At 44.5% G+C, this 57,671-nt stretch carries 46 protein-coding genes and 1 tRNA gene (2 of these 47 cut by a window edge); 18 read left to right on the plus strand and 29 right to left on the minus strand.

Going from position 1 to position 57,671, the window contains the following annotated elements:
* On the minus strand, window positions 1-1,590 hold the 5' portion of the coding sequence (locus tag QUA27_RS12290; RefSeq protein WP_333068254.1) for a PP2C family protein-serine/threonine phosphatase. 792 nt of this gene lie to the left of the window's left edge; the window shows 1,590 of its 2,382 coding nt (coding positions 1-1,590); the start codon lies at window positions 1,588-1,590; its stop codon lies beyond the left edge, outside the window.
* 1,181 nt (window positions 1,591-2,771) lie between these two features.
* Here QUA27_RS12290 and QUA27_RS12295 point away from each other — a divergent pair.
* Window positions 2,772-3,131, plus strand: coding sequence for a hypothetical protein (locus QUA27_RS12295; protein WP_333068255.1), 360 nt, complete (start codon window positions 2,772-2,774; stop codon window positions 3,129-3,131).
* Window positions 3,132-3,346: 215 nt separating this feature from the next.
* On the opposite strand, the gene QUA27_RS12300 is transcribed toward QUA27_RS12295, so the two are convergent.
* The 3 genes from QUA27_RS12300 to QUA27_RS12310 all read right to left on the minus strand — a co-directional run bounded on the left by QUA27_RS12300 (window position 3,347) and on the right by QUA27_RS12310 (window position 6,594).
* On the minus strand, window positions 3,347-3,691 hold the full coding sequence (locus QUA27_RS12300; protein ID WP_333068257.1) for an NAD(P)H-quinone oxidoreductase subunit M: 345 nt from the start codon (window positions 3,689-3,691) through the stop codon (window positions 3,347-3,349).
* 75 nt (window positions 3,692-3,766) lie between these two features.
* Window positions 3,767-4,288: a DUF1415 domain-containing protein gene (locus QUA27_RS12305; RefSeq protein ID WP_333068258.1), complete on the minus strand. Its 522-nt coding sequence runs from the start codon at window positions 4,286-4,288 to the stop codon at window positions 3,767-3,769.
* 278 nt (window positions 4,289-4,566) lie between these two features.
* Window positions 4,567-6,594, minus strand: a complete 2,028-nt coding sequence (locus QUA27_RS12310) for a pentapeptide repeat-containing protein (protein ID WP_333068260.1) — start codon at window positions 6,592-6,594, stop codon at window positions 4,567-4,569.
* A 25-nt stretch (window positions 6,595-6,619) separates the two neighbouring features.
* On the opposite strand from QUA27_RS12310, the gene QUA27_RS12315 reads away from it, so the two are divergent.
* Window positions 6,620-7,420 (plus strand): ion transporter, encoded by an 801-nt coding sequence (locus QUA27_RS12315; protein WP_333068262.1) that lies wholly within the window; start codon window positions 6,620-6,622, stop codon window positions 7,418-7,420.
* Between the two features lie 190 nt (window positions 7,421-7,610).
* On the opposite strand, the gene QUA27_RS12320 is transcribed toward QUA27_RS12315, so the two are convergent.
* From QUA27_RS12320 to QUA27_RS12355, 8 genes are all read right to left on the minus strand, one after another.
* Complete coding sequence (locus QUA27_RS12320; protein WP_333068264.1) at window positions 7,611-8,987, minus strand: sensor histidine kinase; 1,377 nt, start codon at window positions 8,985-8,987, stop codon at window positions 7,611-7,613.
* Between the two features lie 108 nt (window positions 8,988-9,095).
* Window positions 9,096-10,451, minus strand: coding sequence for an ATP-binding protein (locus tag QUA27_RS12325; RefSeq protein WP_445251494.1), 1,356 nt, complete (start codon window positions 10,449-10,451; stop codon window positions 9,096-9,098).
* A gap of 723 nt (window positions 10,452-11,174) precedes the next feature.
* Complete coding sequence (locus tag QUA27_RS12330) at window positions 11,175-11,741, minus strand: hypothetical protein (RefSeq protein WP_333068268.1); 567 nt, start codon at window positions 11,739-11,741, stop codon at window positions 11,175-11,177.
* Window positions 11,742-12,004: 263 nt separating this feature from the next.
* On the minus strand, window positions 12,005-13,570 hold the full coding sequence (locus tag QUA27_RS12335; protein WP_333068269.1) for a hypothetical protein: 1,566 nt from the start codon (window positions 13,568-13,570) through the stop codon (window positions 12,005-12,007).
* Window positions 13,571-14,046: 476 nt separating this feature from the next.
* Window positions 14,047-15,033, minus strand: a complete 987-nt coding sequence (locus tag QUA27_RS12340) for a hypothetical protein (RefSeq protein ID WP_333068271.1) — start codon at window positions 15,031-15,033, stop codon at window positions 14,047-14,049.
* 20 nt (window positions 15,034-15,053) lie between these two features.
* Window positions 15,054-16,430, minus strand: coding sequence for an oligosaccharide flippase family protein (locus QUA27_RS12345; RefSeq protein WP_333068273.1), 1,377 nt, complete (start codon window positions 16,428-16,430; stop codon window positions 15,054-15,056).
* 182 nt (window positions 16,431-16,612) lie between these two features.
* Entirely contained in the window at window positions 16,613-17,401 is a 789-nt protein-coding gene (locus QUA27_RS12350) for a TIGR03943 family putative permease subunit (protein WP_333068276.1), read from the minus strand.
* Between the two features lie 179 nt (window positions 17,402-17,580).
* A complete protein-coding gene (locus tag QUA27_RS12355; RefSeq protein ID WP_333068278.1) occupies window positions 17,581-18,660 on the minus strand; it encodes a permease in 1,080 nt (359 codons plus the stop codon).
* A 1,002-nt stretch (window positions 18,661-19,662) separates the two neighbouring features.
* On the opposite strand from QUA27_RS12355, the gene QUA27_RS12360 reads away from it, so the two are divergent.
* Window positions 19,663-21,102: a sensor histidine kinase gene (locus tag QUA27_RS12360; RefSeq protein ID WP_333068279.1), complete on the plus strand. Its 1,440-nt coding sequence runs from the start codon at window positions 19,663-19,665 to the stop codon at window positions 21,100-21,102.
* Between the two features lie 219 nt (window positions 21,103-21,321).
* Here the strand turns inward: QUA27_RS12360 and dnaN are convergent, their stop codons facing one another.
* The 3 genes from dnaN to dnaA form a co-directional block, all read right to left on the minus strand.
* Window positions 21,322-22,461 carry a DNA polymerase III subunit beta gene (dnaN, locus tag QUA27_RS12365; protein ID WP_006632140.1) on the minus strand — a complete coding sequence of 380 codons (1,140 nt, stop codon included), beginning with the start codon at window positions 22,459-22,461 and terminating at the stop codon, window positions 21,322-21,324.
* Window positions 22,462-22,699: 238 nt separating this feature from the next.
* Complete coding sequence (locus QUA27_RS12370) at window positions 22,700-22,921, minus strand: hypothetical protein (protein ID WP_333068281.1); 222 nt, start codon at window positions 22,919-22,921, stop codon at window positions 22,700-22,702.
* Window positions 22,922-23,187: 266 nt separating this feature from the next.
* A complete protein-coding gene (dnaA, locus tag QUA27_RS12375) occupies window positions 23,188-24,558 on the minus strand; it encodes a chromosomal replication initiator protein DnaA (RefSeq protein WP_333068282.1) in 1,371 nt (456 codons plus the stop codon).
* Window positions 24,559-24,744: 186 nt separating this feature from the next.
* Between dnaA and QUA27_RS12380 the strand changes: the two genes are divergently transcribed.
* The 6 genes from QUA27_RS12380 (at window position 24,745) to QUA27_RS12405 (ending at window position 30,202) form a co-directional block, all read left to right on the plus strand.
* Window positions 24,745-25,986, plus strand: coding sequence for an HhoA/HhoB/HtrA family serine endopeptidase (locus tag QUA27_RS12380; RefSeq protein ID WP_333068284.1), 1,242 nt, complete (start codon window positions 24,745-24,747; stop codon window positions 25,984-25,986).
* 97 nt (window positions 25,987-26,083) lie between these two features.
* The gene (gene def, locus QUA27_RS12385) at window positions 26,084-26,620 is read left to right on the plus strand and encodes a peptide deformylase (protein WP_333068285.1); all 537 of its coding nucleotides are present in this window, start codon (window positions 26,084-26,086) and stop codon (window positions 26,618-26,620) included.
* A gap of 82 nt (window positions 26,621-26,702) precedes the next feature.
* Window positions 26,703-27,263, plus strand: coding sequence for an AAA family ATPase (locus QUA27_RS12390; protein WP_333068287.1), 561 nt, complete (start codon window positions 26,703-26,705; stop codon window positions 27,261-27,263).
* 131 nt (window positions 27,264-27,394) lie between these two features.
* Window positions 27,395-27,964: a TerD family protein gene (locus QUA27_RS12395; RefSeq protein ID WP_333068288.1), complete on the plus strand. Its 570-nt coding sequence runs from the start codon at window positions 27,395-27,397 to the stop codon at window positions 27,962-27,964.
* A 54-nt stretch (window positions 27,965-28,018) separates the two neighbouring features.
* Complete coding sequence (locus QUA27_RS12400; RefSeq protein ID WP_333068290.1) at window positions 28,019-29,521, plus strand: TerD family protein; 1,503 nt, start codon at window positions 28,019-28,021, stop codon at window positions 29,519-29,521.
* 81 nt (window positions 29,522-29,602) lie between these two features.
* Window positions 29,603-30,202, plus strand: coding sequence for a TerD family protein (locus tag QUA27_RS12405; protein WP_333068291.1), 600 nt, complete (start codon window positions 29,603-29,605; stop codon window positions 30,200-30,202).
* A 111-nt stretch (window positions 30,203-30,313) separates the two neighbouring features.
* Here QUA27_RS12405 and lysS read toward each other — a convergent pair whose 3' ends face one another.
* On the minus strand, window positions 30,314-31,867 hold the full coding sequence (lysS, locus tag QUA27_RS12410) for a lysine--tRNA ligase (protein WP_333068293.1): 1,554 nt from the start codon (window positions 31,865-31,867) through the stop codon (window positions 30,314-30,316).
* A 57-nt stretch (window positions 31,868-31,924) separates the two neighbouring features.
* Between lysS and QUA27_RS12415 the strand changes: the two genes are divergently transcribed.
* A complete protein-coding gene (locus tag QUA27_RS12415; protein ID WP_333068295.1) occupies window positions 31,925-32,188 on the plus strand; it encodes a hypothetical protein in 264 nt (87 codons plus the stop codon).
* Here QUA27_RS12415 and QUA27_RS12420 read toward each other — a convergent pair.
* Complete coding sequence (locus QUA27_RS12420) at window positions 32,177-32,314, minus strand: hypothetical protein (RefSeq protein ID WP_333068296.1); 138 nt, start codon at window positions 32,312-32,314, stop codon at window positions 32,177-32,179. The genes QUA27_RS12415 and QUA27_RS12420 overlap by 12 nt on opposite strands.
* 34 nt (window positions 32,315-32,348) lie before the next feature.
* Here QUA27_RS12420 and tkt point away from each other — a divergent pair, with 34 nt between their 5' ends.
* The 6 genes from tkt (at window position 32,349) to QUA27_RS12450 (ending at window position 41,415) form a co-directional block, all read left to right on the plus strand.
* The gene (gene tkt / locus QUA27_RS12425) at window positions 32,349-34,364 is read left to right on the plus strand and encodes a transketolase (protein WP_333068298.1); all 2,016 of its coding nucleotides are present in this window, start codon (window positions 32,349-32,351) and stop codon (window positions 34,362-34,364) included.
* Window positions 34,365-34,856: 492 nt separating this feature from the next.
* Entirely contained in the window at window positions 34,857-37,655 is a 2,799-nt protein-coding gene (locus QUA27_RS12430) for a PAS domain-containing sensor histidine kinase (protein WP_333068299.1), read from the plus strand.
* Between the two features lie 48 nt (window positions 37,656-37,703).
* Window positions 37,704-38,150 (plus strand): response regulator, encoded by a 447-nt coding sequence (locus tag QUA27_RS12435; RefSeq protein ID WP_333068300.1) that lies wholly within the window; start codon window positions 37,704-37,706, stop codon window positions 38,148-38,150.
* A gap of 305 nt (window positions 38,151-38,455) precedes the next feature.
* On the plus strand, window positions 38,456-38,608 hold the full coding sequence (locus QUA27_RS12440) for a response regulator (RefSeq protein ID WP_333068302.1): 153 nt from the start codon (window positions 38,456-38,458) through the stop codon (window positions 38,606-38,608).
* Between the two features lie 91 nt (window positions 38,609-38,699).
* A complete protein-coding gene (locus QUA27_RS12445; RefSeq protein ID WP_333068305.1) occupies window positions 38,700-40,202 on the plus strand; it encodes a sensor histidine kinase in 1,503 nt (500 codons plus the stop codon).
* 124 nt (window positions 40,203-40,326) lie between these two features.
* Window positions 40,327-41,415 carry a hybrid sensor histidine kinase/response regulator gene (locus QUA27_RS12450; RefSeq protein WP_333068306.1) on the plus strand — a complete coding sequence of 363 codons (1,089 nt, stop codon included), beginning with the start codon at window positions 40,327-40,329 and terminating at the stop codon, window positions 41,413-41,415.
* 104 nt (window positions 41,416-41,519) lie between these two features.
* On the opposite strand, the gene QUA27_RS12455 is transcribed toward QUA27_RS12450, so the two are convergent.
* From QUA27_RS12455 to QUA27_RS12470, 4 genes are all read right to left on the minus strand, one after another.
* The gene (locus QUA27_RS12455; protein WP_333068307.1) at window positions 41,520-44,126 is read right to left on the minus strand and encodes a PAS domain S-box protein; all 2,607 of its coding nucleotides are present in this window, start codon (window positions 44,124-44,126) and stop codon (window positions 41,520-41,522) included.
* Window positions 44,123-44,518, minus strand: coding sequence for a response regulator (locus QUA27_RS12460; protein WP_333068308.1), 396 nt, complete (start codon window positions 44,516-44,518; stop codon window positions 44,123-44,125). The genes QUA27_RS12455 and QUA27_RS12460 overlap by 4 nt, the downstream gene beginning before the upstream one ends.
* Window positions 44,519-44,645: 127 nt before the next feature.
* The gene (locus tag QUA27_RS12465; RefSeq protein ID WP_333068309.1) at window positions 44,646-46,082 is read right to left on the minus strand and encodes a hybrid sensor histidine kinase/response regulator; all 1,437 of its coding nucleotides are present in this window, start codon (window positions 46,080-46,082) and stop codon (window positions 44,646-44,648) included.
* Entirely contained in the window at window positions 46,075-48,942 is a 2,868-nt protein-coding gene (locus QUA27_RS12470) for a hybrid sensor histidine kinase/response regulator (protein ID WP_333068310.1), read from the minus strand. Before QUA27_RS12470 ends, QUA27_RS12465 begins: the two co-directional genes overlap by 8 nt.
* 363 nt (window positions 48,943-49,305) lie before the next feature.
* Between QUA27_RS12470 and QUA27_RS12475 the strand changes: the two genes are divergently transcribed.
* Window positions 49,306-49,378 (plus strand) — tRNA-Arg (locus QUA27_RS12475).
* Between the two features lie 72 nt (window positions 49,379-49,450).
* Here QUA27_RS12475 and QUA27_RS12480 read toward each other — a convergent pair.
* The 8 genes from QUA27_RS12480 to QUA27_RS12510 all read right to left on the minus strand — a co-directional run bounded on the left by QUA27_RS12480 (window position 49,451) and on the right by QUA27_RS12510 (window position 56,675).
* Entirely contained in the window at window positions 49,451-51,067 is a 1,617-nt protein-coding gene (locus QUA27_RS12480) for a diguanylate cyclase domain-containing protein (protein ID WP_333068311.1), read from the minus strand.
* A 5-nt stretch (window positions 51,068-51,072) separates the two neighbouring features.
* On the minus strand, window positions 51,073-51,852 hold the full coding sequence (locus QUA27_RS12485) for an alpha/beta fold hydrolase (RefSeq protein ID WP_333068313.1): 780 nt from the start codon (window positions 51,850-51,852) through the stop codon (window positions 51,073-51,075).
* Between the two features lie 240 nt (window positions 51,853-52,092).
* Window positions 52,093-52,293 carry a hypothetical protein gene (locus QUA27_RS27380; RefSeq protein WP_445251496.1) on the minus strand — a complete coding sequence of 67 codons (201 nt, stop codon included), beginning with the start codon at window positions 52,291-52,293 and terminating at the stop codon, window positions 52,093-52,095.
* A 12-nt stretch (window positions 52,294-52,305) separates the two neighbouring features.
* Entirely contained in the window at window positions 52,306-52,467 is a 162-nt protein-coding gene (locus QUA27_RS27385; RefSeq protein WP_445251495.1) for a hypothetical protein, read from the minus strand.
* A gap of 7 nt (window positions 52,468-52,474) precedes the next feature.
* Window positions 52,475-52,759 carry a hypothetical protein gene (locus QUA27_RS12495; protein ID WP_333068314.1) on the minus strand — a complete coding sequence of 95 codons (285 nt, stop codon included), beginning with the start codon at window positions 52,757-52,759 and terminating at the stop codon, window positions 52,475-52,477.
* Window positions 52,760-53,330: 571 nt separating this feature from the next.
* Window positions 53,331-54,893, minus strand: coding sequence for a circadian clock protein KaiC (gene kaiC / locus QUA27_RS12500; protein WP_333068315.1), 1,563 nt, complete (start codon window positions 54,891-54,893; stop codon window positions 53,331-53,333).
* A gap of 346 nt (window positions 54,894-55,239) precedes the next feature.
* Window positions 55,240-55,554 (minus strand): circadian clock protein KaiB, encoded by a 315-nt coding sequence (gene kaiB / locus QUA27_RS12505; RefSeq protein ID WP_006632119.1) that lies wholly within the window; start codon window positions 55,552-55,554, stop codon window positions 55,240-55,242.
* Window positions 55,555-55,742: 188 nt separating this feature from the next.
* Complete coding sequence (locus QUA27_RS12510; RefSeq protein ID WP_333068317.1) at window positions 55,743-56,675, minus strand: circadian clock protein KaiA; 933 nt, start codon at window positions 56,673-56,675, stop codon at window positions 55,743-55,745.
* Window positions 56,676-57,071: 396 nt separating this feature from the next.
* Here QUA27_RS12510 and QUA27_RS12515 point away from each other — a divergent pair, with 396 nt between their 5' ends.
* A protein-coding gene (locus QUA27_RS12515) for an ATP-binding response regulator (protein WP_333068318.1) crosses the window boundary here: on the plus strand, window positions 57,072-57,671 show its start. It continues 2,661 nt past the right edge of the window; 600 of the gene's 3,261 nt are visible here — the first part of the coding sequence; it begins with the start codon at window positions 57,072-57,074; the stop codon falls past the right edge of the window.

Here is a 57,671-nt window from a genome sequence, read left to right on the forward strand (position 1 = left end):
GCCAAGGCTTGTGGGCCCATTCAAATCCGTTGGCATATCCTCGCTGTCGGAAATTAGTTCGATCGGCGTATCTAAAGGTGCGACAGACAGTTCTGTCAAAGTATTGCCGTCTTCCCTCAAATGTGCTTGACAGTGAATTAAAGCAACAGTGACGTTATCGTGACCGTTTCTAGTATTAGCAATCTCAATCAGCCGATCGCGCGCCTTACCCAAATTAATGCTACCGTCGAGAATTGGCAAAATCTCGGCTTCCCAACATTCCTCAACCCGATCTTTATCGCTCAAACCGTCGGAACACAGCAGCAAAACGCAGTCTTCATCCACCGGAAAACGCTGCACAGTCGGGTGCAAAGTGTTCGACGAAGTAATCCCCAAAGCTTGAATCAGAGCTCCGGCGGCCACTTGTTCCAAAGCATCCCGGTAGAGAGAGTAGCCCAAACGCACCTCGCGGCAAGCCACATTATCATCGAGAGTAACTTGATAGCAGCCGGTGCGGGTAATCCAGTAAGCCCGACTGTCTCCGACGTGGGCGACGTAGAGCTCGTGAATGTGGGCTAAACCCATAACTAGCGTAGTTCCCATCCGCTGGCGGCCTTGGCGGTGTTCGCTGTCGTTGCGACTGGCTATCTTGTCGTTAGCAGCACAAGCTGCCCGTTCCAGCTTGGAAGTCAGGCTCAACGGGTCCCAATTAGCCTGATGCAGGGGCATTTGCTGCAACTTGTCGCGCAGCACACCAATCGCTTCTTCCGAAGCGACTTCGCCACCATCTTGTCCGCCGATACCGTCGCAGACGATCGCGCAAGCTTCCGCACCTGGGCTTCCTGCGAACAGCGTACCGCTGGGCGGATAGCAAGCATCTTCGTTGTGAGCCCGGGATCTGCCTACATCTGTGCCCGTGGCAATTTCAACGTGACGATCGTAATATCGGCCGCACTTTGCCAAAGCTTTATCCAACTGGCCCATCAATTGTTCGCCGTGGCGCACTTGACCGGCAACCATTTGCTGGCAAAGTTGCCTCAAAAAATTAGCAATAGCCGGGTGAGCATCTTCGAGCCACTGCTGCCACAATTTGCCCAACTGCGACAAATGAGGCGGTTTGCGATCGGGCTGCAATTCCAGAAATCGGACCAATTGCCCTTCCACCCGCAACAGTTCTGGAGTCAGCAGGGTCGAAGCCACGCCCTGAGCGATACACGGCTGCCACAACTGGGCAATTTGCCACAGCCAATTGAGCTGCCGCATCGCTGCTGATCCTTTCCAGGAGTCCGCCAATTCCGGCATCAAAGATTCCGTCACCTTCAAAATAGGCCCGTTTTCCAGTAGCCAAATATCTCCCGATAGCTTGCTCATCTTGGACGATACCAGGCCGTATACTTGAGGTACGTGCAACTGATAGGTAAACAGTCTCAGATAAGGAGTGACAACACTCGGAATCTCTTCGGGCAGTTCCGGCAAGTGTTCGGGTTGGGTATCGACAAGAAGTCGATCGCGCTTGACCAAGTAGCGACCAGCGATCAGATCGCCTGGCTTACACCCTTTGATCCCTTCACCTAAAGCCCATAAGTAGTGTTTTGCCACAGAGTTTTGCATAAGGGTTCCTGACGCCTTTGGGCAAGCGTGCTGATCTGAACTATTTTAGCGATTGAACCTCGACGGGTTGATACGTGGCGATTATTTGACACTCCCGCTTTCTCAACAGACGCAGATTCTTAAGACTTTGCAGTCCTAATATCCTGATTTTTCAGGTTCCCGGGTTCACCACGTTTTCACTGTTGTGCGCGTAGTGATATCTGCTACACAAAACTTGGCTAAACTTATTTCAGTCTCACCATTCAATCGGGATTGCTCCTGAAGGGTCTGCTTCCTGCTTCACCCAAGGGAGTCGGCTCCTTCTTGTCCACAGGCGTTAATTCGGGTGTAGCCCACCCTAATCGAATTAATTTTAGTTGAAGATTTTAGCCATGAGTCATCCAATATTTTCAACCTATTTAACGAAACGCGGACTCCCGTTCGACCTTGTGACAGGCTGGTCAGTTTTGACTTGCACGCTCGGTTTACTCTCCCAGATAATTAAGCCTTGGTTTTTGGCATCGCTCTAATTCTACCACCCACAAAGGTTAACCAGTCAAGTTAAGTATGACTAACTTTAGTAAACTTTTTTGCTATTTAGTCCAACTCCTGACAATATTTTAGGCGTGACTTTCCCCCAGTCTAGGGGTAGGTTTTAATGTCTTGTACTGACACGAATAGTTTACCATTTTGTTGACGGCTGGATGAATCTTGCTATGAGCTTTCAGGGTTAGACGATCGTGTGACGCCCAAGTCCTCGGCTTGAAAGCACGATGTTTTCAGCATATTCCTGATAGTGGCAATTTCCGAAAAAATCGCGATCGTCAAGTGAATTGAGATTTTAGACTAACTATAATGGTAGGATGCTGGTACGTAGAAATCACTTGAGCCGATAGGTAAAAATAAATATCAATTCTCGGTTTTATCGCCAAGGGTCATCTGTGCCTCGCGCCCTAGTTTCGCAAGAGAAGTTAAATTTAACCCTACCCAAAGACGGATACAAGCCTGCAGATTCATCTGTAGAGTCAATCTAAAATCTAAAATCTAAAATCGACTGAGCGATGCCAGCCCCCGACAGTAGTCGTGGAGAGCAAAAAAAATGAGATATTAGTTGAAGCCCCCAGATTCATCTGTGGAAGCAATCTAAAATCTAAAATCTAAAATCGACTGACCGGCCTCTGCAAGCTGTTGAGTATTTAACCATGCCCCCACATGAACCCAGCGCCTTTCCCAAGAAGTTGCCCGATCCGAAGCTGCCGCCTGCTGTTGAAATAGACGAAATACTCACTAGCATTCAACATTCTCACAGTTTTTATTACAAAGTGATGAATCTTGAGGTTTGGGCCCTGGTGGAAACCTTGGATGGGATGTTTCCCGGCGCTTGGGGTCAGTTTATGACCAACCGCCAATTAGCAGTTAAACAGTTTTTGGAACGCGATCGCGTTCCAAATTCTCCGGTTGATGCTGGGAATGGGCGGGAGAAGTCCGATGACCGTCGGAAGAAGGAAGAAGCCGGGAGTCAGGAGTCAGAAAGAAGCAGGAAGAACCAGGAAGAAGAATAAAAGCAGATTTTCCCAATTCTCCCTATCTCCACCTTTCCTCTGTATCCAAGTCTAAATCCCCCTCAATCCCCAAAGCGAGAGACGAAACAGCACCCTCTTTTCCCCCCGTACTCCCCTGATTAAGAGAAGTAGGAGGGATCGAAACTCAGCTACAAGCGACATTTATTATGGGTTTCAATCTTAAGTTGACATAAATGCCGATCGCCCGATCGCCCTTACAGGTGAACTTTGGAATCAACTTGAGGCAATCCCATGCTGTAGTTGACAGCGCGGCTGTTGAGATTGTAGCTGATTTGGCCTTTTTGTAAGAGCGATCGTACCAAGTGTTCCAACTCCGAACCGATACGGCGGAGGTTGTACTCCGTCAAATCTTCGCCCTCGTATGCGTCTACGAGTTGGTCGAATTTGGCATATACCTGTTTGACTGACTCGTCGTTCCAGTTAAGTTCGTTATCTGGGTCAATGTCGAGGGTCAAAAGGTCATTGCTGGGTACGAGTTCGTTGTCTTCGAGGATGGCGGTGTATATGCGAATATGGCGGGTTGTTGACTTGAGCTGCATGAGTTCTTATGTGTAAAGATTTTTTGCTGAATTTATTGTAATGGCTGAGAGATACGCGGGGAGGGCGGGCGATCGTCAATTTCTCGGAATCCCAAAATATTTTAGTTGTTCGGTCGTCCAATTTTTGTAATAATCACTTTTCTCTAAAGCATCCGAAGCTGGCTTCAGCTTAGAATTTACTTGAACGGTGAAGCCCGGATACGGCATCCTCCTAGTATGAAGCCCGTCAATATTAAAATCTTCTTGGGGATGAGCGTGAAAAGCCAGCAAGCCCAACTCTGAAATCTGATTATTCAGTTTGTCTATCAATTCTTTAGTTTCTGGTGCACTAATTGCTGTTTTTTCTGGATTAATTACTACCATAATTTCAAATTCCGAATTGTAAAATTCATGAATCGATTTCATGATGGCAGAATCGCGATCGAACTCAGTCAGCGCTGAAAACCGCTCGATTTTGAATAAAATTTGATTAGCCAAGCGTGCCTTTTTAGCGAAGGGACAAATCGGTAAATCCCTGAAAACTGGATGCGGTAACTCGACAAACTCGGTCATCCATCTGAGGGTAGATTCTATAATTTCCGTGTCAGATTCATTCATCGACAATCTATGTATTTGATGTTTAATCCTCATCATACTTTATTTTTATGGAGGGCGATGCACACCATTGGTGTCAATTTAACGCTATTTCCCTCAGTCCGGCAGGGGTTTAAACCCCTGCCTCATAGCTTAAGTCCTCGCTATGAGGACTGAAGAACTCCTTAGTCCTCATAGCGAGGACTTTTGCTATTAGCCAGGGAATTCATTCCCTGGCGGACTTTCGGTTAAATTCACACCAATACATTGCCCACCTTACTGTTTAATATTGGCGATCGAATTTATTCGTGAATTGTCCCATCTGGCATAATTGCGCCTGCGAGTTTTGCCTTTTCCAGATTTACCGCCCCACTTAGGTTCGCTCCCTTTAGGTTGGCTTTTTCTAGGTTTGTACAATTCAAATCTGTACCGCGCAAATCGGCTGAGCTAAGTGTTGCCCCACTCAAATCTACCTGCACTAAACTTGAGCCGCAGAGATTAGCCTCAGTCAAATTAGCTCCACTCAATTTTACTGAGTAAAGCTGTACTCCCACCAGATTTACGCCTGTCAGGTTAGCACCGCTTAAGTTTGCATTGGCTAATTTTGTATCTTTCAAATCGGTTTGGCTCAGGTCGGCCGCAAGTAGGTTAGCGTACTCTAAATTTGCCTGTTTCAGATTTGCTCCACTCAAGTTGGCCACAGCTAGTTTTGCACCTCGAAGGTTTGCTTTACTCAAGTTAGCTTCACTTAGGTTTGCTGTAGTTAGGTCAGCACCCTTCAGATTTGCTTGACTCAAATTTGCTGCACTCAGATTCGCCTGAAGCAGTTTTGCGGCCTCCAAATTGGCTTTGGTTAAGTTTGCACCGCTCAAGTTAGCTTCACTCAGGTTGAAACAATTTAAGTCAACACCAGCTAGGTTTACGTTGGAAAGTGAAGCATCAGCAACGATTAAGTAAGCACCTGCTTTAACAGGGTCAAATCCTGTGGGGAAAATAGTCTGTGCGTTGCACAGCGCTTGTTCAAGTTTTGCTCCCTCAAGGTTTGCCCCTTCAAGGTTTGCCACGAATAGGTTAGTATTACTTAGGTTTGCATTACTCAAATCAGCATTCATCCATTGTGTTTGCCTCAAATTTAAGCCAGTCAAGTTTGCTTTACTGAGGTTAGCCCTACTGAAATTCGTCCCCGGCGACAAATTAACATCGCTGAGATTTACTCCACTCAAATTAGCTTCACTCAGGTTGGCATGAAGCAAATTTACTTCACTTAAATTTGCATTTATGAATTGTGTTTTCCCTAATTGTGCTGAGCTGAGATTCGCTTTGTTAAGGTTGGCATCACATAAATTTGCCTCACTCAGGTTAGCAACAGATAAGTTTGCTTGAGAGAGTTCTGCACCCCTTAGATTAGCGCTACTCAGGTTGACCTCAACCAGGGATTTTCCGCTCAGATTTACTCCGGCTAAATTAACTCCTGTAAAATCTCGTTCTCCCTGATTATACCGTTGCAAAAATTCCTCAGCAGTGATAGCTGGTTCCAGATTTTCTAGTGCAGAATCATCTATTTTTGCCTCTTCCTCAGATTCCGCAGTATCGGCATTTACAGGAGTAGCAGCAGCCTGTTCTACTGCTTCGCTAGATGCTGGAAGCGCTGTCTGATCGATCGCCTCTTCGCGCAATAACTTGTCCACCCGATCGCTAAACCGCCTCACAACCTCAGCATCATCAAGCTTCTCACCAGCAGTCGAGCTTTTCTCAACCGCATTCTCAACATAATATTTATCTACAAAACTTTGCAACCCAGCATTATATCCCTGTCCTACCGCCTGAAATCTCCATTCGCCATTCTTCTTATACAAACGTCCAAATTCTAAAGCCGTTTCTTGGGAAAAAATCTGATTTAAATTGTACCGAACCAATTCGCTAAGAGTCTCTGAATTGTAAAGCCGGATAAAAGCATTTTCAACTTGACTAAAACTTTGATTCTTTTCCTGTCCCTCGTGAATAGTCACAACAAACACAATTTCCTGAATCGCCGCATTGATTTTGCTCAAATCCAGATAAACCGTCTCATCATCTCCGTCTATTTGTCCCTTCCTGCTGTCTCCCGAATGTCGCACCGCACCGTCGGGCGATGTTAGATTGTTGTAAAATACAAAATACTTTTCATCGGGAATGCGACCGTCTGCCGCTAACATAAAAACAGATGCGTCAATGTCGCAGTTTTGTGCTGTCTGGCGGACTTGCCACCCCAGGGCGATCGCAATTTTACTGAAATTAGGACTTTCTTTAGAAAGATTGAATCTTTCACCCTTAGTTAATTCGATACTCATATGCGATAATTCCCTTATCTCATAAATGGTATTAATTATCTCATCTATGTTAACGCGATCGCAAATTGGATTTTATCTCGAAGACATCGAAACCCCAATTGGCAGAACCGTCAATTTAACTCTTACCGGACTAATTCTCCTATCTTCAACCAGCTTCATCGCCGAAACTTACCCGATTTCCGAAACGGTTAGAATTAATTTTCAAACTCTCGATACAGCGCTTTTAGTTATTTTTGTGTTTGAGTATTTATTGCGGCTGTGGTGTGCCGAAAATCGAGTTAAATTTATTTTTAGTTTTTTTTCAATTATTGATTTGCTAGCAATATTACCATTTTTGCTGGGATTTGTCAACGTTAGTTTTATCCGAATTTTTCGCTGGTTTAGAATTCTCCGACTCATCCGCTTTCTGGAATTAAAAATTTCTATTTTCCGCATCAGCAGCGAAGATGGGGTGATTTTTGCTCGGATTTTGTTTACTTTGCTGGCAATAATTTTTGTTTATTCTGGTTTGATTTATCAAGTCGAACATCCGGCAAATCCCGAAAGTTTTGGAACTTTTTTGGATGCTGTTTATTTCTCGGTTGTCACGATGACCACGGTGGGATTTGGCGATGTTACCCCGATTTCGGAATCCGGCCGTTTTCTGACTATTTTGATGATTTTGACGGGAATTGCTCTGATTCCTTGGCAATTGGGGGATTTGATTAAACAATTAGTTAAAAGTGCTAATCACGGAGAAGCTTTTTGTACAGGTTGCGGTTGGTCTGTACACGATGCTAATGCTAGATTTTGTAAAATGTGCGGCAGTCAATTAGATAATGGTTGACAGTTGACAGTTGACAGTTGACAGTTGACAGTTGACAGTTGACAGTTGACAGTTGAGTGCAGTACAGATAACCGGTAGGGAGACGGCATTGCGGTGTCCTATACTTCATAAATCAGGAATACACTGTAACTTCTTCCCTATTCCCTCTTCCTTCTTCCTTCTTCCTTCTTCCTTCTTCCCTCTTCCTTCTTTAAGCCAAGGGTAACAAAATTTCAAATTCAGTGCCTCTGCCTAACTCCGATCGCATCCTGAATGCACCGCCGTGTTTGCCCGTCACTATTTGATAGCTAACTGCTAAACTGGTTTCTTTGAGGGCGCGTTTTTCCGTAGAGAATGATTCTATAATTTTTTTGTACTTGCTAGGTGACATTCCTGGCCCGTTATCTGCTATGCAAATCGAAACCCAGCGAACATGAAGTTTATCTAAATCCGGCGCAGGTTCGGGACAGCAGACTTGAGTTGTGATTTCAATTTTAGGCTGGCGATCAAAGTCTTTGGGCCCTGCACCTTTAAACTCTTTCGCCAATTCTTGACCGACTGCTTCATTAATTAATGTATGAATAGCATTGGTCAAGATATTCATAAATACTTGGTTTAGCTGTCCTGCATAGCATGGCACTGGCGGCAGGTAGCCGTAGTTTTTCACTACTTGGATTTCCCTGGTCAAACGACTTTTGAGCAGCAAAAGTATGCTGTCTATGTTGGCGTGCAAGTCGGTTGGTTTGGGGTAAACATCGTCTATGTGGCAAAAGTTTTGCAAACTGCTTGCCAGCTTGCTCAAACGTTCGGCTCCCGATTTGATGCTGGCAACAGTTCGGAGGAAATCGTTTTGCAAAAAGTCATAGTCGATCTCTTCCTTGAGCCGTGCTATTTCCGGCGGGGGTTCAGTACAGTATGCGTCGTAAACTGAGAGCAATTCCATCAAGTTTTTGCTGTAGTCGCTTACGTAGGTTAAATTCCCCCAGATAAAGCCTACTGGATCTAAAATTTCGTGGGCTACTCCGTTGACTAAACGCCCTAAACTAGCCATTTTTTCGCTTTGAATCATTTGAGTTTGAGCTCTTTCGTAGCGCACTTGAGTTTCTATGCCACGAATTTGCCAGTACGCGATGTTTAGTGCGTTAGGGTCTAAGAGGCGGTAAGATTGGGAGTCTATTTGGACGACGATTGGTTCTGACTGCAATTCGGGCGATCGACGCAGAGCTTGTGGAGCTGCTGCCAAAATGGTTGTACTCTCTGGGACTAATAATATTTCGACGCGAGCGTAACTGTAGAGAACTTTTAGTGGCAGGTGCAAAAATAGCTCGGGGCCTTGAGGTTTGAGCAAATATTCCAGCAGTTGCCTGCGGGATATCATGCCCGCAAACTCTCCTGCTTCCATCAAGACGACTCCCGGCACTAGGGGATGCTGTTCAAACATTTCGGCAACTGCCACGGCCAAGCAGCTCGATTTAACCTGAAAGTCATACAGGGGCAAATCCCAGAGGGTAGACTCTAGGGAAAGGTCTTGATGGCTGCCTTCTGAGAGTGAAGGGCCAAGGAGTTTGGAACTGAATTTATTTGCCACTGGAACTTTTAGTTGCCGAAACGCTGGGAAAGTGAATGGAGAACCTACTACTAAGCTAGCCTATCACTTCACAGCAGGAGCGAACAACCGAGAATATTCTTGAGTTAATCATGTTTTGGGAACTATGGGCAGGAGAATTTCAAATTCAGTGTTCTTACCTGGTTGCGATCGCAATTTGAGTTGACCGCCGTGCTTTTCTGTGACGATTTGATTGCAGATAGCCAGCCCCATACCGCTGCCTTTGCCGGCTGGTTTAGTGGTAAAAAAGGTGTCAAATATCTGCTGGTGATTTTCTGGAGGAATGCCGGGCCCGTTATCGGCAATGCAAATTGCCACCCGGTTGCCGTGTTCGGTTTCTATGACTTTAGTGGTAATTTCGATTTGGGGCTGCCAGTTGTCCGGGCACGGGGTGTGTATTTCTCGATCGGCTGCGTACTCTGTCAGGGCATCTAGAGCATTAACTAACAAATTCAAAAACACCTGACTCAACTGACCGGAGTAGCCGCTTACTAGGGGCAGTTCGCCGTAATTTTTAACCACTGCTATGCTGTTTTTAAAGCGGTTTTTCAAAATTAACAGCGTCATCTCCACGCATTCGTGAATGTCTGTCTCAACAGGCTTTGTCTCGTCCATGTGAGAGAAGTGGTGCAGCCCGTTAACTATTTTTAGCAATTGCGAGGCTCCCAACTCCATCCCTTCTAAGGTGATAGGCAAATCTTCTTGTAAAAAATCAAATTCAATTTCTTCTTTGAGAGCGTCAATTCGGGGACATGGTTCCGAATATTCTTCTTCATAAACCGAGATGAGCTGAAGCAAGTGTTCAAAATAGGACAGCAGAAAAGTTAAATTTCCCCAAATACAGTTCAGCGGATTTCTGATTTCATGGGCTACTTCTGCTACAATTCTCCCCAAACTAGCCATTTTTTCTGTTTGGATTAGTTTGGCTTGGGTTTGTTTGTGGAGCAACTTATTTGTTAATTGGTGAATTCTTGATTGAGCAACCATTAATTGGTGTGCGTCTAACAGTTTGTAGCTCTGAGGCGCTACTTCCACTACTACAGGTTCGTAAATTAATTCTCCTGATCTGTAAAGCGATTCCTCGGCGGCTTCTACTATTAATTTACTGCCGGGAAGTATCAGCGGCTGTGCCTTGGAAAACTTGTATAATACCTCTATTGGTCGCTTGAAAAACATTTCTAACCCGTAGCGGCGGTTAACTTTTTCAAAAAATAGACGCCTGGATATTATGCCGACAAAATTACCCCCCTCTGTCAAAATAACGCCGGGAAGCATGGAATTTTTTTCAAAAGCCTGGGCTACTTCTTTTGCCTGTTGAGTTAATTCAATTTGGCAGTTGTAGAGGGGCAGGTCTAGGAGAGTTGATTCTAAGGAGATGTTCCAAGTACAAATTTCAGGTATATGCAACACTGATAACTCCGAGCTAGTCTCACGCACAGCAAACATAGATGAAACCCCTGTTAAATATTGTATAGATGGATAACTTAAGTTGCTATTAATTGGTAACGGGTAATTGGGAGAGGGTACTATTCTAATTTGTTAAATGAGAATAGTACCCGATGGCCTAACCCTATCGCAGTAGCATTGTCTGCTAAAGATTTTGTTTCTAAGCCAATATTAAACGATCGAAGCTTTTGTGGATATTACGGAGTTCTGCTGTAAACTTTTTACCATGATATACCTGCGATCGCGTGTTTTCCGAAAATTTTTAATATTTATAATTAATTATTGTGATAAATTATACCATTTTTCTTGTGATAGAAGGGAATTGGAGAACCGCGAGCGGCTTATCAGTGAATATACGGGCATCCTTCGAGGGTTGGAGGGCCCGGATCAGCCATCGTCCAAGGGGCTTGAGGTTCCAACGGTATCGTCAAGACTGGGGTCCAGGCAACAATCGGCAGATTGTACAGCAGAAAGAAGTTCGGCCACGGATTCGCTTTCTTCGGATGTAACCGAATGTAACGGATGGAAGGCTTTAGTTATCGTCGCGAGAGAAAGAAGAATCAATGTTCCGCAAGGGTTTGTGCAATTAAGAACGTTCTAACCGTATGGGCGGTTGCCATACCACTCAAAAGAAATGCAACTTTAGGCAACTTCCAACCTCGATGGTAGTCAGTTTTTTGCCATCTGCCATCTGCCGTCTGCCATCTGCCGTCTCAAATCGTCTTAGGGTTCCACCTCCGGCCAGAGGCGTTCTAGCTGATACCGCCAAGCCGCGAGAGTATTTTCGCGAGACTCTCGCCCTAGTTCCATTTCACCCATCAATCCCTCTGCGTAGAAACGGTCTAAAGTCTGAAGGGTAGTTTCCACAGACTGTCCCTGCGCCTTCGCAGCTTTGATGATTTGACGGATGCGGCTTTCTATCAAACCGCCGAAAAAGTCAGACAAACCTCTCTCTTGCAAAGCCAGCAGTCTGGCGACGGCGGCTGAGAAATCGGCGGCCGCGAGTGTGGCACAACTGTGCTGAAATACTCCCCACACAACGTTTTGATGTAAGGCGTAGCGAGTTTCGAGGGTGGTGTCAAAGTTAGCTTCTAGCAGTTTATCAAGAAATGGTTGAGCTTCCTGGGCATCGGCGATCGGCAGCAAAATCCGCAGCCAACTCCCGTCTTCTGAAAGGAGGACTAACAGGCGAAAATTGGGGGTTTCTACTTGCCAAGAAGTAGCAGCCGGCATCTCAACACTGTCACCAAATAAGTCTTTAAGGGTATTGCTAATTTCTTCGGGAGTCATGCGAATTTTAGATTTTAGGTTTGAGGTTTTAGATGTGAAATAGCAGGCTGGTGAGTTGGTTTCAAAAGTTTGTAATATTTACCAGTATGGCTTAGTATCAACTCAATTTCAAATCTCAAATCTCAAATCAATTTAGCAAAAGTAGGGTGTACACCGCGCACATTTCAACGCTTGGTGTTTATGGGCGCACCTTACCCTATTGATATTTACCCATATGGGTCAATCTAAAATCTAAAATCTAAAATCTAAAATCTAAAATAGATTTAGGGAAGCCAGCGGGGGTGATAGCCGGCAAGGGGAAGTTCTTCTGGCTGTAGTTTTGCGGGAGAACCGTCTGCGGGTATGTCTACTAAGGGTAGCAGCCAGAGGCGGCTGGTGGCGATCGACTGTCCGCTATCGTTGCGGGGACTGTCTGCTGCTGAGGGAGTTGCTGCTGTGACTGATTGGTCGAAAATTAATGCCAGCCCGTCGGGAGATAAACTGATTTGGGTATCTAATTGGTTAGGCAAAATCAACAGCGGTTTGATGGTTCCTACCAAACGAGTACCTTGTTTTTTGAGGTCGATGGTGGCGATGAAAGGCTGTTCTTTGTAGCTTTCTGTTTTGAGGCGTTGGGCTAACAAACAGTAGAGACGCTGAACTTGGTTGTCTTGGTTTTTGCGGGGGTCGAAATAAACGGCCATAATGCTGCCGGGAATACGCAATATTTCTTGTTCTACACCTTGGTTATCTAAGATGAAAAGCGATCGAGTAAAGTCGCTGTTGTATTTAACATAGGCGGCGGCAGAGTTGTCGCGGGCCATCCCCAATACTTGTTCGTATTTTGGCAAAAATTCTACTGGGTCTGCTTCCGGTTTGAGGGGGACGATCGCTAATCCTTGTTTTTGAGATATTACCATCGATTTGCTGTCGGGGCGAATCATAAAATCTCCGCCTTGTTCATTTTCCAATGGTCTGGGCGCCTGTTTTTCTTCCAAAATCCAAGGACTGAAATCGCCGGGATTGCTGCGGTTGACGCGCTGGACAACTATGATTTTTCCGTCGGCTGAGAGGTCGAATTTGAGGTTTTGGTAATCTTTGGCATCTAATAGTTTGTCGATTCTACCGGCTGGGTATTTTTGTTGAGTTCCTGAACCCGATTGGGGGTTGAGGCCGGTGGTGACTGTGAATAGTTCTTGATTTAGAGTGCCGCGAGTACGGGCGATCGATCGATCTGTGGCGGAGAATAAAATGCGATCGCTGTCGGGATACGCTTTAAAATCGGTAACGACTAAATCTTTCGGAGTCAGCGCTATCGGTTTCGAGTCGCTGCTAGTGAGATTGACTAACATTAATCTGCTTTCTGTTTCGCCTTGGACACCGATGTAAGCAAAAGCTCGATCGCGGCTGCGAAAGGAACTGCTAAACGGTTGCATCGGCGTTCCTGTGTTTTGGTTTTTTTCTCCGAAATACTTATCGGTTGCTCCGGCGAGTTTGACAGTGTAGGTAACGCCGTAGGGTGCTGGATCTTTGAGGGTGTAAGCCATGCGCCTTCCAGCCCAACTAAATTTACCGGTAAGGGGGGGTTCTAGCTTTAAGTTTTCCTCGACGCTGGAGTGGTTCATCGGTCGAAAGAATGTGAGGATAAAGCCGGTATCTTCGGCGCCGATTTGTTTGTTTTCCCAGGTAAATTCTCGCACTCTGGGTGCTGTGCGATCGCCGCTCAGCAGCAGCAGCCCGATTAAGACGCTCAGCACTAGCATGAGGAAGATGGCCGTGCGGTCGATCGGCTGTTTGAATGGCAGATTAGCGAAGGGTGAAGGATTAATTTTTTTCTTAAAAATACTCACAAATCTTTCTCTCCTACTTTCTGCTGAAAATTAACTGCCAAATTTTCCCTCTTAAATTTTACTGTCTCGGGCGTACTCCCGACCCTCTGAAACGGTTTTTTTTACCAGCGAGAAGGGCTGCAACGAAGTATGTCGATCACTAACTCGGTTTCTGAAAGTGTTGATGCCTCCAGGACTGAATTAAACTCACGAGCTTAAATCCGTGGAGTCTGCGGCACTTTCAACAGTATCAACCGAGTGGAGATGTGAAATTTGACTTTTACCTTTTAGGATGCCTCAGAGCTAAAAATTGCTCGATCGATAGAGGCTTTGAGGACAGTAGATAACCCTACAATTGTGCCAGTTGCCTTCAGGAATATGTGCGATTTGAGATTTGAGATTTAATCTCCTCAAATCGCTAATTCTTGAATAGTTGAGAGTTAACCCTGGCGCTCTACCCATCCTCCTAATAATCATGACACCTACTTAGATACCTTTCACGAATCCTTGACGATTAGTGGGTTGGAAATATTATTAACTGCTGACAGTGTATATGGCGATTCTGGTGCGGGATATAGCTTAGAATATTTGCTATCGTAATGTCTGACCTCAAAATAGTTTAAGTTTGACGGGTGAGGCTTATAGATTGAGAAACATTCCAAAATACAAAAAGTCGCGGCACTCTCTAAAGGCCCGACATTAACTACTTGATTTTTAAAGAGGCGACCTGATTTGATCCACTCTTTCATCTGCTTTCTTGACAAACAGTAAAATGCTGAATGAGGATTGCTAAACTCAGCAAATTTTACACCTTCTATATTTACACTAGATAGCTGATTCCATGATAGCTGCGAATCTATTGTCAAATCAATATATCTCTTTGTTCCTTGATACATTTCAAAACGGTTTGGGTAAAGAAGAGCATTCTCATACCCGCTTTGTCGGTTAAATTTTTCTAATTTTTCTAGAATGAAAGCATCATACAAAACAATGTCATCTTCTATGAATAAAAACCAGTCAAATTTTTCTACTCTTTCGACAAATTCTTCCTGAAGCCTAAACTCTACAAACATGGGATCGCATTCAGGGCCTTCTTGTATCTGAATGCACTTAATTTGATATTCAGGTAAATAGGCTGTAACGTGCCTGTTCGGTAGAGTTTGGATAGTAATACTCAGGTCGCAATGAGCAAAACTCGTCAACAGTCCATCTATTGTGTGCCTGAGTCTCTCTATTTTTTCTGCGCCTTTTTCTGGATTGTTAGATTCTTCAACGGATGTAATGTGTGCGACAGCAGCAAAGACTTTGGGACGTTCTTTTTCGGGTTGTTCGATTTGTTTAAATAAATTTATAATGCGATTTCTTTGATAAAAGAACATCAGTTTAGCATACCTCCTGGTCACTCGCAATATTTCTTGAAACAGAGCAATTTGTAAAAAGATAAAGTGAATTACTTTTCTTTTTGTATTGGGTTCGGCTGACATATAGACAATCTCCTTTTCCTTTACTTAAACAGTTGATTGATGGGAATTAAATCCATCGGTGATATTTTATCGATTGGCAGACCAAAATCAAAAGCCACTCTACACCAAATTAGAGTGGCTAGCACCCCTATAAACAGCCCTGTTAATTGAATATCCTGCCAAAAACAAGTTAGTCCTTCTTTCCACAAACCGTAGTTAGTTACTGCATAGGTAGGAAGGTCGCCCAGAGCTACAGCAATCACGGCACCTAAATTACCTTTTAAGTGGTATCCCAGCGGTATAGTTATACATAGATTCACAAAAGTCAGCAGATTACCCATAGCTGCGTACTGAGACTTTCCTACGGCTAACAGACAAGAACCCATCATATTGTGCAAGGTTGTGTGCCAGATACCTAAAGCCAAGATTGGCATCATCCAAGAAGCCGCCGCATACTCTTTCCGATAGAGTATTAAAATTAACTGATCTCCGAAGCTCACAAAAATTGCTAAACCTACGGCTAATGGTATTAGAATTAACTTGCGGTTGTTCAGGATCTTGGCGCGCAACTCCTCCCGCGGCAACGTGGCTAGCATAGAAATCGAGGGAAAAATCACCCGGCCACTAATGGCGATGATGACTTGGCGCGGCATATCCCCTAGGGTAAAAGCGATGCCGTAAATGCCCAAAAGTGTTAAAGTAAATATTTTCCCGAGAATGAGTCGATCGGCTTGAGAACACAGAAAAAATAAAATCGTAGACAAAAATATCCATTTGCCATAAGAAAATATTTCTTTTACTGCTTCTTTATCCCAAGCAAAGCGGTTTGACTTGCCGGGAATCAAAAAATGGCTCCATACTAACTCCACTACAGCTCCAGTCCAGCCGCCTACAACGATCGCCCAAATGCTGCGATCGAAGAAAGCCCACACAATCATCACTGTAGTAGAAATTATCTGTGTACCCAACTCAAAAAGCACTACTTCCTTAACGCTCATTTTGCGTTCTAGGGTGGATACGGAAGTCGATTTAAACCCTCCTATTATGGTATTTATACTTAGGGCTGGAATCAACCACATCAGACGGGGTTCTTCATAGAATTGAGTAACTGGCCAGGTTACTAGAATTAAACACAACCAGACAAACAAGCTGCGAATAACTTGCATTGTCCAAGCAGTGTTGAGAAATTGAGGCTCGTCCCCGCGCTTGTTTTGAATGATACTTGGGCCCAGACCTATGTCTGTGAATAAGTTAATGCCTACGATGAAAACGTAGGCTAGACCCATTAGACCAAATAATTCAGGCAAAAGCAGGCGCGTCAGAATTAGGTTGCTACCAAATCGGATAATTTGACTGCTTCCATAACTTGCGATCGTCCAAACAGCACCTTTGATAGCTAATTTTTTTTCGGATGACATATACTCAGAATTTATTTCCTAATTACGAGTGTAGTTGCTGAATTTGTTATTTGCAACTCCTACAGGATGCTGCTGCCACTTTTATAGCTGACTGTACAGTATCTTTATTTGTATACGGATAAGGGGTTTTCAGTGTCCATCTCGAAATAAATGTAAAATAGAATCTCATACTTCCTCCATACCTAATAATCATAAGGATTTTTGGGTTCGGGAATGGGTTGGAGGGAGGATGCTTGAATGATTAATTTGCGCTTGCCTTGGAGTTCTTCTACGATCGTTTCTCCTTCTATTTCTAGCCAACTGTCTGGGGCAAAGGTGGTGCGGCTTTGACCGATCAGTAATTTTACCGGCAACCCGATCGGATAGGCGTCGGCCGCGCAGCAGGTAATGATAAAACGCCCGATCCACATATATTGTTCTGCTATGTTGGGGGGGTGAATTACAAATCCTTGAACTTTGACTTTTTGACCTCTGTATGTATCGGGCTCTGGATTGAAATTTAACAGCCGCACCCATTCGACGAGCGATCGCTGTTCGGGTTTTGTAGTATTGCGAAATTCTTGGGGTTGCAGTCTGGTGATTGGCAGGGATTCAGTGAGGCCTCGTTCTAATGCTGTCTGGCTGGTAAAAGTGCGTGGCGTTGTTAGTAAACCGATTAATGCGACGCTCAACATTAAGGTACTGCCGATGCTGGGGGGAAACAAAGTAACGTGTTCAACTTCTGTAATTCTGAGAGAGTTATTTGCTGGTGATGTTCGCGATTTCTTTGTGGTGCGAGCGAGTTTTACGAGTTCCCAAGTTTTTAACCCGCCAATAACCATTAAGCCGATTCCTCCCGCTAAAGTCAAGCCAAAGTAATTGGGGTGAATGAGAATGCTTAATTTGCCTGTAATCCAATATTTGAGGAGCAGTATTCCCCACGCTAAGATAGCTAGGGCGTCCAGCCAGGGGCTAATTTTTTTAAGATTCATTTTGTAACAGTCATTGAGAATTGGGGATAGGGACTTTGAAGGAAGAGAAAGAAACAATAAGAGGAAATAAGGAAGAACAAAAATTGAAAAAACAGCTATCCGTATATCCGTGAGTACCGTCGTGAATCAATGTACTTGAAAATCGCAACTGGTATTATTTATATGTCATATCTAATTTATTAACCTAAATGCAAGTTAACACCGAGGGTCATTAAAAAGGTTAACTGAGCTGCCAAGACAATTATGTAAACTACGGCTCGACTTTTAAAAATTGACAGCATTAAACCTATGCCTTTGAGGTCAATCATCGGGCCGAAAACGAGAAAGGCTAACAGCGAACCGCTGGTAAATGTGGAAGCAAAAGACAGGGCAAAAAAGGCATCTACTGTAGAACAAATGGATACGACTGCGGCTAATAGCAGCATGGCGAGAATTGAGGAAACGGGCCCTTGGCCGAGGTTGAGAATTAGTTCGCGGGGTGCACCAACTTGAATGATTGCTGCGATCGCACTTCCGATTACCAAGACTCCTCCCAATTCGCGCAACTCCTGTACCATAGTATCTAAAAGCAGGCGCAGACGCTCTTTAGAAACGCGGTGGAACATCGAGGAACGTTTCGAGGTTTTTTGTGTTTTGCCTGTTTGTAATGGCTTCCAGTCGTCTTGTAGCAAAGATTCGATCGGCACCGCCCCCCCCGGCTGACCGAGCATAAAAGTTCCCGACTGCAACAGCAGCGGAGTGTTGGCTTGGACGAGCTCTTGTTCGGAAAACTCTGGTTTTGGTAGAGGGATAGCGCGGGCTACAGCAGGTTGCAGCAGAGGTCGCAAGTCTTTTTGGGTGCTGAACACCCAGCCGATAATTGTGGCTGTGATTAAGGAAAATACCACCCGCAAAACTACAATTTCTGGCTGATCGCGAAATGCCGTCCAAGTCGCCCAAATTACCACGGGGTTGATGGTGGGGGCCGCAAGCAAAAAGCCGATCGCGGCTGGTGCGGGCACTCCCTGCATCAGTAGCCTACGGGCTACGGGCACGTTACCGCACTCGCACACGGGAAACAAAAAGCCGATCGAACTGCCCATCAAAGCCCCCAGTAGCGGGTTTCGCGGGATGCGGGATACGAGTTTGCGTTCGTCTACAAACCCCAGCAGCAAACCTGAGAATAAAACTCCCAGCAGCAGAAAAGGTATTGCTTCTACTAACAAGCTGAGAAAAAGGGTAAAAGCATTGTTTAACTGATTCGTGAGGGCGGGTTGCATCGATCACCTACTGGTAAATTGCTATTTAGTTACACGTCTTTGGCAGAACCCCCTGTCGATCATACCAAAGCACAGCACTAAGTTAAGATTCAGTTGAAACTTTTTTCTTACAATCCTCTATCTTATAGCCATCATTAAAAGTCGCAGAGCCTGGTAAGGACACGGCCGTACCGTTTCCCTATAGATATGGCGTACAATATATATCCGTCCCTACTTTTCACCATGGTATATGATTAATGTTTGAATTTAATAAAGCCTTTTCTTGGCTGGAATTAGTAGAGTTTATAATTTAATCAATGCTAGCTTGTGAATGATTTGGAATGGTTAAAGTTGTTTGAATTACACTCAAATTTTCTACCTGATATTTAATTCGGTGGCATCGGAATTGATATTACCCACAGTCAGGACACCGCGCCTGGCAGTTTCCCTACAATTAATCGGCAGCCGATGGTTAGATCTTTCATCGAAAAAAAGTGATTATTTTGGGGTAGGGAAACGGCATTGCCGTGTCCTCCGTTGTCTTCAGTATCAAAGGCCGTAGCTTGTGGGGCGGGACACCATCGCGATTATGGTGCGACCTAAAACTCGGGGACGCGCACCCACGGGTACATTCGACCGCGAGGCGGGCGATCGGGCAATTCCGATTTTCCTCTCTTGTCAATCAATTATATTTCTCAGCATAATAATTTATTAACAAAAGGTTAAGACGATAACTTAAGGTTAATGAATAGTTAAATAGTCGAACCAAACGTTAATACCGCTCAAGTCAGTATAAAATAAAGTCAGGTATAATTACCAGGGCGCATTTATCTCGGTGATACTCAATCTTGCCTAATACTTTAAGTGGTAACATCCCATTTACTACAGTCAGTTTTTTGTGTAATTAAAAAAGCAGTTGGTCAGGATGATCCCGGTCAAAGCACTCAGCAACTTACTTGCTGACCTTTGGTAGCTGAATGTCTGCTAGTAAATAGAACCCCAAAAAAGCGTACTGATGAATTTATGTTGAATACCTCCTGCGTAGAAAGACCAGTCCAACCCATCTCCGAGGCTGACCTAGGAGAACTTTGTTTAGACTCTACTCTCCAACAATTGTCGCTTTACGATTTTCAGGTAGAAGCTACGGATTGGGGAATGCGAATTTCTCAGATGTTAGAAGCTAATCCGCTGTTACCCGGAGTCATTGTGACCCATCAAGGTGAATTTGCCGGCATGATTTCCCGGCGGAGATTTTTAGAATTTATCAGCCGTCCTTTTGGGCGAGAATTATTTTTAAAGCGACCTGTGAGGGCTTTGTACCGCTTTGCCGAAACTGAGAGTTTAATTTTTCCCAGCAATACTTTAATCGTGGATGCGGCCAGGAAGTCGCTGTTGCGATCGAAAGAACTGCTTTACGAACCGATTGTGGTTCAATTGTCACCTCAAACTTATAGTTTGCTAGACGTGCACGAACTGTTAGTAGCGCAATCCAATATTCATGAACTAGCAACAAAATTGCTAAGGCAGCAAACTCAATCTCAACTAATTCAAACCGAAAAACTAGCGAGTTTGGGACAGATGGTAGCTGGAGTCGCCCACGAAATTAGAAATCCCGTCACCTGCATCAGCGGAAATCTAGGCTTTTTGTCTAACTACTCGAAAGACATTATGGAGTTGCTGTCTGCTTACGAAGACATTGTGGGTAACAGCGAAAAAATTGACCAACTCAAAAAACACATAGAATTTGATTTTTTGCAAGAAGATTGGGTAGAAATTCTCAAAAGTATGAAAGTTTCATCGCAGAGGCTGACCGAACTCGTCACCAGCCTGCACACCTTTTCTCACATGGACGAAACCCATTTGAAACAAGCTAACATCCACGAATGTATTGACAGTACGCTGCTAATTATGAAAAACCGTCTCAAGTACGGAATTGAAGTAGTGAAAAGCTATGGAGATTTGCCTTTGGTCAAGTGTTACTCTGGTCAGTTGAGCCAGGTATTTATGAATATCATCAGCAATGCAATCGACGCTTTGGAAGAGGTAAAAGCAGAAAAAGATTTTATGCCTGCGATTACTATTGAAACTGAGGTAATAGATAGTTCTGACGGAGACTGCGTTAATTCGGAATTAATTCAAAATTATGTTATGGGCGATAGACAAAATGCAAAACCGCTATCATCCGCCAGCCAAAACGTCGGCTTTAGCCCCGAAGCAGCCGAAAAAAATCAAAATAATGCTTGGATAGCCATCCGAATTGCCGATAACGGGCCAGGCATTCCGCCAGAAATTCAACGGCGGATTTTTGAGACATTTTTCACCACTAAACCTGCGGGGAAAGGTACCGGTTTGGGGTTGGCAATTACCCATCAAATTGTTACGGAAAAGCATAAAGGCAAGTTGAATTTGCATTCTACGCCCGGTACAGGTACTGAATTTGAAATTTTGTTGCCATTGATTTGAAGGAATCAGTCATATCTAATCTATTAGCATCGGAATTATTTCTATCTCTCTGCGTGAATCAGCGTCAAGCCATTGTCATCTGCGGCAGAGAAATTTTATTTTTTTAACCGCAGATGAGGGCAGATAAACACAGATTAACGCAGATGAATTAGATCTATTCGGGTTGCAGCATCGGTGACTGTTGACTGTTGACTGTTGACTAATGACTACTGACTTTTTTTAAGCTCGAAGCTGAACTGGCATCACCAAGAATGTAGCATTGACTCCGCCTAAAGGCTGAAAAATTACAGGGGCAAGAGCACCGTTTAATTGCAGTTGAATTTCTGGGGATTGAGCAGTTTTCAAAATGTCAATTAAGTATTTCACGTTGAAAGCAATATCTATGCTATCTCCCGAAATCTGTGCGGGCATTGACTCTTTGCCGCAGCCGACATCTTTAGCATCTACAGACAAAGTAATTTCCTGATTCTCCTCGTCGATGCTGCATTTGAGAATATTATTTTTTTGGTCTGCAAACACGGCAATTCTTTCTACTGCTGCTAAGAACGATCGCCTTTCTAAGGTAATTTGCCGCTCAAAGGAGGGCGGAATCAACTGGCGGTATGCGGGATATTGCCCTTCCAAGGTGCGGGTTGTCAGCCGCTGGTCTGCCCATTCAAACACTACTTGACCGTGTTCAAAATGCAGGGTTACAGGTTCAGTCCACTGTCGCATCACCAGCATTCTTTCTACTTCCCGCAATGCTTTAGCGGGGACTGTCACCTCAAATTCTTCTTGGGTTTCTTCGCCTTCAGCTTTTTCATTTGCAGTTTGAACTACTGCCAATCTGTGGCCGTCTGTAGCTGCAAATTCCAAGCAATCTTGCAATACTTTTAAATGCACGCCTGCAAGTACCTGTTTTGCCTCGTCGGGGCTAGTAGCAAATAAAGTTCCTTTGAGTCCTTCTATCAAGGCTTCCGGCGGCAATTTGAGGATTGTTCCGGCTTCGATGGCGGGCAATTCTGGGAATTCTTCCGGGCCCATGCCTCTAACTTGGTAGCTGCCAGAACTGCAAGTGAGATATGCTACGGTGTCCCCCGCTTCGTCTTCTAAAGTAATCTCTCCATCCGGGAGTCTCGAAACAATATCGTTAAGCAATTTAGCGGGTATTGTAAAACTGCCGCCGCCTGTTACTTCTGCTGCGAAGCTGGTACGAATGCCCAAACTGAGATCGAAAGCTGTCAAGCTAACCCGCTGATTTTCCTCATCCGCTACTAAGAGCACGTTGGCTAGTACCGGATGTGTCGGGCGGGAGGGAACGGCCCGACTTACCAACGAGAGGTTGGCGTTGAGGTCACTTTGGGTGCAAACCAATTTCATGGTAGGAAGGTTAATTAACCGGATTTGAAACAGAAACAAATCGTATCACAGAAAGCCAGCGGGTCGGTTTTTCTGTGTGTAGGGCTTAAGCATGGGGCGCTTATTCCCGGTTTCTACGCAAAATTTTGCCTGTAAAAACGAGAAATCTTCGTATAAACCGGGTTTCTGAGGTTAGCGCGCGTCGCGAACTATGTGTGTAGGGTGTGTAGGGCTCACCAGTTTTTTTTAATTTATTTAATTATTTTTGTATCGATCGCCCTGTGGAAACTGTGGAAAAAAAAGCTAACTGCTTGCTGGGAATCACTTGTAGGTAATAAATACCTGTGGAAAACTTGTGGAAAAGCTGGTGCGGTCGATCGCCCATTTTTGTGCAAAAACTGTTTCGGGCGATCGAGTAAAGTTTTCCACAAACGGAGGGCAACTTTTCCACAGGTTTTTCCACAGGCAAGCTGCTACGCATAGAAATTGTCTGTTATCGGAGAGTTACCCGTTCGGTGATGCGGATCTTGAAATCGCTACATAGAGTCATTGGTGTGACAACTGACTGACAACTAACTGACAACTGACTGACAACTGACAACTGACCGAAAGCATCCAGAATACAAGTCCCAGGATTCATCCGTAGAGAAATAAAAAACCTGTATCCGATAAAGGAGCACCTGAATTTATCCGTGGGGTCAATGCTTCAATTCTTTAATCTAAAATCTAAGATCGATTGACTTCTTCTCAAGTTTTGCGGCTGACAACATTAATTCGATCACTCAACTGACGCAAAGTTTGAGCCAAATTCGGGTCAGTGTTCCGCAACTGAGCAATTTTGTCACAACTGTAAAGCACAGTCGTGTGATCTTTGCCACCGAATACTTCGCCAACTTTCGGCAAACTCAAACCAGTATGCTGCCGAATTAAATACATCCCTATTTGACGTGCCAGACTAATTTCTCGCCGACGGGAAATTCCTTTCAAATCTTCAACAGAAACATCAAACTCCTCAGCCACAACTGCAATTACTGCATCTGGCGTTGCCTCGACGCTTTCAGTTTGCGGATTCAAAACCGGGGCGATATTTTCCACGGTCATCGGCAAACCAGTAATTGAAAGATATGCTACCGCCCGAATCAAAGCTCCTTCCAATTCGCGGACGTTGGAAGTGTAACTAGAAGCAATATATTCAATGACATCTCGCGGCAGCCGCATATTTTCATACTCAGCTTTTTTCTGCAAAATTGCCATCCGAGTTTCCAAGTCTGGCAATTGAATATCGGCAATTAATCCCATGGAAAATCTGGAACACAAACGCTCTTGCAGGCGGGGGATTTGCTGCGGCGGGCGGTCGGAAGCTAAAACTACTTGATTCCCGGCTTCGTGCAAAGTATTAAAGGTGTGAAAAAATTCTTCTTGAGTGTATTCTTTGCCTTCAATAAATTGGATGTCATCTATTAATAAAACATCTGCAGCCCGATAATGATCGCGGAAAGTTTGCATACTGTCTTTGCGAATTGCGGCGATTAAATCGTTTGTAAATTTCTCAGTAGAAACGTAAAAAATCTTGGCGTTGGGGTCAATTTCCAAGCGATAATGGCCGATCGCCTGCATCAAATGAGTTTTGCCCAAACCGACGCCACCGCACAAAAATAGGGGATTGAATTCTCGGCCCGGAGACTCGGCTACCGCGAGGGAAGCCGCGTGAGCCATGCGGTTGTTGGAACCGACGACAAAGCGGGAAAATAGGTATTTGGGGTTTAAATTGGCGGGTTTGGGGGGGTGAAGCGAGTGGCTTTCCGGGACATCGGCGATGGGGGATGGCCAAATTATGGCGGAGTCGCTGCTGCCGCCTGTTTCGTTTCCTCCGGCAATTGTCAAGTAAATGTCTACCGGATAGCCCAGAATTTCTGCGACTGCATCGGCAAGGATTTCTCTGTAATATTTTTGCAACCAATTGCGAGCAAAGGGGTTGGGGGCGCTGACGATCAAACAGTTATTTTCGAGTTGTTCGGCCCTAGCAGTTTTGATCCACGTCTCAAAGCTAGGTCTGCTCAGTTGTACCTGGAGACGTTCAAGTATCTGATTCCACAGACTTTCGAGGGGAATGTCCACTGCTCACCTCTGCCGATCGGCATTCAAGATATTAATTCTACAGTCTAGAGAGTTTAGTCCTCAGATGCTAAAGTTTAAGGGAGTCTGCCGATCGCCAAAATTTTTGCGGCTCTGCAGCCCAAACCAGGTATCGGGGAGCTGTTCAGCAAATATTTAGATTTGGCAGGAAAGCCTAAAAACGTGGCCATGAAGAGTTCTACTGGCAAATTTTGGAAGCAACCGGCAATTTACATATTGCTGCTGGTAACGGGAGCCGGAGCCGCCATGTTGGGCGATCGTCTGACGGTTTCTCAATTTCGTGCAAATTCTGGGGATTCTGGACAAAGGGCGCTGGAACCGAAATTGCAACTGCCTCGTAGTACAAAGGATCGAGTTAGCAAAGTTTTGCCGCCTGCTTCCTTATCGGGCGACGGAACTAATGTGAATTTTATTGTGGCTGCGGTGGCAAAAGTTGGCCCGGCAGTGGTTCGGATCGATGCTTCGCGCCGAGTGAAACCGGGAAATAGAGGGCTGTCGCCGGAAGATTTTTTTGGCATAGAACCGAATTCGGGCGGCCGGGGCGGAATCGAACGGGGCACTGGTTCGGGTTTTGTGATCGGTGCCGACGGCGTGATTCTCACTAACGCTCACGTTGTAGAGGGAGCCGATACGGTAAATGTAACTCTCAAGGACGGCCGCAGCTATCAGGGGCGGGTGTTGGGGGCGGATAAGGTAACGGATGTGGCTGTGGTGAAGATTGAGGCGAATAATTTGCCTGTGGTGGCGATCGGCAATTCCGATAAGCTGTTGTCTGGGGAATGGGCGATCGCGATCGGCAATCCTTTGGGTTTGGACAATTCCGTAACTGCGGGGATTATTAGCGCTACGGGGCGATCGAGCTCTGATGTGGGCGTACCCGACAAGCGGATCGGTTTTATTCAAACAGACGCTGCAATTAATCCGGGGAATTCCGGCGGCCCGCTGCTGAATGCTTCGGGCCAAGTTATTGGCATGAATACGGCGATTATTCAAGGTGCTCAAGGATTGGGCTTTGCGATTCCCATTCAGGCGGCCCAACAGGTGGCGAAGGAACTGATTTCGACGGGGAAAGTCGAACACGCTTATTTAGGCATTGAAATGGCGACGCTGACTCCAGACGTTAAGCAGCAAATTAACAGCAACGCTAACAGCAGCCTGCGAGTTGCAGTCGATCGGGGTGTGGCTATTGTTAGCGTTGTTCCTAATTCTCCGGCAGCAGCAGCCGGTTTGCGGGCTGGAGATGTGATTCAAAAAATTAACAATCAGCCAATTATTCAGTCGGAAGCTGTTCAGGAGTTCGTGCAAAATGCTAAGGTTGGCGGGCTGTTGCAAATGGAAATCAACCGCAACGGGCAAATAGTTAATTTGACTGTTAAAACGGGAAGTTTGCCGGTTCAAAAAGTTGGATAAGAAGGAAGAAGGAAGAAGGAAGAAGGAAATAATAATTTGTCAGTAGTTAACGACTAACAAATAACCACTAACCAATAACGACTAACCACCAATAACTATGGCAGAAATATTACAAATATCGCAATTAGGAAATCCCGTGCTGCGCCGCCCGTCGCAAGTTGTCGAGAATATTAAGGACGATCGCATTCAACAGTTGATTGACAGCTTAATCTGTACAGTACAGCAGGCAAACGGAGTGGGGATTGCCGCCCCTCAAGTGGCTCAGTCCGATCGCCTGTTCATCGTTGCCTCCCGTCCCAATTTGCGGTATCCCCAAGCACCTCACATGGAACCCACAGCGATGATTAATCCGCGGATTGTGGCTGCATCAACAGAGACAGTCAAAGACTGGGAAGGCTGTTTGAGCATTCCGGGGATTCGGGGATTGGTGCCGAGAAGTAGGGCGATCGAGATAGAATACACCAGTAGAGACGGCAAACTCCACCGACAAGAATTGACAGACTTTGTGGCCCGGATTTTTCAACACGAACACGACCATTTAGATGGAATCGTGTTTTTAGACAGGGTAGAAAGCACCGCAGAACTGATGGCAGAGGATGAGTACCAAAAGCAATTTGTTAATTTACTCCCTTGAGCACAAATCAGTGAGTTGATTTGAGATTTACTTGTTATTACTCGTTTTTTGTAGCAGAGTCATTGAATCTATAACAAATAGTATGAACAGCAATCAACTACCTGCAAATCATCAGCCACAAATTATTTTGATTACGGGGAACATGGCTGCTGGAAAATCAACTGTTGCCCAATCACTTGCCGAACGGTTGCCCAAAAGTGTTCACCTGCGCGGAGATATCTTTCGTCGCATGATTGTGAATGGGCAGGCGGAAATGGCGTTAAATTTGTCAGCAGAGGCATATCAGCAACTTCAACTGCGCTATCACCTGGCAGCAATGGCAGCGCGACACTATCTCCAGGCTGGCTTTACGGTTGTCTATCAAGACATCATCATTGGTTCGGCACTCAGTGAGGTAGTCGCCGCGTTTCATGATGTGCCGTTGTCAGCGATCGTTCTGTGTCCCCAGGCAGAGGTTGTAGCGGCACGAGATGCAGCAAGATCCAAGACCGGATATGCCAACGAAACAATGGTTTATGCATTCGATCGCATCCTCCGCACCGAAACTCCTCGCCTTGGCTACTGGCTGGATTCAACCCATCTAACGGTTAAAGAAACGGTCGATCGGATTTTGGCAATTTTGCAAGATGAATCAGTTAAATAACATCGCTATGTGCCTGAGCGCGATCGCTCCTAAATCAATAGTTTAGAGGGAAGACACCTTATACTTGACATTTAAAATTTGTGGTATAACTGTTAACAATAATATCAAAGATGTTGCGAACAGGAGAGCAAATGTCTATCAATTTGGAAAAAGGCGGGAGAATCAATCTATCTAAAGAAGCACCTGGGCTGAAAAATGCCGGGATTGGTTTGGGATGGGATATCAATGCTACCGACACGGGCGCAGCGTTTGATTTAGATGCTTCCGTGTTTATGTTGGGGGCTACTGGCAAAATCCCCGGCGAAAAATACTTTGTTTTCTACAACAACAATCAATCGCCGGACACTTCTGTAATACATCTCGGAGATAGCAGAACCGGAGAAGGATTTGGCGATGATGAAACCGTTACAGTCGATTTAACCAAGGTTGATCCGGCGGTGCAAGAAATTGTGTTTGTGGTGACTATCCACGAAGCAGAATCGAGAAGGCAAAACTTCGGTCAAGTGCGGAATGCTTTTATCAGGATTTACGACACTACTACTAACACAGAAGTAACGAAGTACGATTTGGACGAGGATTTTTCTAGGGAGACAGCGGTAGAGTTTGGCAGACTTTACAAGAAAGACGGTGAGTGGAGGTTCCAAGCTGTAGGACAAGGCTACAATTCCGGCTTGCAAAGCTTTGTAGATAAGTATGCCTGATAAAAGGTCGATCGATCCTAGCTAAATAAATCGAGGGGAAATTCGGAAGCAGGAATGTTTCCCTCGATTTTAAGCAATCAGACTCATGAGGTGACAAACGAGATGGGAATTCAATTAAAGAAGGGCGAAAGATTTAATCTTTCTCAAACATCTCCAAGTTTAACAAAAGTTGCGATCGCCCTGGGATGGGAAATAGCAACTCAACAAGATTTATCCAACCCAAACCCGCAAAGCTGCGATATCGATGCCTCGGTTTTTGCGTTAGGTTCGGGCGGAAAAATTCCCGACGAAAGATACTTTGTATTTTACAATAACTCGCAGTCACCGGACGGAGCGATCGCCCATTCAGGAGATAATCAAACCGGGCAAACTCAAAAGGATGACGAGACAATTTATGTAGACTTAGAAAAAGTAACGGCTGCGGTTGAGGAAATGGTTTTTGTGGTCACGATTCACGACGCACAAGCTAAACATCAAAATTTTAGCCAAATCAGAAATGCTTTTATCCGATTGTACGATCGCCAAACCGGCAGCGAACTAGCCCGGTATGATTTAACAGAAGCTTTTTCTGAAGAAACAGCAGTCGAGTTTGGACGGTTGTATAAAAAGGATGCAGCTTGGAGATTTCAGGCCGTAGGACAAGGATATAAAGCAGGGTTGCAGAGTTTTGTTGATAAGTATCATTCAGAGATTAAACAGCAAGAAAAACTACCACAACGTACAGTAGAACTGCCTAAATTACCAGTTATTGAAGATAGCCACAAAAGTCAGAAAGCTATAGCATTAGACAAAAAGCTTGAGGAGAAAGCGCCGCACATTTTTAATCTTGCTAAGAAAGCCGATATCTCGCTCAAGAAAGCAAATCTCACAAATCACAATGCTCAAGTAGCGCTTTGCCTCGATATTTCTGGTTCCATGTCTTCGCTGTACAGTTCAGGAAAAATTCAGCGTTTGGCAGAGAAGATTTTGGCTTTGGGATGTCGGTTTGATGACAACGGATCGATCGACATATTTCTGTTTGGAGTCAACCCCCACAATCCCGGTGAAATGTCGATCGACAATTTCTCAAGCTTCATCCACCATATACTGCAACAGTATCCTTTAGAAGGAGGTACTTACTACGGTAAAGTGATGAAGGAAATTAGAAACTTCTATTTTCCCGATGCTCGCGGTAGCAGGCGCTACGCACCTATTAAAGCCGATCGACCTGTCTACGTGATGTTTGTAACTGATGGAGAGACTGCCGACGAATCGGAAAGCAAGCAGCAGCTACAATGGTCGTCCCACGAGCCGATATTTTGGCAGTTTATGGCGATCGGCAAATCGCAGAAGGATGTCAAAAGTAAGGGAGTTCGAGGGTGGTTAGCAAGAGCCGTAGCGAGCGATTTTAGTTTTTTAGAGCAGCTTGACCAAATGGGCGATCGCTACCTAGACAACGCAGATTTCTTCAGTTTAGAAGACCCGGAACATATTGCCGATGAGGAATTATACGATTTGTTGACCGCCGAATATCCGCATTGGGTAAAATCAGCTCGACTCAAAAATCTCTTACCCTAGAAACAGCTTTTGCAGGCAAACAAAATGCTAGCTTAGGGCAATCATTCTACTTCAGAATAAACCTTACAAAATCACAAAACTATGGCTATCAACTTGACAAAAGGACAATCAATCGTTCTCAGCAAAAGCGAATACGACTTGTCCAGACTGACAATGGCTTTGGGCTGGGATGTTGCACAAGCTAAAAAAGGTCTTTTCGGGCGAAGCAGCGGTGCAAATTTTGACTTAGATTCCTACGCTATGCTGCTGGGAGAAAATGGCAAAATAAAGAACTACAAAGAGGATGTAATTTATTACTCTCATTTGGAGTCAAAGGACAAAACAGTTGTTCACTCAGGCGACAATCTCACGGGGGCTGGAGACGGAGACGACGAACAAATATTGGTGAAACTGAGCTCTTTGCCAGCACAATATCACAAAATTATTTTGGGCGTAAATATTTACGATGGAAAAGAGAGAAAACAGCATTTCGGCCTGGTACAAAATGCTTTCGTGAGGGCTGTAGATGCCGCCGGGAAAGAAATAGCTCGCTATCGCTTGTCAAATGACCCTTCTTATGAAGGAAAATTAAATATGTTGATGGGAGAAGTCTATCGAGAAGGCAGCGAGTGGAAGTTTAAGGCTTTGGGAAATCCTTTGGCTGAAGATATGAACGGTGTTGTCGGTTCGTTTATGCGGTGATATGAAGGATGTTTTTTAACCGCAGATTAACGCAGATTAACGCAGATGTAATTTCATCTGCGTTAATCTGTGTTAATCCGCCGACATCTGCGGTTTAAAAAGCCACTCCAATCAATCTTTGACCGGCCGCATTGTCGGGAACATCACCGCATCTCGGATGCTTTGAGTATTAGTTAAAAGCATCACCAATCTGTCTACGCCGATGCCCATTCCGGCACAGTTAGGCATTCCCAAAGATAGCGCTTGAATAAAGTCTTCATCCATTGGATGCGCTTCGTCATCGCCGGCATTTTTCTGCGCCAACTGTTCCTCAAACCGCTTTCTTTGCTCTTTGGGATCGTTCAATTCTGAAAATCCGTTCGAGTATTCTGTACCGTTGATAAATAGCTCGAAACGTTCTACAAATCCCGGCTTGCTGCGATGTCCTTTTGCTAAAGGACTGACTTCAACAGGGTAGTCGATGATGAATGTAGGTTGAATTAGTTTGGGAACAACTAATTTGTCAAAAACCGCATACAGGACGTAGCCTAAACTCTGTTGTTCTAGCTTAGACAGGTGCAATTCTAGTTTGCTTGCAGACGCGATCGCACTTTCCAAGTCCAAACTGTCAAAATCCAGCCCAAACTCGTCTCTGACAGCTTCTACCATCGTTTTCACTTGCCAGTGTTTGCCGTTGAAACCGGGATATTTTTCGCTGTAGTCGAACTTGCGTTCTAAACTAATCGTTTCTCCCTGATTTTCAATTTCCTTGACATCCCCAAATACCGCCGCCGCTGCGAAACACATCACGTCTTCGACTACTCCTAAAATGTCGAAAACATCAGCATAAGCTTGGTAAACTTCTAAAGAGGTAAACTCTGGATTGTGTGTGCTGTCAATTCCCTCATTTCTAAATGCTTTCCCTAGTTCAAATACTCGCTCGAAACCGCCGCAAATTGCTCTTTTTAAGAATAATTCGGGAGCCACTCGCAAATATAAATCCACTTCTAAAGCATTATGGTGAGTGATGAAGGGCTTAGCAGCAGCACCGCCATAAATAGCTTGCAGTGTTGGCGTTTCTATTTCGTAAAAATTTGCTTGCCACAGATAGGAACGGATGCTTTGAACGATGCGGCTGCGAAGCATAAAACGATTGAGCGCATCTTGGTTGCTTGCCAAATCCATTTCGCGGTGACGGCGGCAAACTTCGGGGTCGTTAATTCCATAATAAGAATCGGGAAATTGAATGGTAGCTTTTGATAAAAGCTTTAATTCCCTCACTAAAATAGAAAGTTCTCCCCTGGGGGTGCGGCAGCCGATACCTTCGACGCCCACAAAATCGCCGACATCGAGCAACTTTTTAATTTGTTCAAAGCTCAAACCGACTTCGCCGGTGACGATTGCTTTCTCGATTTTGAGTTGAATCTTGTCTGTGGCGTCTTTTAAATCGATGAAACCAATTTTGCCGCTGTCTCGCTTGGAAGTGATGCGGCCGGCTAATCGCAGGGGAATTTCTTCGGGGTCACTTTCTCCGTTTGCGAGTTCTTTTCCCGGCTGACTAAATATTTCGCGAACTTGTTGGGCTGTGTGCGATCGCGCGTAGGATTCACTGGGGTACGGTTCTATGCCTTGCGATCGCAGTTCGTCTACTTTTTGACTGCGGACTTCGGCTTCACTGAGAGTCATTAGTTATTGCCTGATTAAAATTACAAATATCTGACATCTTGCACTATTCTGACGATCGTGCGATCGGGCGTTGCTCAAAGCAACGCCCCACAAGAAAATTCACTCTTTGTGGAACAGGCATCTTGGCTGTTCGTGACAAAGCTGCAAGATGTCAGAAACACCAAACTCTATCATAACTGGGTGGTTTTGAGAGCCAATTTGCCAAATAATAAGTTACACCCTCTCGTAGCCCGATCGCACAGAGCAGCACTCGCCCCAGAAATATCTCCGATAACAATTTACGATCGACTGCACAAAGCGGTCGAAACATTAAAAAATTAAGTTGTCTGTCGATCGCAACTGGTGAGATGATATGTAGTGCAGCCTCACGGCAGTTCCATAGAAACTGAACAGCAGAAACGCGAGCGATCGAACTCGGCTCATCGCACCTCTGTCAGAATCGACCACACACACTCTCTCTTAACATATAAAAACCAGAATTATGGCTGTTGCAACCCAATCACTCGAAGAACTCTGCATCAACTCTATCCGCTTTTTGGCCATCGATGCGGTAGAAAAAGCAAAATCAGGACACCCGGGACTGCCGATGGGCGCTGCCCCTATGGCCTTTGTGCTGTGGGATCGGTTCATGCGGTTCAACCCCAAAAACCCCAAGTGGTTTAATCGCGATCGCTTCGTCCTCTCCGCCGGCCACGGCTGTATGCTACAGTACGCCCTCATGTACTTGACCGGCTACGATAGCGTCACCCTCGACGACATCAAGCAATTTCGTCAGTGGGAATCCAAAACCCCCGGACACCCCGAAAACTTCGTCACCGAAGGCGTAGAAGTTACCACCGGCCCCCTGGGACAAGGAATTGCTAACGCTGTCGGTTTGGCAATGGCAGAAGCTCACCTCGCTGCTAAGTTTAACAAGCCCGACCACAAAATTGTTGACCACTACACCTATGTCATCATGGGTGACGGCTGCCACATGGAAGGCATTTCGGGCGAAGCTTGTTCTTTGGCCGGACACCTCGGACTCGGCAAATTAATTGCCTTGTACGATGACAATCACATTTCTATTGAAGGCGACACAAGCTTGGCCTTTACTGAAGATGTCGGCAAGCGTTTTGAAGCTTACAATTGGCACGTTATTACAGTAGACAATACCGCTCTAGATGAAGATACTAACCTAGAAGCTGTTCACAAAGCTATTGAAGAAGCCAAAAAAGTCACGGACAAACCGTCCATGATTAAAGTCCGCACCATCATTGGTTACGGTTCTCCTAACAAGCGCAATTCTTACAGTTCTCACGGTGCTGCTTTGGGTACCGATGAAGTGAAAGCAACTCGCGATTTCTTGAAGTGGGAACACGCACCGTTTGAGATTCCTGAGGATGCTTTGTCACACTTCCGCAAAGCAGTCGATCGCGGTGCTCAATCTGAGCAAGAATGGCAGAAAGCTTTTGATGCTTATAAAGCAGCATATCCTGCAGAAGCAGCAGAATATGAGCGCACAGTGGCAGGCAAACTTCCTGAAGGTTGGGATAAAGTTTTGCCGACATACAAGCCGGAAGATAAGGCAGATTCGACTCGGAATCATTCTGGAAAATGTTTGAATGCTTTGGCAGGTGTGCTACCTGAATTGATCGGCGGTTCCGCTGACTTGGCATCTTCTAACATGACTTTGCTCAAGGGTGAAAAAGACTTCCAAAAAGGTCAGTACGAAGGACGTAACCTGCGCTTTGGTGTGCGAGAACACGGCATGGGTGCGATCGCCAACGGTATGCTTTTGCACGGCGGTTTAATTCCTTACTGCGCCACTTTCTTGGTATTTGCTGACTATATGCGGGGAGCAATTCGCCTCTCTGCACTATCGGAAGCTGGAGTTATTTATGTAATGACTCACGACTCCGTAGCCTTGGGCGAAGACGGCCCCACTCACCAACCCGTGGAAACCATCGCTTCTCTGCGAGTAATTCCCGATTTGTTGGTAATGCGCCCTGCGGATGGTAATGAAACATCCGGCGCTTACAAAGTGGCAGTTGAAAGCCGTACCCGCCCAACTTTAATGGCTTTGTCGCGCCAAAACTTGCCTAACTTGGCTGGAAGCTCGATCGAAGGAACAGCCAAAGGCGCTTACATTTTGTCTGACGACGGCGGAACTCCCGACATCATTTTAATCGGCACCGGCGGCGAAACATACCTCTGCGTTGATGCGGCTGAAAAATTGCGCGCCGCAGGTAATAAAGTGCGCGTAGTTTCGATGCCTTGCTGGGAATTGTTTGACTTACAAGATGCCGCTTACCGTGAATCTGTACTGCCGAAAGCTGTTACTAAGCGGTTGGCCGTTGAAGCAGGTTCTAGCTTCGGCTGGGGACGTTATTTGGGTTCTGAAGGCGATAGCCTCAGTATTGACAGATTCGGCGCTTCTGCACCGGGTCCCGTTGCTTTAGAAAAGTTTGGCTACACCGTTGATAATGTGGTAGCTAAGGCTCAGGCGCTGTTGGGTTAATAGCAGCAGCATAATTTTTGGTGGGGCGGGCTTCTGGCTCACCCCATTTTTTATAGAAGAAGGAAGAAGTTCGGCAACGGATGTAACAGATGTAAACGATGTAACCGATGGATGGAAGAAGGCTTTAGTTATCTAGGAGAGAAAGCTTTAGTTATCTAGAAGATAACTAAGAAGGAAGGAAAAGCTAAAATCTCAAATCTCAAATCGCAATATTGGGTTTCACTTCGTTCTACCCAACCTAGAGCTCGCTACAGCTCGCGAATCATTGAGAATTGCTATATTAAGAGTTACGGAAGAAAAACCAGTTTCTACGACAATATTCGGTTTGGCAACGAGGCATCTAACCAGAAACCGGGTTTTTAGCCCCCGGTGCGTTCAAGACTTTATCTTTCAAAAATTTGAGATAGGTTATGAGTCATTGGGTTAAATTACCAATTACCAATTCCCGCTTACCAATTACCAATTACCAATTCTCGATTACCCATTCCATTTATGATGATTTGGAAATTTTTAAATCACCTGTTATTCATCGGGAATTATATTCCTCAAGGCTACTGTTACCTTTGGCAGCGAGAGCTAGTCGCGCTCCACATAGTGTCAGACTCTATAATTGCCCTGGCTTACTATTCAATACCGCTATCCCTAATTTATTTTATCGGTCAGCGAAAAGACTTACCCTTTCGCAATATCTTTTGGCTGTGTGCAGCCTTTATTATCTCCTGTGGCACTACTCATATAATGGAAGTTTGGACGCTTTGGCATCCTGTTTATTGGGCTTCTGGCATTCTAAAAATTATTACCGCCGCGATTTCTGGTTACACCGCTTTTGCATTAATTCCTTTCGTTCCCCAAGCATTAACTCTGCTGAGTCCAACTCAATTAGGGATGATCGATTTAATACTGCAAAAAGAAATAATTGAACGCCGAGAAACGGAAGCTCGCTATCAAACTTTAACTGAAGCTTCGCCGGTAGGAATATTTTATGCAGATGCTGGAGGAGATTGCTTGTATGTCAACGAGCGCTGGTGTCAAATTTCGGGAATAACTTGTGATGAAGCTTTGGGCAAAGGGTGGTTACAAGGCATTCACCCAGACGACCGCGATCGGGTTTTTTCTGAATGGTATAGCGCCGCGCAGGAGAAATTGCCGTTTAAATCTGAGTACCGCTTTCAAGGCATTCATCACACTCAAATCAATTGGGTATTCGGTCAATCTGTCGGTAAAATCGGAGAAAATGGGGAGGTTAAAAGTTATGTGTGTACTATTACTGATATTACAGAACGCAAGCAGATAGAAGAGGAAAATCGACGGCTCAATGAAACTCTGGAGCATCGAGTTGCTGAGCGCACTGCTCAAATCGAAATTTCTAACCACCAATTGCAAAAAGAAATAGCTTATCGCGAAAAAATTGCACTCACTTTGTTGGAATTGACGCAACTGCAAAATGCAATTCTTAATAGCGCTAACTACACAATTATTTCTACAGATCCCGACGGTACAATTAAAACATTTAATCGGGCGGCAGAGCAACTCTTAGGTTATTCGCTAGAAGAAGTAGTCGGGAAAGTAACGCTAGCAATAATTCACGATCCTCTGGAGGTCGCTCAAAGAGCTGAAGTTCTTTCTCAAGAATTGGGAGTGAAAATAGAGCCGGGAATTCAAGTATTATTTGCCTTGCCGTGCCGGGAAATCGCGGACGAAAATGAATGGACTTACATTCGCAAAGATGGTTCGCGGTTTCCGGTACTGCTGTCGGTGACTGCCTTATTTGATAGTAACGGAAATATTAACGGTTTTTTGGGTATCGGTCAGGATATTAGCGATCGCAAACAAGCTGAAAAAGAGCTGCGTGACCTAACCAGTGCCATGCAAAATGCGGTGGAAGGCATTTCGCGACTGGATATTGAGGGGCGCTACGTGAAGGTTAACCGAGCTTACGCTCATAAATGCGGTTACGAACCGGAACAAATGCTTGGCATGGAATGGCAGAGCACCGTACATCCGGGCGATGTTGAGATAATGCTCTCAGCTTATCAGGAAATGCTAATTTCTGGCAAAGTAGAAGTTGAAGCTAGAGGAGTCCGAAAAAATCGCTCGTTTTTTTATAAGCAATTAACGATGGTAAAAGCTTGCGACGCACAAGGGATATTTAACGGTCACCACTGTTTTATGAAAGATATCACTGAGCGGAAACTAACTGAAACTGCTTTGCTAGAAAGCGAATTCAAGTACAGGCAAATAGTTGAATTAGCAGAAGAAGGTATTTGGGTAATTGACAGAAATAGCCTCACGACTTACGTAAACCACGCAATGGCGCGAATGCTAGGTTATAGTGAATTAGAAATGTTCGGGCGGTCGCTTTTTGATTTCATGGACGAACGGGACAAACCACAAGCTATTGAAAATATCGAGCGGCGCAAGCAAGGTATTGGTGAACAACACGAATTTAAATTCAAAACCAAGGACGGCAAAGATATTTGGACTGATATGTCTACCAGTCCAGTCATGGACTCCCAGGGGAATTTGCTGTCTTGTTGCGCCTTGGTTTACAACATTACAGGCCGCAAAGAAGCAGAGCAGCAAATGCTGCAACTTACAGAAGATTTGAAGCGTTCCAACGAGGAATTAGAACAATTTGCTTATGTGGCTTCCCACGATTTGCAAGAACCGCTCCGAGCCGTTACCAGTTACACTCAATTGCTTGCCCAGCGCTATCAAGGAAATTTGGACGATCGCGCAGATAAGTATATTCATTATATTGTCGATGGCGCCACCAGAATGCAGCAGTTAATTAACGATTTGTTGGCGTATTCGCGCCTGGGAACGAGGGGTCAGGAGTTTGAGCAGGCGGACTGCAACGCTGTGGTTAAGCAAACTATCTGCAATTTGCAAATTGCGATCGCCGAAACAAAAGCTGTAATCACCTGCGACGCGATGCCAACCGTGATGGCGGATGAATTTCAACTGGTGCAATTATTCCAAAATTTGCTCGCCAACAGCATCAAATTTTGTCGCCAAGATATCCCGTTGATTCATATCGCTGCCTGCAGGCAAGAGAGCGAATGGGTGTTCAGTGTCCGCGATAACGGCATTGGCATCGATCCGCAGTATGCCGATCGCATTTTTATCATTTTTGCGCGCCTGCACTCCCGCCGCCAATATTCCGGTACTGGTATAGGTTTGGCCATGTGCAAGCGCATTGTTGAACGCCACGGCGGGCGCATTTGGGTGGAATCTCAGGAGGGAAAAGGAGCAACTTTTTACTTTACTATTCCTATAATTAGTACCTAAAGCCTCAAAGTTCAATTTTGTTTTTATATTTTAAAGGATACGCCGGTTATGAGCGATCGAAGCACTGTTAGACCTATAGAGATTCTGCTGATTGAGGATTCTCCCAGCGATGCCGATTTGGCAATAGAAGTCCTCAGTCAGGGTAAAATATTGAATAACTTGCATTTTGTGGAGGATGGAGTCGAAGCAATCAAGTTTTTGCGCCGAAAAGAACCCTATCTCAGGGTACCTCGTCCAGATTTGATTTTGCTCGATTTGCATCTGCCGAAAAAAAGCGGTATAGAAGTGCTAGAAGAAATTAAAAATGACCCAAAGTTAAAATTAATTCCTGTAGTAATTCTCAGCACTTCAGCAGCTCCAGAAGATATTTTTAAGTCATACTCCCTCCACGCCAACTGTTACATAACAAAACCAGTAGATTTCGTAGAATTTACTAAAGTAGTCAGGTTAATTGAGGAATTCTGGCTGGCAGTCGTCAAACTTCCTCTAAATTAAACGAACAGATGCTTTGCTTATGAACGCTATAAAAGTTTTCAACCTATGGAAATTCGGCTGGTGGATGATACGCTCAGTGATGCTGAATAAACTTTATAAAAGCTGGCGACAAGCCAATTTTTAACACTTTGCAAATAGTATAAAATATGGTATAAACAATAATTTTATTTAATAAAGGAGGCTTTTCGGTTCGCCTTATCGGTCTAATTTAATTCTGCTTAACTGGATTTTGCCTAAAAAAATGGTTGTAAATATTAATATAAATTAACTCAGTCCTCAAGTTAAAAATGATTCCGGTGGTAATTATGACAACCTCAGCAGCCGATGAAGAGATGGTCAAGTTTTATGCCCTGTCAGCCCGGTGCTATATAACTAGGCTTATCGATTTTAGTCAAGTCGCTAAGCTGGTGAGATGGATTAAGGATTGGTGGCTGGTGGTAGTGACAGTTCCCAAATAATAATTTTCAAGTTGAAAATGGCAAGGGAAAGCAAAAAAGTTTAACCTAAGATTGGTAGAGTAAAATTTTTACAGTCAAAAACGTCTAAGCTATGTGGATTAAAATTCTGTTAGTAGAAGACAATCCGGCTGATGCTGATTTACTTGCAGAACTGTTAGAAGTATCTGTGGGCGTCGAGTGGGAACTGGTGTCTGTTGAGTTCTTGCATGAGGCGATCGCACAACTGTGCAAACAACCCTTTGATGTAGTTTTGCTCGACCTTTCTTTGCCGGACAGTCGCGGTTTGGAAACGCTAACTCGCCTGCGAGAAGTTGCTCCTGATGTGCCAATGGTGGTAATGACAGGCTTGGACGATGAGGCGATCGCCCTCGAATCAGTTCGCTTGGGAGCTCAAGACTATATTGTTAAAGGTCAAATTACTACTCAATTATTAGTGCGGACGATCCGCTATGCGATCGAACGCTCTCAAACATTTCAAATGCTGCGGGAAAGCGAGCGCCGCTTTAGGGCGATTTTTGACTCTTCGTTTCAGCTAACCAAGCTGCTGACTCCCGAAGGAATTGTGCTGGAAGTAAACGAGACAGCCCTCGATTTTGCCGGATTGCGATCGGAGGGTATTGTGGGCCGCCCGATTTGGGAAATGGCGATTTGGGCTCAGTCGCCACAGGTTTCCGAACAATTGCAATGCGCGATCGGCAAAGCAAGTCGCGGCGAGTTTTTCCGCAGCGAAATCGACTTGTTAGGCAAAAGTGGCCAGATTATGACAGTTGATTTCTCACTGAAACCTGTTAAAAATGAAACAGGACAAGTTTTGCTGCTGATTGCGGAAGCCCGTGACATTAGCGATCGCAAACGAGCCGAAGCGGAAATTCTCAAAGCCCTCGCACGAGAAAAGGAACTTTCACAACTGCGAGCTAAATTTGTCACAATGGTTTCCCACGAGTTTCGCACACCTTTGACAACCATCCAATTTTCCGCTGGATTGCTGCAAGATTACAGTTCTCAGTGGCCCCAAGATAAAAAATCTACTCATTTTGTGCGGATTCAATTAGCAATTAAACGCATGACAGAGTTATTAGAAGATATCCTCGTAATTGGCAAAATCGAAGCCAATACTTTGCAGTTTCAACCGATTTCCTTAAACCTTGAAAAATTTTGCCGTCAACTGGTAGAAGAGCAGCAGCTCAACGACAGCAACCAACACCCGATCGCCTTTCAATACGCAGGCGACAACTGCGAGGCGCAAATGGATGAAAAACTGCTGCAGCAAATCTTGGGAAATGTCCTCTCAAATGCCATCAAATATTCCCCCGCCGGCAGTACAGTTTCCTTGCACCTCAACTGTCAAAACAAAGAAGCTGTTTTCCAAGTTCAAGACCAGGGCATCGGCATTCCCCAAGCCGATCGAGAGCGGATATTAGAAACTTTTTACCGAGCTACAAATGTCGGCACTATTTCGGGAACAGGTCTCGGCTTAGCAATTGTGAAGAGGGCTGTGGAACTTCACGGCGGCCAACTTGCGATCGACAGTCAAGAAGGAAAAGGTACAACTTTCACTATTACCTTGCCTCTCATTTGCCCTCCCAGTCAATAACAACTGAATTATCAACTATACATATCCCCTATTTAACCATTAATTAAGCGCCTAACAAACAAACTTATCAAGTGTAGGAATCCATAATTTTCCAACAAACTACTAACTAAAAGGAGCTATCACCGTGGCTAAGATTTTGGTAATAGAAGACGAAGAAGCGATTAGAGAGAATATTTTAGAGTTGCTCGAAGCCGAAGATTTTGAAGGAATAGGAGCAATTAACGGCAAAGTCGGCATCAACTTGGCGATCGAACAAATCCCGGATTTAATTTTGTGCGACATGATGATGCCGGAAGTAGACGGTCACGGCGTCATCAAAGCTTTGCGCTCCGAACCCTTGACTGCCACAATTCCGTTTATTTTCCTCACAGCCAAAGCCGATAAAGTTGACGTTCGCACGGGCATGGAACTGGGAGCTGACGATTACATTACTAAGCCGTGTACGCCGCAAGAACTTCTAAAAGCCATTGCTATTAGACTTGAAAAACAAAAAACAATTAGCCGACAATCTCAAAAGACGCTAGACGAATTACGCACTAATATTAGTATGTCGCTGCCCCATGAATTGCGGACTCCTTTGAATGCAATTCTGGGTTTTTCTGAGCTGATTCTGTCAGAATATAAGGTATTAGAGGAATCAGATATCTTAGAGATGATCGGTCAAATCCAAACTTCCGGTCATCGCTTGTATCGACTGATTCAGAACTTTTTGCTGTATGCAGAACTGGAGATAGCAGCCACAAATCCCGAACTGCTAAAGGAGATGCGAAACAGCGAATTTAGCTGTGTAAAATCTTTGCTGAGTCAAAAAGCGCGGCAGCAAGCAAAACACGCGAATAGAACCGACGATTTACAATTAAACTTGCAAGATGCGTCAGTAGCGATGGATTCTGTCAGACTCGCAAAAATTGTTGAAGAACTCTTGGACAATGCCTTCAAATTTTCTTTAGAAGGAACGCCTGTTTTATTAAGCACTTTCGTCGAAAATCAGACTTTTATTCTGTCTGTCAAAGACCAAGGCCGCGGCATGACTGCCGATCAGATTGCACAGCTAGAAGCTTACAGGCAGTTCGATCGCAAACTGTACCAACAAGCAGGTTTGGGATTGGGCCTGGCCATCGTTCAACGCCTTGCAGAATTGCACGGAGGAGAATTTAAAATAGAAAGTTTGCCGCAGCAAGAAACCATAGTTTGCGTTTCCCTGCCTGTCTAAACAATGATTATACCAGTTTCCCAAAAGAATACAACTGTAGGCAAACTCCCAACCCTTATGGCATAACTCATTCCCAATTCTCAAATCTCAACTCTCAAATGGTATTATGCAGGAGCGATCGCTCCTTTCAGACACCGCTGCAGATAAATTTGAGCTACCTTATCATTAGGGTTGATTTCCAAGCAGGCCGAAAACAATCTTATAGCTTCGCCACACTTGTCACTATTGTAGAGTACCAAAGCTTGCTCAAAGATTGTCTTTGTCTCTAACTTTTTCTGTCGTAACTCTGGCGGGTCCGCCGCAAATACTTCATAAAGTGTTACCATTCGCGATTTGCCTTTAACTGCTACGCGATCTATCAACCTCAAATCATAAAACTCGTTTAACTGTATAAAAGTATGGTGAGTAATTAACATCGAAACCTCATACTCTTTCGTCAAAGTTTCCACGCGGGAGGCTAAGTTTACCGCATCGCTAATCACCGTGCTGTCCATCCGACTTTGGCCACCCACCGTGCCTAACATCAAAGAACCCGTATTTATGCCAATGCCAATTTGCAGCGGCGGGCAATCGACCTGATTACGACTAATATTATACTCGTTAAGCTCTTCTAGCATCGCAATTCCGGCTTTCACCGCATCGTCCGGACTGCCATCAAACAGCGCCATAATCGCATCGCCAATGTATTTATCAATAAAACCAAAATTGTCAGTAATTGCCGGTTCCATCCGCGACAAATAACCATTAATAAATTGAAAATTCTCTTCGGGATTCATCCTTTCCGAAAGAGAAGTGAAATCGCGGATATCTGAAAACAGCACCGACATTTCTTTCTGCACCTGATCGCCTAATTTGACTTCCAGAATACTTTCATATCCCAGAAAGTGGAGAAATTCGTGCGGCACAAACCGCCCGTAAGCATCTGTTAATTTTTCTTCTGCTGCTAAAGCTTTTTGTAACTCCTCTGTGAATTGGCGGCGCTCTGTTTCTACCTCTAGACGTTCCGTGATGTCTTGAAAAGCAGCTATGGCGTAAACTATGTTTTTTCGTTCGTCGTAGATTGGAGTCGCCCAAACCTCGATCGGCACAACGCGCTCCGACCCATGAATTTCTAGATCGTCCATACGCACAAATTCTCCCCGCAACGCCCGAACAATCGGTTGGCTATCCCTCGGATACAATTGATTAGTTCCAGCGTCGTAAAAATGATAAGCTTCAGGAAATTGGTCAGTACCCCCATCAAAAATTAAACCTTCGGCTAGTATCCTTTCGCCCCAAGAATTCATGTAAAAAGGTTTACCCTTACCATCGACAACAAATATTCCCACTGGCATCGCTTCTAGGAATTGAGTCAATCGGCTTTCGTTTTCTAACAGTGCCTCATTTAACTTTTCTTCGGCTGCTAAAGCTTTTTCTAAATCATTAGTAAACCTGATTCGTTCTACTTCTACCTCTCTTTGCAAAGTAATATCCTTAGCAAAACCCTGATAGTAAAGTGCTTCACCGTTAGCATCATAAACGGTGCGCGCATACTCAGAAATCCAGATAATGCTGCCATCTCGACAGTAAACCTGAGACTCAAACTCACACAAAGTACCGTGCTGTTTCATCAGCGCCATAAACTCTTGACGGCGGTTCGGTTCCACGTACAATTGCTGCTGAATATCATTAATACTTTCTATCAATTCTGACGCAGAATCGTAGCCGTAAATTTCCGCCAGAGCCGGATTCGCACTGATAAAATGTCCGTCCGGCGTCGTCTGAAAAATACCTTCTAGAGCATTTTCAAATATCCCGCGATATTTCTCTTCAGCTTGAATTAGCGCCGCTTCAGTTTCCTTGCGTTCAGTTATGTCACTAAAAGCAATAATCGCATAAGAAATGTCGCCTGTAGAATCATAAATTGGAGTTGCCCAACTCTCTACAGGAATAATCTTATTAGCGGTACGAATTTCTATACCATCAGTCCGCACATTTTCACCCCGAAGCGCCCGCATAATTGGCAATTCTTCCACGGGGCATCTCTGATTAGTCCCGGTTTTATAGAATTGATAAATTGCTGCTTTTTGCTCTGAATTAATATGCGGCACAGTGCCTTTTCCAAATATATCCCGCGCTTTCTGGTTAGCGTAGAATGATTGCCCGTTTGCATCAAGTACACACACGCCCAATGGCATAGCTTCTAGATATTGCGTCAAGCGACTTTCGTTTTCATGGAGTTTGGCAATTAGCATTGCCTGCTTGCGGTTTAATTTTACCAACTCCTGATTCATTTCCTGAAGTTCTCTTTGTTTTTCGGCTAATTGTTTATCTTGAAAATATTTATATATTGCCTCAGTGACAGTTAATTTTAAGTCATCACATTGCCAAGGTTTAGGTATATATCGGTACAATTTAGCATAGTTAATAGCATTGGCTACCGCCTCCAAATCTGCCTGCCCCGTCAGCATAATCTTGAGACAGTTCGGCGAGATAGCATGAACGCTCCTTAATAGTTCGTCTCCTTTCATATTAGGCATGATATGATCCGAAATAACCAAAGGAACTTCATACTGTTCTGCTAAAAGTTCGGACAGCAACTCTAAAGCTTCTTCGCCACTTTGAGCCGTTTCAATTAAATATTTATCTTCAAAGGCTTTTAGCAGGTCTATTTCCAGACTATCGAGTATAGTCTGCTCATCATCGACACAAATAATGACTGGTTTTTTCATAAATTTGCTAGACCGGACTTGATCGCTTCTATTAATTCTTGATTTCGCCAAGGTTTTTCTATGAAAGCATGAAGATTTGCTTGAGTTGTTGTGCGTTCGATTGCTTCTTTGTCTGCTTGTCCTGTCAGCATCACTGTCACAATTTGCGGATATTTTTGATGAATTTTAATCAGCAACTCATCTCCTTTCATTCCGGGCATCAACCAATCAGAGACAATTACTAGAATGTTAACCTCAGCTTCACATAGCTCTTCAATAATTTCCAGGGCTTCGGCAGCACTTTCAGCAAATTCGCAAAGATATTTACCCTTAAATGCCTGTTGCAGTTCAATTTCCAGACTTTCCAACACTCCTACTTCATCGTCCACACACAAAATTGCTGATTTAGACATCGCTAGTTTCCTTCTTTAGTTTGGCAGGGTGAAGCCCGATGGGTAAGCACACCGTTTTCCAAATTCTACATTCGGCGCGGGTAGACTGCAAATTTTTAGCTCCCGACTTCAGTCTGCGACGCTTTACCTACTCAGTTAAATTAATCGGCAAAGAAACTGTAAATGCTGTATTACCCGGTGCCGACTCCACATCAATTTTACCCTGATGTTTTTCAATTATTTTTTTGACAATATCCAGTCCCAACCCGCTGCCTTCTCCCGCAGGTTTAGTAGTAAAAAAAGGCTCAAAAATTTTCGGAATAATCCCTGTTTGAATCCCCTTACCGCTGTCAATAACTTTTACCAAGACGTTGGTATCTTGTTGTACCGCGTCAATTCTTAAAGTTCCTTGATTGTCCATCGCTTGTAAGGCATTGTGAATTAAATTGGTCCAAACTTGATTAAGTTCGTCGGGATAACACAGTACCGCAGGCAATTGAGATTGATAGTTTCTGACAACTTCCACACCCTGCTTTATTTGGTTTTGATAAAGAGTTAATACGGTTTCAATTCCGTCCGTAATATTCACCTGTATTTTTTCCCCATTTACATCGTAACGCGCATAATTTTTCAGAGCAAAGACGACTTTTGCAGCGCGTTCAGTAGCGGTAGCTATGGTTCGGGCGCTTCGGTGAATGCTAGCAAAGTCGTAGGCTGTTTTTATAATATTTTCGCTTTCAGGATCTTTGAGCAGCGACAAGAATTCTTGCAGATTTCCTTGTAATCCGATATTGACTAAAATGCTAGCAAGGCTGTCAGCATTTTCAATGCCTTCGGACTCTAGTTGCTGCTTCACGCCTTTTTTCAGGACCCGTTTTTCTCTAGTAGATAAAGAGTAATTTTGTTGACTAGAACTGTACATCAAACGCAAGAAATCGTGCTGGCGTTCTGCTGACAGTTCTTTAAAAAAAACTGGCAAACTTTCGAGATTGTTATCCAAAAAGTTAGTAATATTTCCAATAGACGACCGAATTGCGCCCAACGGCGTATTAATTTCGTGAGCAATGCCTGCAATCAGTTGCCCTAACGCAGCCATTTTTTCCGATTGCACTAATTGATTCTGAGTAGCTTGCAATTTATTTAAAGTTAGTGTCAGTTCATCGTTTTTCTGTTGAAGTTTTTTTTGCAATTGGCACATTGCTAAATGGGTTTCTACCCTAACTAGAACCTCTTCCACCTGAAAGGGCTTGGTAATATAATCTACGCCGCCTACCGCAAAGGCTTTGACCTTATCAAGTACCTCATTAATCGCGCTAATAAAAATTACGGGGATGTCGCAAGTTCGTTCATCAGCTTTGATCTTTTGGCAGACTTCATACCCATTCATTTCAGGCATCATAATATCCAGCAAAATCAAATCGGGAGGCATACCTTTTGCCGCCGAAAGCGCTAACTCGCCGCTAGGTACCGGGCGCACTTTATAGCCCTTGGTGTTCAAAATTCCGGCTAGCAGCCGCAAATTAGCTGGGGTGTCGTCAACTACTAAAATATTACCGCGCTCGGTGCTAGGAATGTGGTTATTCATGTGATATTGGTTGAGATATTAACTTTAAAACTTTGTCGTACTCAAAATTTTCTATACAAGTTGCGATCGCACCGGCCGTTACTGCATCCTTTAATCGAATTTGCTCTATCAAGGTATCAATTAAATCCATATCTGCATTCAGTATCGCTAGCTTTAAATCAGCTACCAGTGAATCAGGCAATTTTACGAAATCAGCCGCAGTCATAGCGCGATCGCCCTCTTGGATTGCCGATAAATTAGTTTGACCCGGATCTTCATAAATATAGCGCACTCCGATATGTTTGTGCATAGCATCAAAAATATCGGCTTCCCGGAAAGGCTTCCTCATAAAAGCATCGCAGCCAGCCGATAAAATAACTGCCCGTTCTTCCTCCAAAACGCTCGCTGTCAGCGCAATAATAGCTGTAGCTTGACCTTTAATAGTGCTTTTAATGTATTGCGTCGCTTCGTAGCCGTCCATCACAGGCATTCTCATGTCCATCCAAATTAGATGTGGTTCCCAACTCTCCCAAATCTCAATAGCTTCTTGACCGTTAGTACCTTCTTTTAGCTCAAAACCCAGAGGAGAGAGGATTTTAAGTAACAGTTGGCGGTTGAGCGGTTTATCGTCTACTATCAAAATTCGATAGGTGGGTTGGTGGGGTTCCAGAGCAATAACATTGCGGGTCGGTTTTAGGCTTTCAATATCAGCCACATCGACCGCAATAACTTGAATGTCAAATTTAAATTTAGTTCCCTTGCCAACAGCAGAACAGACGCTCATTTCGCCACCCATTAATTCCACAAATTTGCGACTGATTGGCAATCCCAAGCCAGTACCTTCTTGCGAATCTTTGCCTGTCTTGGTTTGCACGAATGGTTCAAAAAGAGCGTCTAATTCATTGGTAGCAATACCGGGGCCAGTATCTTCGACTTCAAAATGAAGGAAGAAGGAAGAGGTAGAAGCTGAATCGTCATTTGGCGTGGCAATAATCTGGTTTTTAGAGTGACTGAATTGAGATATTTTAACACCTTTAAGTGCTGAATTTTCTGTATTTAGTGAGAGTTCTGGGTGAGCAAAATTCCCCTTTTCTACCTGCTGATTTCTGCCTAATGACTGCTTGCTAACTCTGACGGCTACACCTCCATCATCGGTAAATTTAAGAGAGTTGTTGAGCAGATTAATTAAGATTTGGCGCAACTTTATTTCGTCGGCTTCTACATATTGTGGCACCTCGGTGCTCCGGTCAAAAACTAACTGCAACTGCTTGTCATGTGCCTTGAGTTCAAACATATCTTCCAAGTTGTTTAGCAGGCGATAGAGGTCAAATTTTTTGGGATTGAGGGTGGTGCGCCCGGATTCAATTTTAGATAAATCGAGTACGTTATTAATCAGGGTGAGCAGGTGTTCTCCGCTGCTGTTAATTATGCTAATGTTTTCTTGATGTTCTGGGGATAAAGTTTGGCTGCGAGTCATTAGTTGGGAAAAGCCGAGAATTGCATTGAGAGGCGATCGCAATTCGTGGCTCATGTTAGCAAGAAAGGTGCTTTTAGCTTGATTCGCTACCTCTGCTTTGTCTTTAGCTACAGCCAATTCTGCCGTCCGCTCTTCCACTCGGTTCTCTAAAGTTTCAAAAGATTGTTGCAGTTGTTGAGCCATGCTGTTAAATGACTTGGCTAATTCCCCCAATTCGTCCGAGCGTTCGCTTTCTACGGTTGTGTCCCATTCACCTTTAGCAATATTTTTTGCTGCTGCATTTAAGCGCAAAATAGGGTTTGTCACCCACCGAGAAGTCAGAATGCCGATCGCCACAGCTACTCCTAAAGCTGCGAAACAAAGCAAAACCGCTGTGCGGGTATTGGCATCGATTTCTTTGGTAAAATCTGCTTCGGGAACAACTACGACAATCAGCCAGTCTAAACCTTTGCCGTCTTGGAACGGCAAGACTTTTAAAAATTGTCGCTTGTGATTTATTTCAAAGCTCAATAACTCCGATTTTTTAATTAGGTCTAACTTTTGATATTGTGCAGTTAAATATTTAGCTGTAGAGCGAGTAAAAGGGTTGCTGCTTTCTTCTACTTTAAACAATTGTCTTTGATTACCTTTAGTGCGAAACGGGTTTTCGGTTGTGGAAGTTGCTAACAAAGTACCCTGGCGATCTATAATAAATGTTTGACCGGATTTGCCAACTTTGAGACTGTTGAGAAATCTCCCAAGATGGTCGAGACGCAAGGCAGTAAATAAGACTCCTTCTAGCTGATTTTTTTCGCTGTATACTGGTTGGATAGCGCTGATAAGTAATGTCGGTTCTAGTAAGGAAACAAAAACCGAACTCCAAGTAGGTTTGCCGACTTTTACGGCTTTTTGGTACGCAGGATGTTGCCGATTATCATAGTTTTTGGCAATGGTGGTAACTGTAGTGAGATCGCCTCGCTCGTTTGTACTGTAAGAATTAAAATTTAACCCAGTAGATGTTTCTATCACATTAATCATTCGGGAGCCGTTAGACAGTTGTTCACCCGCTCTATAATCTCCCTTATTGTTGCCAACGGAGGTAAAATTGATATATGGATATAATTGTACTTGCCGCCAAAGATATTTCTCCCAAGCTGATAAGTTTTCCATCTTTAACAACCCGATGTTGACAGCATCCAGCTTGGTTTGATTTATTTGATGGGGAGTTGTTAGGTAAACTTGCAGGTTTTGCTCGACACGCAAACTCACCTCGCTCATTAACTGACTGGCAAGGTTATTAACTGCTTTTTGTCCGTTTCTAAAGGAAAGATATCCTACGAGTCCCACGGCTCCGACGATTTGCAGTACAAATGGAACTATGAGAACAGTTCGCAGCGGTAATTTGTCTAAAAGTTTAGAAACCATAAGATTGAGAGGTTTGGTGAACTTAGTCTAGAAGCGTCTTTGCACAAGCTGTCTTAACAGCAGCACCATTTACTGCCGACTAGCTAGAAAGAATTGATGCGGGCTATTTTAGCTGTGCTAGATGCTCGACCCCATCGAATGTAAACCTAATCTTGGCTAGATTAAAGTTGATTATTTCCCCCATTGTCGTATTATTGTGAACATTTAGGTAGAATTTGCAGTCTATAGCTTCGAGAACTGCCTGATCTGCGATCGCGCGGGCGAGTTGAACCCGCATCCCTCAAGCGATTTGGAGGCAGGTCAAGAAATTTGCGATCGGCACTCGCCATTTTCCGCAAGACGTGTTATACTGTAAAAAGTCGAGGGCACGTAGCTCAGTGGATAGAGCATCAGGTTCCGGTCCTGAGGGTCGGGGGTTCAAATCCCTCCGTGCTCATTTAAATTTATTCAATGACTTACTTTGAGACACTGGGGACAAATTTTTGTCCTCGGTGTCAATTATTGTGATTTAAGCGTCAGTGTCAAAAATCGAATCGCCGCTGTAGTCGCAGGTCGCCGACTGATTGCGCCCCTGTTGCTTGGCACGGTACAGTGAACGATCGGCGATCGCAATCAAGTCAGCCGATGATAGTTCCGAAATCGGAATCAAGTTAGCGATACCCATACTAATAGTAACTACATCGCTCACATCAGATGTTTTATGAGGAATATGTAAAGCTTTAATAGCAGCGTGAATCCGTTTAGCCACCGAACTCGCTCCTTCAAAATCAGTATTAGGCAAAATGATGCCAAATTCTTCTCCGCCGTAACGCGCCACCAAATCCGCTGGACGGTACACCACCTCTTGCACAGTCTGAGCAAGTTTGAACAGACAATTATCCCCCATTTGATGACCGTAGCAATCATTATAACGTTTGAAATAATCCACATCAAACAACAAAAGAGAAATAGGTTTTTGTTCTCGGTATAGCCGCTGCCATTCATGCTCTAAGCGGTCATTAAAACAGCGGCGATTAGCAATTTGAGTCAACCCATCAATATTTACCACTTGTTCTAAGAGGTGAGTAGCGCGGGCTAGCTCTTCGTTAGAGAGTGCCAGTTGTTGATTAATTTCTCTCATGCGCGCTTGGGCCTGCTGCCTTTCTGCCAATTCCTTCTGCAACTTCTGAAAAATATCCGCTTGCTTAATGGCGATCGCTAACTGATTAGCAATCTGTTTAACAAGGTCAACTTCAAATTCTTCCCATTGCCGAGGAGCAGAACATTGATGAATACATAACAACCCCCACAAATCTTGTCCATTGAGCAACGGCGCAACTAAATTAGCCCGAACCGGAAATTGTTTCCAAAGAGCGCGGTAACAGTGTTGAAGGTCAATATTATTGATATTTTCAACTACCTGCATTCTCCATTCTTGATATGAATCAGGATCTTGTTCACCACCACACAGGTCGTTAAATTGATTTTTGCTTACCAATTTACATCCTTCGCCTACGGATTCTGAGACAAACTCACCATATCCAAAATTACTGTCAGGATCGAACTTAAATATGCCGACGCGCTCGGCATCAAGAAACAGGCGAATGTCCTGCGAAGCAATCTCAAAAATTGTAGACAAATCAAGAGATTGACGGATGTGTTGAGTAATCTCTTGAAGTAAGATCGCCTTGTCGTACTGTTGCCGCAGAGCGATTTCTGCTTGCTTTTGGGCCAGAATAGCTGCCTCTGCTGCTTTTTTGGCTTTAATAATTTCACCTTCGTATAGGATACGCTGGCGGATACAGATCAAGATGCAATCGTTGACAAAGTTTCCTCCCTGATTCCGACGCACAGCGTTGATCAGCATGGGTATATCACTGCCCTGCTTTGACCTTAATGAGAAGTAAATTTCCTCTACTTTACCGTCGAGCTTCAACAGGGGGAAAAAATGGGTTTGAAAAAAAATCCGGCTGGCCATTGGCAGAATGGAATCCATTTTCCGTTGCCGCAGTTCATCGGTTTCGTATCCGAGTAATTGCAGTAATGTGGCGTTGACCATTAGGATCGTACCATCGTCAGCAAACGAGAGGAATCCACAGGGTGACGTGTTGAGTAGCTCGTCTATCTGGTAGGTCATGTTTGCCATACAAATCAAGTAGTATGAGGTACACTCAAATACTCCTTAATCATCTCGATCGTTTCTTGTGGATGACTCAGGTGCGGGCAATGTCCCGTAGCTTTCATCAGCCGTAGCGCACTTTTAGATAGGTGGCGCTGAAGGTAATGCCCTACTTCGGTGGGAGCAATCACGTCATCAGCGCATTGCAATATCAGTGAAGGTACTGATACCTTGGGTAAATCACTGCGATTGTCAGAGTAAAAAGTTACCTCGGCAAAGCGACTTGCAATCACCGGATCAGTGGAGCAAAAACTTGTCTCAAGTTCCTCACTTAACTCAGGACGCTCCTGATTCTGCATCACCATTGGCGCCAGAAAGCTTGCCCAACCAATGTAATTTTTCTCCATGATATCTAGGAGATCCTCAATATCTGTGCGCTCAAACCCTCCGTAATAATTTGGTAAATCATTGATGTAGCAAGGTGAAGGCCCTAGGAGAATCAGGCGATTAAAGTAATTAGGAGCTTGAATTGAGGACAGAAGGCCGATCATACTGCTGACAGAATGACCGACAAAAATCACATCCGTCAACGCTAATTCTTCACAGATATCTAGGACATCCTGAACATAGCCATTGAGGTCGCTGTACCGTTCATAACTGTAGGCACTAATATCAGACTGTCCCGAACCTACATAATCAAATAGGATGATTTTGTAGTCTTTCTCAAAAGCCGGTGTTACGAAACGCCACATATTTTGATCGCACCCAAATCCATGAGCAAACATCATCGTCTGGGTGCCTTGTCCAAACACTTTTATATTATTCCGTAAGAAAATTTTTTTAGTCATTTGAGCGACACGAGCATTAAATTAATTATAAGACTTTTGCGCACTTTAATGAAGGAGGATTGCGGATTCCACATAGTGGTAGACAACAATTCAGGATGTCGGATTAATTGAGTGGCAACCTCAGCAATAGCCCGCTTCCTCAACATATAATGCTGCCCAATTTCCTAGGCGCTAGCTTGTAACTATTCCTATTTCGGTGGGGTTTCAATTCCTTCGGCAATTTTGCTCACATTTAAGCCCTGTGTGATTATAACTATGGGTTGGGCAATTCCGCGCTCGCTCGCTCAGAACGCTGGCTAAATCGCGGACAAGTGAGGGATCAATTTTGAGCCACTTCACCAGAAAATTTTTCAGAGTGTTAAAAGCAGCATAGCCAGTCGCAAAATCATCGACATAAATCCCAATACCATGCTCGGATCATTGGCTCAAAAGATTGTAGGTAATGTCAACATTAAGCCTCATTGCCGTTCCTGTAATCTCTAGCCCTAGATATTTTGGCTTCATATCGGTGCGCTCAAGGATGCGATCGCTCTTAGCGATTAAAGTCGGTTGGCTGAGTTGACGTGCCGACAGATTCACCGCGATATTAGGCAGAATTAGTCCTGCTGCTAGCCACTGCTGATATTGCCAGCAAGCTTGCTCTAAAATCCATTTGCTCTTCGGGCCAAATCAATCCAGTTTTTTCGGCGATGGCAATACATCGATGGCGATGAATCCAACCTAGTTCAGGAGAACACCCTCCTACTATAACTTTAACACCAGCAAGGCTACCTGTTTGCGAATCGAGCTGAGGTTGATCGTACAGCCAGTATTGCCTTTCCAAGCACAATTCAAGAGATTTGCGAGCGCCACGGTATTGGATTTGGCCCAAGGTATGGTGGCTGTGTAAAAAATATAGGTATTCGACCCCATTCCTTAACTTAATATAGGGAAATATCTGCATTTTTTAGCAACCTATCGAAATCCATTTCATCTTGTGGATCGAGCGAGAGGCTAATAGTGGTGATGAGGTGTAAGTAATGATGTTTGATAATCAAATAAGTTTTAATATTTTAGTACAATAATTCCCTGTGGTTCCGCTAATATCGGGGTAGTAGAGATAGGCAACACGCGGGACTAAGCTGCTAGGCTAGGAAGATTTTATGGTATGTTCGAGAATGGGATATAGAGAGGATTTTAGGATTTTTGATGTGTCATTGAAATAGACAATTTAGAGGCACAACAGCTTACCCCTAGATTTTTACCAAAACCTATTTAGTGGAATTGATATACCATGAGGCGCTGATGCAGAAGGCCATAAAAGCTCCTCTTTCAGCAATTAAAGACCTCCCAAACATTGTCGCGGTTGCTATAAATTTTCACACACTACTCAAATTAAAAGTAGGTTGGGTTTCCTAGCTCAATCCAACCTACTTTTAACAACGATGAATTACTGCTAACTCTCAAATATCCTCATCGTCTTGACCTTGCACACCCTGGAGAATCCGCGATAGCTCACTCTTCTCATTAATCGTAATCCGAGTCGGAGAACCGCTGATAATCCGTTCGTAACCACGGAACGAATCTTTAATTTGTGGGCCTCTTTCAGTAATTGTGTATTCCCGAATTCCTTTGTCGTGCCAGGAACCGCGCATCTTAAACACATTAATTGCCCGCGACATTTCTCCTCGAATCTCTACATACTGGAGCATAATAATTGTGTCAGTAATCGTAGAAATATGTGAGTCCGTAATCGAATTAGAACCCATAAACTGGTCGCTTGTATTCGTAAAAAAGCCAGTTATCTCTTCCTGCTTCGCAAAACCTGTCACTCCGATCACAAATTGCCTGAAAGCATTATTGCTGACACCCCTAGCTAAGGCAGACAGTGAGTCTATAGCAATTCGAGAAGGTTTGAACTCCGCAATTTCTGATTTAATAGTCTGCAAGTGGTCTTCCAAACCGGCAGATTCCGGGTAAGTACACAGCAGCTTCAGCATTCCTTTCTGTTCCATTTCCTCAAAATCAATGCCCCAAGAATAAGCATTACGGAACAACTGAGCCCGCGACTCTTCATAGGCAAACAGCAGCGCCCGATTGCCGTTCATACAAGCATTCTGCAAGAATTTGCTCACTAAGAGCGTTTTTCCGGTTCCCGTTGCACCCGTAGCCAAAATAATCGAGTCTTTGAAGAAGCCACCGCCACACATCTCGTCGAGAGTTTTATCGCCCGAAGAAACCCGCACGTTGGAAGACTTTTGAGTTAATCGCATCGCCCCCAATGGGAAAATATTAATTCCGTCATTAGTCATAGTAAAAGGATATTCGCCCTTCATATGAGTTGTACCCCGCAACTTCAAAATTTCGATGGTGCGGCGGCGGCGTTCTCCTTCCAATACGTTGCGAACAATCACCACATTATCCGACACAAACTCTTCCACTCCAAACCGAGCCACCGGGCCGTATTCTTCCACCCGTTCCGTCGTCATAACTGTAGTTGCTCCGACTTGTTTGAGGCGCGCAACTAAGCGAAAAATTTCTCGGCGCACCACCGATGCTGCATCGTACTGCTGAAATACGGCGGTAACAGAATCTATTGAAACCCGCTTGGCTTTGTACTTGCGAATGGCGTACTGAATTCGCTCGATTAAGGCTGATAAATCAAAATTTCCTACGATATCTTGACCTTCTGGATCGGGGGAAGCATCCAAAATAAATAGCTTGCCTTCCTCGATTAACTGTGCCAGATCCCAACCGAAACTGCAAGCATTTTTAATAATATCTGTCGGAGATTCTTCAAATGTTACGAAAACTCCTGCTTCGTCAAAATGGGTAATTCCATTATAGAGAAATTGTACGGCAAATAAAGTTTTTCCCGTTCCTGATGTGCCGCTGACTAGGGTGGTTCTGCCGAGCGGCATTCCGCCGTGACTGATGTCATCGAAACCCTCAATCATCGTGCGAATTTTTTCAACTCCTGCCGTTACCAATCCTTCTCGTTTAACCGTTTGACTAATTTCATTCATGTCGATTTTTGTCAACTCTCAGTATTCTTTAGTTGTCACTCATTAACCGCCGATCATGAGTCTTTGTACCCAGCTTTTAGTTTTGGCTCTTGCTCAATAACTAATGAATGCTGACTGCTGACTAATGACCCCGTCCAAAAACCGATACCGTGCCACGTACTACTGTCGTGGAAAGATAAAAATTTTAGACTTGTGTTCAACCTCCCAGATTCATCTGTTGAGTAAATCTAAAATCTAAAATCGTTCGACTGAGCACGACTCGACGCTTCGACGCTCGCGCTCGCCGAACGTTTCACGCCAAACCGAAGTCTTAAATCTAAAATCGACTGACTCTTACCTGATTATCTTATGAATTCAGGTCTTCTTCGCGAAGTTCTTCATAGAGCAAATCTAATCCTATCAGAACTTTCTCACGATCGGACAAATCGCCAATAATTTTTCGCACCGGCGGCGGCAGGATTTTGGCCAGCGTGGGGGTTGCCAATATTTTGTCCTCTTCTGCTAGCTGAGGATTTTTGAGAACATCTATGACTTTCAGCGCGTAGACGCCTTGAAATTCTTGTTCTAGGATGTCCTTTAGGGTTTTCAAAGCTCGCACTGAGTTGGGAGTATTCCCCGCAACGTACAGCTTCAGAACGTAGGTTTTCTTCAGAGGACTCATGAACTTTTTTAAATGTTGAGTATTAGTTGTCAGATGTTAGTTGTAGTTGTTATTTGTCTTAAATCCGCTGTTCTTTGTTATTTTATAATAATTTCCGCCTCGCCCTCGCGCGGCCGTTTGTCGGCTCCTTTCTTTTTTGTTAGATTCTACCTTCTACCTTTTCTTTCTTAAATTATGGCGAATCCCTTCTACATTCTACCTTGAGAGGTCTCTTTCGGAATCGATCGCCGATACATCTCGCACATATGAGCGATCGCGTCAATCAGGGTCAAGCGGTAATCCAGCAATATTTCCTCGCTGCGCCCTTCTATTTTTAGCTGTTTAGCAAACTCGTCCATCAATTCCATGTGAATCTCTACAATTTGAGTCACGGGAACGTCCGCAAAAAAAGCTAAATTCACAAATTCATCTATTTGATTGTTGACCGCAGCATCTTGAGAAAAATAATTCAAAACGATGTCGCGATAACTTGACTTGAGTTGCTCCAAAAACTTTTGTTTCTCTGGTCCCGACAGATTTCTCAAAAAAATCTGGGAATTTCTTTTATAATACACACCTAAGTATCCTAATCGCTCCCGTAATTTTTCCGCCAGTCGCCGCTGCTGTCGGCTGAGCAAACTTTGAGCAGTCAATTGGGCTGTCGCATCGACCGTTACGGATTGGTAATTGACAGGAACCGGAGTTGAAAGCTTCAGAAATTGTGCGATCGCCTGATCGATACCGGCAGCTATTTCGCTCGATCGAGGGATTGCCAGTTGCACCTCAGCAGGGTGATAAAAAAAAGCACAGCTTTCGTCTTGACTCTTGTTGGGGGTAATGGCTGCGGCCTCAAAACCATCTGAATATGGTGCTTCGGGCCTGCAATCTTGCGGGTGAGGCGAAAAAATCACAGCAGGCAAAAAGATCGATCGTTCTTGCAGCTTGCCCAGAAGCGATCGCAGATCCCCATCCACCTCCAAAACCAAACAATCAAGGTGATAATTGTGCTTAAGGAACCCCAAAAGCTCCACTGCCGACTTAATGTGCGTTAAAGCATAGCGTTCGCCTCTCAAAAGCTCGATCGCAGAGGCTGCGATTTCCTCAGAGCGGACAAAAATACCGATAGACAGTTGAGGAAGCAAAGCTGTAGGTGCACCACCTAAGTTGCCGGAAAGTGCTGGATCGCTCAGAGTTGATATCTCCTTTACAAAAAACTTAACATTTTAACAATCATCTCAATATTTATTTTAACCAATCTTAACCGCAAAATAAGTGATGCACTTCTACCAAAGGAAGAATCAAAGTGTACTCTGTGGTTTTTGTGTCAAGCACCCTGAGCGTGATTTCTGCAATTAAGCTTAAGCCTTAAAATAATTGCTAGTCGCCTCAAATCAGGCGTAGGCATCGAACTCCCCGGTCTCGGTGCAGATATCGAGCCTGATAGCGAACTGATATAAAACAAATAAGATACAGAAATTCGCAGCTACATTGAGCATCAAAAATATTACTGCTCTCGCGAGCAGACTCTCAGGTTTGTTATGCCACTCACCACCCCCAGTCTCAAAAATTTTATCGAGCCAGTGCCGCTGTGCCACCAAACGGGTGCGCTAGAATCGCTGCAGTCAATTTTCAGCTCCTGCAACTGCGATCGAGTCGCAGTAGTCAACGAACAGCTACAGCCGCTGGGATTAGTGTACCTCCGCAGCCTTTGGGCTTGGGGAGCCGATCGCACAAACGACGGGCAGCAACCTTTGTCAGAAAGCCCGATCGCGATCGAGCCAGTCAGGGCATTACCCGCCGCTATGAGCGTCAGGGAATTCTGGCAGTACCTGCAAACAGAGGAACAGAACACCCCAACCCGGCCAAACCGCCAAACCGCCGGCATTTCCTCAAACACTCCGATCGCCCTCACAGATGCCAGCGGTCAATTTTTAGGAATGCTAGACAGCCTGAGCCTGCTGCAATTCGCCGCACTCAACAGCAGCTCGCTCTGCAGCCTCACAGAGCAGGCAACAGCCGTCAAAGAAATCGAATTAAAAAAACCAATTTCCGAAGCAATCGCTACGGTCCTAAACGCTCAAGTGCGCTTTCTAGAAGCAGGATTGAAACCTTCGGAAAACCTGAACTCCCTAGTCGAA

This window comes from Microcoleus harperi Pol14_C6 (genome assembly GCF_036701295.1).
Taxonomy (GTDB): domain Bacteria; phylum Cyanobacteriota; class Cyanobacteriia; order Cyanobacteriales; family Microcoleaceae; genus Microcoleus.

Coding starts and splice junctions, on each gene's coding strand:
- QUA27_RS12480 (WP_333068311.1), bottom strand. CDS start 51,067: ATGGCAAACATGACCTACCAGATAGACGAGCTACTCAACACGTCACCC.
- QUA27_RS12465 (WP_333068309.1), bottom strand. CDS start 46,082: ATGAATAACCACATTCCTAGCACCGAGCGCGGTAATATTTTAGTAGTT.
- QUA27_RS12455 (WP_333068307.1), bottom strand. CDS start 44,126: ATGAAAAAACCAGTCATTATTTGTGTCGATGATGAGCAGACTATACTC.
- kaiB (WP_006632119.1), bottom strand. CDS start 55,554: ATGAGTCCTCTGAAGAAAACCTACGTTCTGAAGCTGTACGTTGCGGGG.
- QUA27_RS12435 (WP_333068300.1), top strand. CDS start 37,704: ATGAGCGATCGAAGCACTGTTAGACCTATAGAGATTCTGCTGATTGAG.
- QUA27_RS12405 (WP_333068291.1), top strand. CDS start 29,603: ATGGCTATCAACTTGACAAAAGGACAATCAATCGTTCTCAGCAAAAGC.
- QUA27_RS12360 (WP_333068279.1), top strand. CDS start 19,663: ATGTTGAATACCTCCTGCGTAGAAAGACCAGTCCAACCCATCTCCGAG.
- QUA27_RS12315 (WP_333068262.1), top strand. CDS start 6,620: ATGGTATTAATTATCTCATCTATGTTAACGCGATCGCAAATTGGATTT.
- QUA27_RS12390 (WP_333068287.1), top strand. CDS start 26,703: ATGAACAGCAATCAACTACCTGCAAATCATCAGCCACAAATTATTTTG.
- QUA27_RS12295 (WP_333068255.1), top strand. CDS start 2,772: ATGCCCCCACATGAACCCAGCGCCTTTCCCAAGAAGTTGCCCGATCCG.
- QUA27_RS12380 (WP_333068284.1), top strand. CDS start 24,745: ATGAAGAGTTCTACTGGCAAATTTTGGAAGCAACCGGCAATTTACATA.
- QUA27_RS12340 (WP_333068271.1), bottom strand. CDS start 15,033: ATGTCAGCCGAACCCAATACAAAAAGAAAAGTAATTCACTTTATCTTT.
- QUA27_RS12445 (WP_333068305.1), top strand. CDS start 38,700: ATGTGGATTAAAATTCTGTTAGTAGAAGACAATCCGGCTGATGCTGAT.
- QUA27_RS12350 (WP_333068276.1), bottom strand. CDS start 17,401: ATGAATCTTAAAAAAATTAGCCCCTGGCTGGACGCCCTAGCTATCTTA.
- QUA27_RS12305 (WP_333068258.1), bottom strand. CDS start 4,288: ATGAATGAATCTGACACGGAAATTATAGAATCTACCCTCAGATGGATG.
- kaiC (WP_333068315.1), bottom strand. CDS start 54,893: ATGAATGAAATTAGTCAAACGGTTAAACGAGAAGGATTGGTAACGGCA.
- tkt (WP_333068298.1), top strand. CDS start 32,349: ATGGCTGTTGCAACCCAATCACTCGAAGAACTCTGCATCAACTCTATC.
- QUA27_RS12330 (WP_333068268.1), bottom strand. CDS start 11,741: ATGACTCCCGAAGAAATTAGCAATACCCTTAAAGACTTATTTGGTGAC.
- QUA27_RS12325 (WP_445251494.1), bottom strand. CDS start 10,451: ATGTTTGCTGTGCGTGAGACTAGCTCGGAGTTATCAGTGTTGCATATA.
- QUA27_RS12430 (WP_333068299.1), top strand. CDS start 34,857: ATGATGATTTGGAAATTTTTAAATCACCTGTTATTCATCGGGAATTAT.
- QUA27_RS12460 (WP_333068308.1), bottom strand. CDS start 44,518: ATGTCTAAATCAGCAATTTTGTGTGTGGACGATGAAGTAGGAGTGTTG.
- lysS (WP_333068293.1), bottom strand. CDS start 31,867: ATGACTCTCAGTGAAGCCGAAGTCCGCAGTCAAAAAGTAGACGAACTG.
- dnaN (WP_006632140.1), bottom strand. CDS start 22,461: ATGAAATTGGTTTGCACCCAAAGTGACCTCAACGCCAACCTCTCGTTG.
- QUA27_RS12470 (WP_333068310.1), bottom strand. CDS start 48,942: ATGGTTTCTAAACTTTTAGACAAATTACCGCTGCGAACTGTTCTCATA.
- QUA27_RS12395 (WP_333068288.1), top strand. CDS start 27,395: ATGTCTATCAATTTGGAAAAAGGCGGGAGAATCAATCTATCTAAAGAA.
- QUA27_RS12345 (WP_333068273.1), bottom strand. CDS start 16,430: ATGTCATCCGAAAAAAAATTAGCTATCAAAGGTGCTGTTTGGACGATC.
- QUA27_RS12370 (WP_333068281.1), bottom strand. CDS start 22,921: ATGCGTAGCAGCTTGCCTGTGGAAAAACCTGTGGAAAAGTTGCCCTCC.
- QUA27_RS12400 (WP_333068290.1), top strand. CDS start 28,019: ATGTTTCCCTCGATTTTAAGCAATCAGACTCATGAGGTGACAAACGAG.
- QUA27_RS12355 (WP_333068278.1), bottom strand. CDS start 18,660: ATGCAACCCGCCCTCACGAATCAGTTAAACAATGCTTTTACCCTTTTT.
- QUA27_RS12440 (WP_333068302.1), top strand. CDS start 38,456: ATGACAACCTCAGCAGCCGATGAAGAGATGGTCAAGTTTTATGCCCTG.
- QUA27_RS12310 (WP_333068260.1), bottom strand. CDS start 6,594: ATGAGTATCGAATTAACTAAGGGTGAAAGATTCAATCTTTCTAAAGAA.
- def (WP_333068285.1), top strand. CDS start 26,084: ATGGCAGAAATATTACAAATATCGCAATTAGGAAATCCCGTGCTGCGC.
- QUA27_RS12300 (WP_333068257.1), bottom strand. CDS start 3,691: ATGCAGCTCAAGTCAACAACCCGCCATATTCGCATATACACCGCCATC.